This window comes from Collinsella tanakaei, assembly GCF_030373545.1.
GTDB classification, from domain to species: Bacteria; Actinomycetota; Coriobacteriia; order Coriobacteriales; family Coriobacteriaceae; genus Collinsella; species Collinsella tanakaei_C.
The window spans coordinates 169,777-216,572 of sequence record NZ_JAUDCO010000005.1; the positions used below are offsets into that span (position 1 = coordinate 169,777).

General features: G+C 64.6%; 43 protein-coding genes and 1 tRNA gene (1 of these 44 running past the window's edge). 42 read left to right on the forward strand and 2 right to left on the reverse strand.

Features of this window, described 5'->3' with window-relative positions; translation table 11 throughout:
* Nucleotides 1–416, forward strand: partial view of a cation-translocating P-type ATPase gene (locus QUW00_RS06040; RefSeq protein ID WP_289613481.1) — the final stretch only. It extends 2,272 nt beyond the left edge of the window; the window shows 416 of its 2,688 coding nt (coding positions 2,273–2,688); its start codon lies off the left edge, out of view; its stop codon occupies nucleotides 414–416.
* Nucleotides 417–1,165: 749 nt separating this feature from the next.
* Complete coding sequence (locus QUW00_RS06045) at nucleotides 1,166–2,452, forward strand: ATP-binding protein (RefSeq protein ID WP_289613482.1); 1,287 nt, start codon at nucleotides 1,166–1,168, stop codon at nucleotides 2,450–2,452.
* 44 nt (nucleotides 2,453–2,496) lie between these two features.
* Here QUW00_RS06045 and QUW00_RS06050 read toward each other — a convergent pair whose 3' ends face one another.
* Nucleotides 2,497–3,645 carry a CdaR family transcriptional regulator gene (locus tag QUW00_RS06050; protein WP_289613483.1) on the reverse strand — a complete coding sequence of 383 codons (1,149 nt, stop codon included), beginning with the start codon at nucleotides 3,643–3,645 and terminating at the stop codon, nucleotides 2,497–2,499.
* Nucleotides 3,646–4,243: 598 nt separating this feature from the next.
* Between QUW00_RS06050 and QUW00_RS06055 the strand changes: the two genes are divergently transcribed.
* The 30 genes from QUW00_RS06055 to QUW00_RS06200 all read left to right on the forward strand — a co-directional run bounded on the left by QUW00_RS06055 (nucleotide 4,244) and on the right by QUW00_RS06200 (nucleotide 33,671).
* Entirely contained in the window at nucleotides 4,244–5,518 is a 1,275-nt protein-coding gene (locus QUW00_RS06055) for an Nramp family divalent metal transporter (RefSeq protein WP_289613484.1), read from the forward strand.
* Between the two features lie 86 nt (nucleotides 5,519–5,604).
* On the forward strand, nucleotides 5,605–6,648 hold the full coding sequence (gene yiaK / locus QUW00_RS06060) for a 3-dehydro-L-gulonate 2-dehydrogenase (RefSeq protein ID WP_289613485.1): 1,044 nt from the start codon (nucleotides 5,605–5,607) through the stop codon (nucleotides 6,646–6,648).
* A gap of 61 nt (nucleotides 6,649–6,709) precedes the next feature.
* Nucleotides 6,710–7,660, forward strand: a complete 951-nt coding sequence (locus tag QUW00_RS06065; protein ID WP_289613486.1) for a D-2-hydroxyacid dehydrogenase — start codon at nucleotides 6,710–6,712, stop codon at nucleotides 7,658–7,660.
* A gap of 47 nt (nucleotides 7,661–7,707) precedes the next feature.
* Nucleotides 7,708–9,048 (forward strand): enolase C-terminal domain-like protein, encoded by a 1,341-nt coding sequence (locus QUW00_RS06070; protein ID WP_289613487.1) that lies wholly within the window; start codon nucleotides 7,708–7,710, stop codon nucleotides 9,046–9,048.
* A gap of 333 nt (nucleotides 9,049–9,381) precedes the next feature.
* Nucleotides 9,382–10,707, forward strand: coding sequence for an enolase C-terminal domain-like protein (locus tag QUW00_RS06075; protein ID WP_289613488.1), 1,326 nt, complete (start codon nucleotides 9,382–9,384; stop codon nucleotides 10,705–10,707).
* A gap of 17 nt (nucleotides 10,708–10,724) precedes the next feature.
* Nucleotides 10,725–11,636 (forward strand): dihydrodipicolinate synthase family protein, encoded by a 912-nt coding sequence (locus QUW00_RS06080; protein WP_289613489.1) that lies wholly within the window; start codon nucleotides 10,725–10,727, stop codon nucleotides 11,634–11,636.
* A gap of 163 nt (nucleotides 11,637–11,799) precedes the next feature.
* The gene (locus QUW00_RS06085; protein ID WP_289613490.1) at nucleotides 11,800–12,966 is read left to right on the forward strand and encodes a glycerate kinase family protein; all 1,167 of its coding nucleotides are present in this window, start codon (nucleotides 11,800–11,802) and stop codon (nucleotides 12,964–12,966) included.
* A gap of 95 nt (nucleotides 12,967–13,061) precedes the next feature.
* Entirely contained in the window at nucleotides 13,062–13,946 is an 885-nt protein-coding gene (garR, locus tag QUW00_RS06090) for a 2-hydroxy-3-oxopropionate reductase (RefSeq protein ID WP_289613491.1), read from the forward strand.
* Nucleotides 13,947–14,309: 363 nt separating this feature from the next.
* Nucleotides 14,310–15,545 (forward strand): NAD(P)-dependent oxidoreductase, encoded by a 1,236-nt coding sequence (locus QUW00_RS06095; RefSeq protein WP_289613492.1) that lies wholly within the window; start codon nucleotides 14,310–14,312, stop codon nucleotides 15,543–15,545.
* A 434-nt stretch (nucleotides 15,546–15,979) separates the two neighbouring features.
* The gene (rsgA, locus tag QUW00_RS06100) at nucleotides 15,980–17,104 is read left to right on the forward strand and encodes a ribosome small subunit-dependent GTPase A (protein WP_289613493.1); all 1,125 of its coding nucleotides are present in this window, start codon (nucleotides 15,980–15,982) and stop codon (nucleotides 17,102–17,104) included.
* Between the two features lie 322 nt (nucleotides 17,105–17,426).
* Nucleotides 17,427–18,080, forward strand: coding sequence for a Flp pilus assembly protein CpaB (gene cpaB, locus QUW00_RS06105; RefSeq protein ID WP_289613494.1), 654 nt, complete (start codon nucleotides 17,427–17,429; stop codon nucleotides 18,078–18,080).
* Nucleotides 18,077–19,567, forward strand: coding sequence for an AAA family ATPase (locus QUW00_RS06110; protein WP_289613495.1), 1,491 nt, complete (start codon nucleotides 18,077–18,079; stop codon nucleotides 19,565–19,567). Before cpaB ends, QUW00_RS06110 begins: the two co-directional genes overlap by 4 nt.
* Nucleotides 19,564–20,919, forward strand: a complete 1,356-nt coding sequence (locus QUW00_RS06115; protein WP_289613496.1) for a CpaF family protein — start codon at nucleotides 19,564–19,566, stop codon at nucleotides 20,917–20,919. Before QUW00_RS06110 ends, QUW00_RS06115 begins: the two co-directional genes overlap by 4 nt.
* Complete coding sequence (locus tag QUW00_RS06120; protein WP_289613497.1) at nucleotides 20,868–21,818, forward strand: type II secretion system F family protein; 951 nt, start codon at nucleotides 20,868–20,870, stop codon at nucleotides 21,816–21,818. The genes QUW00_RS06115 and QUW00_RS06120 overlap by 52 nt, the downstream gene beginning before the upstream one ends.
* 11 nt (nucleotides 21,819–21,829) lie before the next feature.
* Nucleotides 21,830–22,441 (forward strand): type II secretion system F family protein, encoded by a 612-nt coding sequence (locus QUW00_RS06125; RefSeq protein WP_289613498.1) that lies wholly within the window; start codon nucleotides 21,830–21,832, stop codon nucleotides 22,439–22,441.
* A gap of 55 nt (nucleotides 22,442–22,496) precedes the next feature.
* Entirely contained in the window at nucleotides 22,497–22,679 is a 183-nt protein-coding gene (locus QUW00_RS06130; RefSeq protein WP_289613527.1) for a Flp family type IVb pilin, read from the forward strand.
* Between the two features lie 29 nt (nucleotides 22,680–22,708).
* Nucleotides 22,709–23,182 carry a hypothetical protein gene (locus QUW00_RS06135; RefSeq protein WP_289613499.1) on the forward strand — a complete coding sequence of 158 codons (474 nt, stop codon included), beginning with the start codon at nucleotides 22,709–22,711 and terminating at the stop codon, nucleotides 23,180–23,182.
* Complete coding sequence (locus tag QUW00_RS06140; RefSeq protein ID WP_289613500.1) at nucleotides 23,166–23,426, forward strand: hypothetical protein; 261 nt, start codon at nucleotides 23,166–23,168, stop codon at nucleotides 23,424–23,426. Before QUW00_RS06135 ends, QUW00_RS06140 begins: the two co-directional genes overlap by 17 nt.
* Entirely contained in the window at nucleotides 23,383–23,907 is a 525-nt protein-coding gene (locus QUW00_RS06145; RefSeq protein WP_289613501.1) for a TadE/TadG family type IV pilus assembly protein, read from the forward strand. The genes QUW00_RS06140 and QUW00_RS06145 overlap by 44 nt, the downstream gene beginning before the upstream one ends.
* Nucleotides 23,900–25,945 carry a hypothetical protein gene (locus QUW00_RS06150; RefSeq protein ID WP_289613502.1) on the forward strand — a complete coding sequence of 682 codons (2,046 nt, stop codon included), beginning with the start codon at nucleotides 23,900–23,902 and terminating at the stop codon, nucleotides 25,943–25,945. Before QUW00_RS06145 ends, QUW00_RS06150 begins: the two co-directional genes overlap by 8 nt.
* Before the next feature lie 5 nt (nucleotides 25,946–25,950).
* On the forward strand, nucleotides 25,951–26,409 hold the full coding sequence (locus tag QUW00_RS06155; RefSeq protein WP_289613503.1) for a hypothetical protein: 459 nt from the start codon (nucleotides 25,951–25,953) through the stop codon (nucleotides 26,407–26,409).
* Nucleotides 26,410–26,438: 29 nt separating this feature from the next.
* Complete coding sequence (locus QUW00_RS06160; protein WP_289613504.1) at nucleotides 26,439–26,840, forward strand: DUF192 domain-containing protein; 402 nt, start codon at nucleotides 26,439–26,441, stop codon at nucleotides 26,838–26,840.
* Nucleotides 26,831–26,906: transfer RNA gene (locus QUW00_RS06165), tRNA-Phe, on the forward strand. Before QUW00_RS06160 ends, QUW00_RS06165 begins: the two co-directional genes overlap by 10 nt.
* Nucleotides 26,907–26,979: 73 nt before the next feature.
* Nucleotides 26,980–28,044, forward strand: coding sequence for a glycoside hydrolase family 5 protein (locus QUW00_RS06170; protein ID WP_289613505.1), 1,065 nt, complete (start codon nucleotides 26,980–26,982; stop codon nucleotides 28,042–28,044).
* Between the two features lie 2 nt (nucleotides 28,045–28,046).
* Nucleotides 28,047–28,934: a 16S rRNA (cytidine(1402)-2'-O)-methyltransferase gene (rsmI, locus tag QUW00_RS06175; protein ID WP_289613506.1), complete on the forward strand. Its 888-nt coding sequence runs from the start codon at nucleotides 28,047–28,049 to the stop codon at nucleotides 28,932–28,934.
* A gap of 140 nt (nucleotides 28,935–29,074) precedes the next feature.
* Complete coding sequence (gene metG / locus QUW00_RS06180) at nucleotides 29,075–30,679, forward strand: methionine--tRNA ligase (RefSeq protein ID WP_289613507.1); 1,605 nt, start codon at nucleotides 29,075–29,077, stop codon at nucleotides 30,677–30,679.
* 153 nt (nucleotides 30,680–30,832) lie between these two features.
* Nucleotides 30,833–31,720 (forward strand): 16S rRNA (adenine(1518)-N(6)/adenine(1519)-N(6))-dimethyltransferase RsmA, encoded by an 888-nt coding sequence (gene rsmA, locus QUW00_RS06185; RefSeq protein ID WP_289613508.1) that lies wholly within the window; start codon nucleotides 30,833–30,835, stop codon nucleotides 31,718–31,720.
* Nucleotides 31,717–32,742, forward strand: coding sequence for a TatD family hydrolase (locus tag QUW00_RS06190; protein ID WP_289613509.1), 1,026 nt, complete (start codon nucleotides 31,717–31,719; stop codon nucleotides 32,740–32,742). The genes rsmA and QUW00_RS06190 overlap by 4 nt, the downstream gene beginning before the upstream one ends.
* Before the next feature lie 158 nt (nucleotides 32,743–32,900).
* The gene (locus QUW00_RS06195; protein WP_289613510.1) at nucleotides 32,901–33,230 is read left to right on the forward strand and encodes a hypothetical protein; all 330 of its coding nucleotides are present in this window, start codon (nucleotides 32,901–32,903) and stop codon (nucleotides 33,228–33,230) included.
* A gap of 69 nt (nucleotides 33,231–33,299) precedes the next feature.
* On the forward strand, nucleotides 33,300–33,671 hold the full coding sequence (locus QUW00_RS06200) for a hypothetical protein (RefSeq protein ID WP_289613511.1): 372 nt from the start codon (nucleotides 33,300–33,302) through the stop codon (nucleotides 33,669–33,671).
* Between the two features lie 427 nt (nucleotides 33,672–34,098).
* On the opposite strand, the gene QUW00_RS06205 is transcribed toward QUW00_RS06200, so the two are convergent.
* On the reverse strand, nucleotides 34,099–35,463 hold the full coding sequence (locus tag QUW00_RS06205) for a D-alanyl-D-alanine carboxypeptidase family protein (protein WP_289613512.1): 1,365 nt from the start codon (nucleotides 35,461–35,463) through the stop codon (nucleotides 34,099–34,101).
* Nucleotides 35,464–35,689: 226 nt separating this feature from the next.
* Between QUW00_RS06205 and QUW00_RS06210 the strand changes: the two genes are divergently transcribed.
* From QUW00_RS06210 to htpG, 10 genes are all read left to right on the forward strand, one after another.
* Entirely contained in the window at nucleotides 35,690–36,388 is a 699-nt protein-coding gene (locus tag QUW00_RS06210) for a response regulator transcription factor (RefSeq protein ID WP_289613513.1), read from the forward strand.
* A 160-nt stretch (nucleotides 36,389–36,548) separates the two neighbouring features.
* Nucleotides 36,549–37,907, forward strand: a complete 1,359-nt coding sequence (locus QUW00_RS06215; protein WP_354003409.1) for a sensor histidine kinase — start codon at nucleotides 36,549–36,551, stop codon at nucleotides 37,905–37,907.
* Nucleotides 37,908–38,309: 402 nt separating this feature from the next.
* Nucleotides 38,310–39,098 (forward strand): phosphate ABC transporter ATP-binding protein PstB, encoded by a 789-nt coding sequence (gene pstB / locus QUW00_RS06220; RefSeq protein ID WP_289613529.1) that lies wholly within the window; start codon nucleotides 38,310–38,312, stop codon nucleotides 39,096–39,098.
* A 123-nt stretch (nucleotides 39,099–39,221) separates the two neighbouring features.
* On the forward strand, nucleotides 39,222–39,902 hold the full coding sequence (locus QUW00_RS06225) for a response regulator transcription factor (protein WP_289613514.1): 681 nt from the start codon (nucleotides 39,222–39,224) through the stop codon (nucleotides 39,900–39,902).
* Nucleotides 39,903–39,933: 31 nt separating this feature from the next.
* Nucleotides 39,934–41,376: a sensor histidine kinase gene (locus QUW00_RS06230; RefSeq protein WP_289613515.1), complete on the forward strand. Its 1,443-nt coding sequence runs from the start codon at nucleotides 39,934–39,936 to the stop codon at nucleotides 41,374–41,376.
* 266 nt (nucleotides 41,377–41,642) lie between these two features.
* The gene (locus tag QUW00_RS06235; RefSeq protein WP_289613516.1) at nucleotides 41,643–42,305 is read left to right on the forward strand and encodes a YveK family protein; all 663 of its coding nucleotides are present in this window, start codon (nucleotides 41,643–41,645) and stop codon (nucleotides 42,303–42,305) included.
* 3 nt (nucleotides 42,306–42,308) lie between these two features.
* On the forward strand, nucleotides 42,309–43,070 hold the full coding sequence (locus QUW00_RS06240) for a CpsD/CapB family tyrosine-protein kinase (protein ID WP_289613517.1): 762 nt from the start codon (nucleotides 42,309–42,311) through the stop codon (nucleotides 43,068–43,070).
* A gap of 15 nt (nucleotides 43,071–43,085) precedes the next feature.
* Nucleotides 43,086–43,739, forward strand: coding sequence for a CpsB/CapC family capsule biosynthesis tyrosine phosphatase (locus QUW00_RS06245; protein ID WP_289613518.1), 654 nt, complete (start codon nucleotides 43,086–43,088; stop codon nucleotides 43,737–43,739).
* 11 nt (nucleotides 43,740–43,750) lie between these two features.
* Complete coding sequence (locus QUW00_RS06250; protein WP_289613519.1) at nucleotides 43,751–44,245, forward strand: GNAT family N-acetyltransferase; 495 nt, start codon at nucleotides 43,751–43,753, stop codon at nucleotides 44,243–44,245.
* Between the two features lie 248 nt (nucleotides 44,246–44,493).
* A complete protein-coding gene (gene htpG / locus QUW00_RS06255; RefSeq protein WP_289613520.1) occupies nucleotides 44,494–46,527 on the forward strand; it encodes a molecular chaperone HtpG in 2,034 nt (677 codons plus the stop codon).
* Nucleotides 46,528–46,796: the final 269 nt, after the last annotated feature.

The window sequence follows — 46,796 nt, forward strand, 5'->3', positions numbered from 1 at the left end:
TGTTCCAGGGCGTCGTTATCACCATCCTCGTGCTCGCCTCCTTCTTCGTGGGCGTGTACCTCGACATGGGCTACATCAACATCGCCGACATGATCGCCGGTACTGCCGACGAAGAGGGCGTCACCATGGCGTTCATCACCCTGTCGATGGTCGAGATCTTCCACTGCTTCAACATGCGCAGCCGCCGTGCGTCGCTGTTCAGCATGCCCAAGCAGAACAAGTGGCTGTGGGGCGCCGCGCTGCTCGCGCTCGTCCTCACTGTCGTGGTCGTCGAGTTCCACCCGCTGGCCGTCATGTTCGGCTTCATGGAGCTGCCGCTTGAGGCGCTCGCCTGCGCCATCGGCCTGGCCTTCCTGATCATCCCCATCATGGAGGTCTACAAGGCCATCATGCGCGCCGTGGAGAAGAACCAGTAACGCTCCCGCGCGACACAGCTTGCATCAAGGCCCCGAGGCTCATCCCTCGGGGCTTTCTTTTTGGGAAATTGGGGGCAGGCTCTTTTTTCCCATAGCGGTAGGGCTTGTGGGAAGACCGGTCCTGCGCGCCCCATACTGCAAAAAGTTCGGACTTTGTACGTCTTGGGAGGCCCGGGTCCAGACAAGCACCCTTCTGACCTCGATGTTCTTGCAGGTAGAAAAGGCGCTCATGTGGACCCGGTGCTCCGTAGAGATACAAAGTCCCGACTTTTTGCAAAAATGAACCCCCTTGGTCACAAACGAGGCCAAAGACGAGGCGCGTCCGGCCCCATGGGCAACGCGGCGATCCGCGCGCCCGTCGGCCATATGCGGCGGGGGCGGGAGCCGTGGGGAAAGGTGCCCGCCTTAATTCCCATGGGAGCGCGTAGGGCGCCTGCTGACGGTGGAGCGCCTCAGGTGATGTATCTTTACAACTTCAAAACTGGTAAAGCCGCATTGCCAGTTTCCTCTCAACTGGTAACGTGACATTACCAGTTTGGTGATGTGTCGACCCCATGAGCGGGATATCTGGATAAAGCCGTCTTGGGAATACGACGAGGTGGGCCAGGTGCAATCTTGCCATCTGATACGCGTAGTGGTGGAGTTGTGCAATCTGTCGACTATACTCGACAAATACAGGAGAATCTGTCGAGTATAGTCGACAGATTGATATAGTACTGTCGACTATACTCGACAGTATGGGGGTCGTCATGAATCACGATGTTCTCAAGCGTGTCATCTTCGATCAGCATGGCATCATCCGTCGGGCTTCGATCGTACCGCGTCGATACACGATCGACCCCAATGCGAACTACGTGATAACAGGGCTGCGACGTGCTGGAAAATCCACCTTGCTTTACGGGGTGGTGAGGGATCTTATCGCGCGCGGTGTCGCGTGGAATCAAATCATCTACATCAACTTCGAAGACGAGCGCCTGTCCGGTTTCTCCCTGCAGGACTTTCAGGACATCCCCCTTGTGCAAAGCGAGCTCTCCGGCGACGTCGGGTACTACTTTTTCGACGAGATCCAGAACGTCGAGGGGTGGGAGCGGTTTGCGCGCCGCATGGCGGATGCGGGCGAGCGCGTATACATTACGGGAAGTAATGCCACGATGTTGAGCGACGAGATGTCACAGAGGCTGGGAGCCCGTTATTTCGTCCGACGCATCATGCCGTATCGGTTTGACGAGTACCTCGACGCGCAAAACCAGGCGTACGATACGTCCGCTCTTTACACATCCCGTGAGATTGGACGAATTACAGCGCTGTTCGAGCGGTTCTATCATGACGGCGGTTTTCCCGAAGCGCTGCGGTTTGTGTCTCCACGCGAGTATGTCGAGAACGTGTACCAGAAGGTGCTGTTTGGCGATATCGTTGCCCGCTTCGGCGTGAGAAATCCCGATGCGCTGCGCGTGCTCGTGAGAAAGATTGCCGAGACGGTGCGCAGTGAGGTCTCCTACACGGCGTTGCATCATACGCTCAAGTCGATCGGCTATAAGATTTCGAAAGACAGCGTGATCGAATATATCGGGTATGCGCATGCGGCGTATCTCCTGTTCAAGATCACCAATGCCGTCGCGCCGTTTGTCGAGCGGATGGGGAATCCCAAGTACTATTTCGTCGATAACGGCTTGTTGAACCTGTTTCTTATCGATCGCGATACGGCCCTGCTCGAAAACGAGATCGCCGTGGCGCTGTACGATCTCTTCGGTGAGGGGCTCCAGTACCTCAAGTCGCCAAAACACGGCATAGACATCGATTTCTATATTCCTGAAGAGAAGCTTGCGGTACAGGTCGCCTATACCATCGAGGGCGCGGCGCGTGAGCGCGAGCTGGAAAACCTGTTGCGCCTCTCCCGCGTGCAGGGCGAGAAGACGCGTCTTGTCGTGGTGACGAAGGGGGAGGAAGGCGTAATCGAGCGGGATGGGGTCGAGATAGAGATCGTCCCGGCGTGGAAGTTCCTGCTGCAGCTTGCGGGATGTCCTGCTGCGCAATGACCCCGGGTGCCGCCTCGGTGCCCCGCTGCATTACAGCGTCGCACCTATCGTTTGAGATAGCGCCTCAGCAAAAACGCCAGGGCGAGCGGTTCGAAGTCGGCAAGGCGGCGCGGGTTGTACCCGGTCTTGTCCGCGATCTTGTTCAGGCGGTTCTGCAGCGTGTTCTTGTGCAGGAACAATTCCTCGGCGCAGTGCACGATGCTGCCGTTGTGACGTACGTAGGCGTCGAAGACCCGCTGGTACTCATCGATCTCATCCTCGCTGAGGCCGCGGAACACATGCTCGACCAGCTGCGCCGCGTTATCGTTCGGAACGGAGGAGAGGATAAGCCCCAAGTCCATGTCCTCGTAGCGCATGAGCGATCCGGCCTGGTCGAATGAGAGCCACTCAAGCGCGCTGCAGGCCTCGTCGTAGCTGCGCCAATAGAGGCTCGAGGACTCTTCCACCCGTCCGGCTCCGAAGATGAGGGGAACGCCGAGGATGCGCTTCGCGTCGGCGCTCATCTCATTCACCAGCGCAGGAATGCGCCGTTCGTCTCGGGCGTCGATAAACAGGCAGATGCCGCGTTCCAAAAACGCGAAGAAACTCGTTTTGAACGACTCGAAGCGCGCGTGGTACATCTCGTACAGGTCGTTGTAATCGAGAGCGCTGTCGTCCTCCGTTTGCGCTCGTCCCACGAGCATGAGGCGGGGAATATCGAGGTCGACGCGCAGCATCGATGCGTAATACGCAGCGAGGCTTTCGTCGTGGCGGCGCAGCTTGAGGATGCCGGCGAGGTTCGATACGCGCACGCGCCGGTCGTAGCGCTCCACGTGATCCCAGTTCTCGCGGATGAGGATCTCCGTCATCTTCTTGATGACGTTGCCGAACGGCTCCACCTCGGAGCGCTTGCCGGTGATACCTATAACCGCCACCGCTGTGTCCTGGAACATGACCGGTACGTTGATGCCGTGTCTTGCCCCCTTGAATTGGTGTTCGCTGTCGATGGGCACGGGCTGCTGCGTCTCAATGGCAAGGCGTGCCCCCTCATGTGTGGTGCCGATGCGCGTGCGATCGGTGCTCGCGATGATGGTACCCGTGGTGTCGAACAGGTTTATCTCGTGATTGATCACGTCTTTAAGGTTATCGACGATGGTCTCGGCGATCTTCGGGTCGAGATTCATGAGCGCCTCCGCGGTCTGCTGCAGTGTCATCAGTGTATCCAGATTTCCAACCGGCGAGTATGGTACGTGTACCAAGCATGTTCTGAAATTCAGGGCCTGAAGATGGTCATGGGGCGTTTCTTGTTGTGCCGTGTGCCCTTTCGGCAAAAGGGGGAGCGACGCCGCCTGCGGAAACGAAATCGTTCTGTGAAGCTTGGAGAGAACGGCCGTCTGCATACAGGATGCGATTCCGCCGTACTGCCTTTGGTTAATGAAGCGTGTCTATCGAATACGCGGGGCACGGGGTATTCGGCCTGTGCCTTTAATTGTCGGCAAAGGTAAATCGAACGGGCTCGCTGCCGTGCACGTGGTACGTGAGATAAATCTTGTGAACGGTTGCTAAACATGAGTGAACGGCATTTCCATCCCCTGTATATCGATAAAACGCACGATTTCCGACTGTTATTATCAATTTCCGCAAAGAGGCGTCGTTGCCGAAAAAAGGAGAAGCCCCCGCAACTGTAGTTTCCAGACTATAGAACCGCTGAAGGCGCCACGGCATCCTTTGTTGCATCGTAACGGTAACGGTCATCTTAAGCAGGTGGTATGGGTTACCTTTTACCGGTAGCAATGGAAAGGAGTGGCGGATATGGCTCAGAACAACGAGAGCACGGCGACCGCAGCGAAGGGAGGCGGATTCATCGAATTCCTGAAGAAGCTCGGTCCGTCGATTATTACGGTGCTGTCTTGGCTGGGTGCAGGCGACATCATTACCTCGGCGGTGTCCGGTTCAAGCTACGGATATGCCCTTATGTGGGTTCTGGTGCTTTCCTACCTGATTCGCTTCGTGATCGTCAACTGCATGCAGCGCTTCGAGCTCATGAACGTCAACGGCGAGGGCATGATTCATACCTGGGCGAAGATGACCAAGCTGTTCCCGATCATCTTGTGCCTCGGTTCCCTCATCATCGGCAACATGACGGTTGGTTACATCCTTCTTGGCGCCGCGCAGTGCCTCATGTGGCTTCTCGGTTTCGGCGACCAGATCGTCTACGCTCTTATCCTTGCGGTGCTGATGTTCGTGCTGCTCGGCGGTAGCGTCTTCTCTAAGCTGGAGAACGTCTTCAAGGTGCTCATCGCCGCAGTCGTTCTCATCCTCATCGTTCTTGCGGTCACCTGCACGCCCAACCCCGTTGACATCGCGCAGGGCCTGCTCTTCTCGATTCCCTCCAACGACGGTGCGTATGACGTCATGATCGTTATCCTCGGCATGGTCGGCGCCGTTGCTGGCTCCATGGGCAACCTGTTCCAGGGCATCAACCTTGCCGAGGGCGGCGTGCGCGATGCCTCCGCGTACAAGGGACAGACCAAGAGTCTGCTCTTCTCGGTCGTCATGGGTGCCATCCTCATCCTCTGCGTCTGGGTCGTCGGCGCCGAGATTCTTCGCCCCAACGGTATCGAGGTCAACACGCTTCAGGACATCGGCCTTGCGCTCGAGATGTACCTCGGTGTCTTCGGTGCGAAGCTGTTCTACCTCGGCATCGGCGGAACTCTGTTCTGTGCTGGCGCGAGCTGCGCGCTTGGCTACACCAAGCTCTTCGTGGCGAACTTCAACGAGCTCTTCCCCAACCGTCAGAGCCGCGCCGAGTTCATCCAGCAGGATAAGCTCTACACCGTCCTGCTCGCGATCATGATCGCGGTGGCCTTCCTGTGGTCGCTGCCCATGATGCCCAGCCAGGTGTACATGACCCTGCTCACCAACGCGCTCCAGGTCTTCGTTGTTCCGTTCATCGCCGTGGGCGTCCTTCTCGTCACGGCAAGCAAGAAGTACATGGGCGACCATACGAACAATATCGCCGAGAACATCGTTTTGGTCATCACGACTGTTCTGGCCATCGTATCGGTCGTGCAGACATTCCTGTAATGCCCGGGATTCGATTTCCAACGTGACGTGGCGGGACTCGGGCGTATGTCGCTCGGGTCCTGCTTGGCATAGAGCGGAGGTAACATTTGGACGCTAATTATCCCTTCGATGTGGTGAAGGACACGATCAAGCGAGCATTCGAGGCTATCGGGATGGATGAGGCCAAGGCCGAGGTCTGCGCGACCGTACATGCGCAGTCAAGCGCCGACGGTATCGAGAGCCATGGTCTCAACCGTGTGCCGCGTTTCGTGACCTACGTTCGCCAGGGCATGGTCGACCTTGCAGCGGAGCCCGAGCTCGTCGCGTCACGTGGCGTTGCTGAGAACTACGATGGGCATCGCGGCGTTGGGGTAACGAACGCGCTATTCTGCGCGGATCGCGCGATTGAGCTTGCGCGGGAACACGGTATCGGAGTCGTGACGCTCAGGAACACGACGCACTGGATGCGCGGCGGGACCTATGCGTGGCATATGGCCGATGCGGGGTTCATGGGTATCTGCTGGACGAACACGGAAAGCGTCATGCCCGCTTGGGGCAGCGACGAGCAGAGCGTGGGGAACAACCCGTTCTGCATCGCGATTCCTCACGGGGACGCGCCCGTGGTGGTCGATATGGCCATGAGCCAGTACTCCTATGGCAAGCTCGGCATGCTTAAGCTTGCGGGAAAGAAGCTTCCCTATCCCGGGGGGTTCGATGCGGAGGGGAACCTCAGCAGCGATCCCGGGGCGATTCAGGCAAGCAGGCGCTTGCTGCCGACGGGATATTGGAAGGGCAGCAGCTTGGCGCTCGCGCTCGATCTTGCCGCGGCGATGCTCGCCGACGGGCGCTGCGGCACCGATATCGACGCGAAAACCGAGGGGAGCTGCGGCGGGTGCAGCCAGGTGTTCATGGCGTTCGATCCGAATCTCTTTGGAGATGAGGGAAGCTCAGCCGTGATGGTCGAGCGGCGGCTCGAAGCGCTCCACAGCGCTCATCCTGAGCACGAGGGCGATACGGTTGCCTATCCCGGAGAGCACACGCTCGAACGCCGCAAGCGCAGCATGTCCGAAGGCGTGCACGTCGACGGGCGCGTTTGGGACCAGGTCTGCCAGATCGCTCAGGGAGATTTCGAAGTATTGGATATCGCGTAGGCATGTTGGCCGGTCCCGTGCCGGCAAGCAGGCTGAAAGCGATAACGAAAGGAAGATAAAGATGATGCAAGAGCAGGGCAACCGCACGATTCTGTGCGTGGTTCCGATGAACGAGGAGCAGCGCTCCCGTCTCGAGGCGGCTACGCCGGGTTGCACGATCGAGTACTCGACAATTAAGGATGCGACACCCGAGCAAGCGCAGGCTGCGGACATCATTCTAGGCAACGTAGCGTCTGAGAAAATCGCGGGTTCGCCGCGCCTGGCGTTCATGCAGCTGAACTCCGCCGGTGCCGACCACATCAAGGGCCTTGCCCCCACGACGCTTCTATCCACAGCGAGCGGCGCTTACGGTCAGGCCGTTTCAGAGCACGCGCTCGCGCTCCTGCTCTGCCTCATGAAGAAGCTCTATCTGTATCGCGATCATCAGGCGTCGTCCGAGTGGGTCGACGAGGGAAGTGCGACTTCGCTGGTCGAGGCAAACGTTTTGGTCATGGGCTGCGGAAATATCGGCTGCGCCTTCGCGCGCCTCGTCCGCGCTATGGGAGCGCGTGTGATCGGCATGAAACGCAACGCCTCCGCTATCCCCGACGGGTGCGACGAGGTGTGCACATCGGAGGATCTCGAGCGCGTCCTGCCGGATATGGATGTGGTGGTGTCGTTCCTCCCCTCGGGGCCCTCGACGGACGGCATGGCCGATGCCGCCTTCTTTGCCCGGATGAAGCGCAGCGCGTACTTCGTGAACGCGGGCCGCGGAAGCTTGGTCGATCAGGAGGCCCTGCGCCAGGCCCTTGAAAACGGCGAGATCGCCGCAGCGGCAATCGACGTCGCCACACCCGAGCCGCTTCCCGCAGACAGCCCGTTGTGGGGAGTCCGCAACCTCGTGATAACCCCGCATGTCGCAGGCGGCTACCACTTGGCGCAGACGCTCGCCAATGTGGTGGATATCTGCATCGAGAACGCCGGTCGCTTCGTGCGCGGCGAGCAGCCGCGCAACCTTGTTTCCCGCGGGTAATCGCGATGCGGAACTTCCCTTATTCTTGCCTCAAATAAGGAGTGGTAATGGTACCGGTAATCGAATGTATGGAGGTCATTCCCGTTGCTGGCTATGACAGCATGCTGTTGAACCAGGCGGGAGCGCACGGGCCGTTCTTCACGCGCAATATCGTTGTTATGACCGATAGCAGCGGATTCACAGGCGTGGGGGAGGTGCCCGGAGGCGAGGTCATCACACGTCGCCTGGAGTCGTGCATCCCCCTCGTCGAGGGGCAGCCGATCGGGCGCTACAAGGATATTCTGCTCGCCTGCAATGATCACTTGACCGCCTCCCTGCGCGATCAAGGCGCCCTCGGGGCGGAGACGGCCCATGCTCAGATATTCAAGAAGGTCACGAATGCGCTTGCCGGTATCGAGGCACCGCTTCTCGATCTTCTCGGCAAGCACCTCGAGGTGCCCGTCGCCTCGCTTCTGGGCGATGGCCAGGTTCGCACCTCGGTGCGGTTCCTGGCTTACCTGTTCTATATCGGCGACCGCACCAAGACCGACCTGCCCTATCTCGCAGGCGATGACGACTCTGACGCATGGGGTCGCATCCGTCGTGAGCCTGCGCTCACGCCCGATGCAATCGTGCGCGAAGCCGAGGCGGCTCGGGAGCGGTACGGCTTCCACGATTTCAAGCTCAAAGGCGGTGTATTCCCAGGCGAGGAAGAAGTCGAGGCTGTGCGCGCCCTGAAGGAGCGGTTCCCCCAAGCGCGGATCACGCTCGACCCCAATGGCTGCTGGTCCCTTGACGAGGCGATTCGCCTCTGCGGCGATCTGGGCGGCGTGCTCGCGTATGCCGAGGATCCCTGCGGCGCCGAGGGTGTGTTCTCCGGACGCGAGACGATGGCGGAGTTTCACCGCATCACCGGGCTCGCCACGGCGACCAACATGGTCGATACCGACTGGCGCGAGATGAAGGCCGCCATCCGCCTCGACTCCGTGACGATCCCGCTTGCAGATCCGCATTTCTGGACCATGCAGGGCGCGGTCCGCGTCGCCCAGCTGTGCCACGACATGGATCTCACGTGGGGCGTGCATTCGAATAACCACTTCGACATCTCGCTCGCCATGGTCGCGCATTGCGCCGCTGCCGCACCGGGGCGCGTGAACGCCTGCGATACCCACTACATCTGGCAGGATGGTCAGCATCTGGGGACAACCGCACCTTGCTTCAAAGACGGTTGCCTGGAGGTTCCCCGCGATTGCGTCGGCTTGGGTATCGAGATCGACCGCGCGAAGCTCGAGGCGGCCCATCGGCTCTATGTCGAGAACGGTTGCGGTACGCGCGATGATGCGGCGGCCATGCAGTTCATCGTTCCCGGATGGAGGTACGACCCCAAGCGGCCGGCGCTCGTAAGGTAGCTGAGCCGCCGCGTACCGCGGCGGCTTGCCTTGCGCATGTGCTCGCCTGGTATGCAAAACAGGGGGCGCATCGCCTCGGTAGGGTAAGCGCTGCAGACGCTGTGGCCGATTCTGCAGCTGTAAATGGCATTTGCCTCAAACCGTTGGTGCGATGTGGGCTACCCGTAGCAAGCGATTATCGCCGGTATTGGTATCGGTACCAATTTGGCAAAGGTCAACGAGCCGATATAAGGCTCCTGGAATATAGAAGAACCGCCGTGTGTTCCATAGAGTGGAACCACCCGAGCGCGAAGGACTTCGCACGAAGCTGCAAACAAGAAGATGGTGAGGACTATGGTACCAGTCATTGAGAAGATCGAAGTCTACCCTGTTGCCGGCTACGACAGCATGCTGTTGAACCTTTCCGGCGCACACGGTCCGTACTTCACGCGCAACATCGTGATCCTGACCGACTCCGATGGCGTCGAGGGCATCTCCGAGGTTCCCGGTTCCACCAAGATCACCGAGGTCCTGAACGAGATCGACGACCTGGTTGTCGGCCAGCCCATTGGTCAGTACAAGAACATCGTCAAGTCCATCCACGACAAGTACTCCGCGCTCGACGCCGGCGGCCGTGGCGACCAGACCTTCGACCTGCGCACCACCGTGCACGTCCAGACCGCCATCGAGACCGCGCTTCTCGACATCCTGGGCAAGCATCTGAACGTCCCCGTGGCGTCCCTGCTTGGCGACGGCCAGGTCCGCGACTCCGTGCGCTTCCTGGGCTACCTGTTCTATGTCGGTGACCGCAACAAGACCGACCTGCCCTACATCCATGACGATGACGACTCCGACGCCTGGGGTCGCATCCGCCGCGACGAGGCCTTGACGCCCGAGGCGATCGTCGAGCTCGCCAAGGCTGCCTACGAGCGCTACGGCTTCAAGGACTGGAAGCTCAAGGGCGGCGTCTTCTCCTGCCCCGAGGAGCTCGAGGCCATCCGCGCCCTCAAGAAGGAGTTCCCCAACGCCCGCATCGACCTCGACCCCAACGGCGCCTGGTCGCTCGCCGAGGCGGTCGAGAACTGCCGCGACATGGTCGGCATCCTGAGCTACTGTGAGGATCCCTGTGGCGCCGAGGGCCGCTTCTCCGGCCGTGAGACCATGGCCGAGTTCCATCGCCAGACCGGCCTGCCCACCGCCACCAACATGGTCGCCACCGACTGGCGCGAGATGAAGGCCGCCATCCGTCTGGACTCCGTGTCCATCCCGCTGGCCGACCCGCACTTCTGGACCATGCAGGGCGCCGTGCGCGTGGCGCAGCTGTGCCACGACATGGACCTCACCTGGGGCGTCCACTCCAACAACCACTTCGACATCTCGCTGGCCATGGTCGCCCACTGCGCCGCCGCGGCGCCGGGCTTCTACAACGCCTGCGACACGCACTGGATCTGGCAGGATGGCCAGTTCCTCACCAAGAACCCGCCCAAGATCGAAGGCGGCGAGGTCAAGGTGCCCTACGACGTGCCCGGCCTCGGCATCGAGATCGACCGCGACGCGCTCGCCAAGGCGCACCAGCTCTACCTGGACAACGACCTCGGCACGCGCGACGATGCGATCGCCATGCAGTACCTCATTCCCGGATGGAAGTTCGACGCGAAGCGCCCCTGCCTCGTGCGTTAGAGATTGGAGAACCAGTCATGTCCAACCCCATCGACATCACGAAGATGCACGGCATCATTCCACCCATCATCACCCCGGTTGACGAGAACGAGAACATTGACATCCCCCGCCTGCGCGAGCACGTGAACTACATCATCGAACATGGTGTGGACGGCATCCTCGCCTTCGGCAGCAATTCCGAGTTCTACATGTTCAGCGACGACGAGATGCTCGAGGCGACGGAGGCGATTATCGAGGAGGCCGCGGGTCGCGTGCCGGTCATCTTCGGACTGGGCCACATCAGGACCAAGCACGCCGTCGCCCTGGCGAAGCGGGCGGCGGAGCTTCCCATCGATGCCATTTCCGTTCTTCACCCCATGTTCATCCAGCCGACCGAGGAGGCCCTCGAGCATCATTTCACCGCGATCGCGAACGCGGTGCCCGATACGTTCGTCTTCATCTACCACAATCCCGGTCGATGCGGTTACGCCATGTCCAACGCGCTCATCTCGCGCTTGGCGCATCAGGTTCCCAATATTCTGGGCATCAAGGACTCCACGGGCGATATCACGCGCCTGCAGGAGCTCGTTCGTCTGTGCTCTGATATCGATTTCGCGATTTTCGCGGGCAAGGACACCACCGTGTTCCCCAGTCTGTGCTGCGGCGCCGACGGCGCGGTCTGCTCGACCTCGAACATGTTCCCCGATCTCGTGTGCGGCATCTACGACAAGTTCGTCGCCGGCGACTATGAGGGCTCGCGCGAGTGCCAGTTCAAGCTGAACCCCATCCGCCTGTCCCAGGATGCCGCGAGCTTCCCGGCCGCAACGAAGGACATGGCCAACCTCATGGGCATGAACGTGGGCCCCTCCGTGCTGCCCACCGAGGCCTCGAAGGGAGCCGTGCTCGAGGGCATGAAGGCTGCCATGCGGGCCGGCGGCTATCTCGACTAACGCCTTTCCCTGGCCGATGCCGCCTGCACCGCGGCGTCCGGCTTCAGCTCCCGTGCGCGGAGCGCCTCCCCCCTCGATTTTCCGCTCCGCGCGCGCAACTTGCTAGCCGACTTCGGCTGTACCGAATACTCCGTTTGCCTGATCTGACCGAAAGGAGGTACTCATGGACACGCTTTCCGTTCTGATCGCTTCCGATTCCTTCAAGGGCTCCGTTTCCAGCAAGGATATCGCCGACCTGCTGGAGCAGGGCATCCATCGCGTTAGCCCTGGCTGTGAAGTTCGCAAGTTCGCCATCGCCGATGGGGGCGAGGGCACCGTCGAGGCCGTCATGTCCGCTCTCGGCGGGCAGCTGATGTCCGTCGACGTTCTCGATCCGCTGGGCGGCAACGTCACCGCGCATTACGGCATGATCGGCGACGACACGGCCGTCATCGAGATGGCCGAGGCGAGCGGCATCACGCTCATCGAGCAGACCAGCGAAAACGCAGGCCGCGCCTCCACGTGGGGCGTCGGCCAGGTGATGCTCGACGCCGTCGAGCACGGCGCCAAGCGCATCTACATCGGCCTGGGCGGTTCCGCCACCAGCGATGGCGGCGCGGGCATGGCCAAGGCGCTGGGCGTCCGGTTTCTCGACAGCAAGGGCGAGGATATCCCGTGCGGGCTCATCGGCCTGAAGGAACTCGACTCCATCGACTGCTCCCAGATGACGCATGCCCTGAACGGTATCGAGATCATCGCCATCACCGATGTCACGAACCCGCTGACCGGTCCGGACGGTGCCGTGTGCGTCTACGGCCCGCAGAAGGGCATCCCTGCCGACGCCATCGCGCACATGGACGGGATGATGGTCCGCTACGCCAGGATCCTCAAGGATACCGTCGGCCGCGACATCGACGCCGTCCCGGGATCGGGTGCCGCGGGAGGCCTGGGTGCGGCGCTCGTCGCGTTCTGCAACGCGAAGATCGCCCGCGGCATCGATACCGTGCTCGACCTCATCGGGCTCGAAGACGCCATGGTCGGCGTCGACCTGGTCATCACGGGCGAAGGCCGCATGGACGCTCAGTCCGCCTTCGGCAAGGCTCCCGTGGGCGTCGCGCGCCGCGCCAAGCACCACGGCATCCCCGTGGTCGCTGTGGTCGGCGGCCGTGCCGATGACCTGGGCGGGGTCTACGACGAGGGGATCGACCTGGTTCTCTCGATCGCTACGGGCCCCATAACGCTCGCTGAGAGCGTCGAGCACGCCGATACCCTCGTTCCCATCGCGGGCGAGAACGTTGTGCGCACCCTGCTCGTGGGCGCCAAGGCGTGCGCACGCAGGCTCGCGTTCTGAGAGGCAACGCCTCATACCCTGGGGTTCCCGCTCGGGTGGAGTCGAGCGTGAACATAGATAGAACACTGCACCTATATACGAGAAAGGATCGTGCAATGAACGTAGGTTTCGTCGGTCTGGGCATCATGGGCAAGCCCATGTCCATCAACGTTCAGAAGGCCGGTCATACGGTCTATGCGTATGACTTCCACATCGAGAACGCCAACGACCTCGTCGAGCTCGGTGGCGTCGCGTGCGCCAGCGGCAAGGAGGTCGCTGAGAACTCCGACGTCGTCATCACCATGCTCCCCAACTCCCCGCACGTTGAGAGCGCCCTGTTTGGCGAGAACGGCATCGCCGAGGGCCTGACCGCCGGCAAGTGCGTCATCGACATGAGCTCCATCGCCCCGCTGGCGAGCCGTGACTTCGCCAAGCGCCTCGAGGAGATCGGCGTCGACTTCCTGGACGCCCCCGTCTCCGGCGGCGAGCCCAAGGCCATCGACGGCACCATCGCCGTCATGGTCGGTGGCAAAGAGGACGTCTTCGCCAAGTACGAGGACCTGCTCAAGACCATGGCTTCCACCGTCACCCTCGTGGGTGAGGTCGGCGCCGGCAACATCACCAAGCTCGCCAACCAGATGATCGTCGCCATCAACATCGCTGGCGTCTGCGAGGCCTACTCCCTTGCCAAGAAGGCCGGCGTCGACCCGGCGCGCGTCTACGAGGCCATCCGCTCCGGTCTGGCCGGCTCCACGGTCATGGACCAGAAGTCCCAGAAGATCTTCGACGGCGACTTCACGCCCGGCTTCCGCATCGAGCTCCACATCAAGGACCTTCAGAACGTTATGGACACCTCGCATCAGATCAACGTGTCCTCGCCGTTCTCCGCGCTCGCCATGGAGATCATGCAGTCCCTCAAGGCCCACGGCCACGAGAAGGACGATCACTCCGGTATCGCCGAGTGGTACGAGATGGTCAACGACATGAAGCTGCAGGGCTAAGCGCCAGCAAGCATCGTTCCATTGCGTGAAGGCGGCATCCGGCGCTCCGGGTGCCGCCTTTTTGTATGACGGTGGGCGCGGTCGTTCCGTTTTCGCTCTGTCGGACCAGTGGTTTGTGCTCAGGGACGCATGTTCGTGCCGACGCGACGCAGCATCGTGGCCTTTGGAACATAGGAGCGCATCGACGGCGCGCATATAGTCATATCAGGTATACACCACAAGTACACCTAGGCCCGAAATGCGGCTGTTAGCATGAGAAACAATCCGCGAACAGGGCAGCGCGCAACCGCGAAGATGCGGCGTCGCGCATTCGGGGATGCGGATCGAGCCGGCCGCTTGGCGGTCGGGCGAAAGGAGGGCGGCATGGCCGTTCGTATCGTTGAGGAAGCAAATAGGTGCCTTCAGTGCAAGCGGCCCCTGTGTCAGAAGGGCTGCCCCATCTCCACCAACATCCCCGAGGTCATCCGCCTGTTCAAGGAGGGCGAGATCACGGCCGCCGGCGAGATGCTGTTTGACAACAACCCCTTCTCGCTCGTCTGCTCCATGGTCTGCAACCACGAGGGGCAGTGCGAGGGCCACTGCATCCGCGGCCGCAAGGAGACCCCGGTCCACTTCAGCGCCATCGAGACCTTCATCTCCGATCTGTACCTCGACCGCATGGTCATCGAGAAGAAGCCTGCGAACGGCCACAAGGCCGCCGTCATCGGCGCCGGCCCCGCCGGCCTCACCGTCGCCATCAGGCTTGCGCGCGAGGGCTACGGCGTGACCGTCTTTGATTCCAAGGACCGCATCGGCGGCGTCATGCGCTACGGCATTCCCGAGTTCCGTCTGCCGCGCACCATCCTGGACCGCTACGCCAAGCGCCTCGAGGAGATGGGCGTGAAGTTCCGCGCCTGCACCACGATTGGCGGCGCGCTCGAGATCGGCGACCTTCTGCGCGACGGCTACGAGACGGTCTTTATCGGCACGGGCGTGTGGCGTCCGCGCACCCTCGGCCTTGAGGGCGAGTCGCTGCCCAACGTGCACTTCTCCGTGGACTACCTGAGCGATCCGTCCGCGTTCAACCTGGGCGAGAACGTCGCGATCATCGGCGTGGGCAACTCCGGCATGGACGTGGCCCGCACCGCGCTGCGCCACGGGGCGCGCCACGTGCGCATGTACGCGCGCTCCAAGCACGTGACGGCAAGCTCCGACGAGCTCGCGTACGCGCAGCTCGAGGGCGCCGAGCTCGTCTACTGCAAAGACGTGGTCAAGATCACCGAGGAGGGCCCGCTGTTCCGCACGAACATCCTCGACGAGGACGGCAACATCATCGGATGCGAGGACGAGCTCGACCAGGTGCATGTCGACTCGACGATCATCGCCATCAGCCAGGGTCCCAAGAACAAGCTGCTGCTCACGACGCCGGGTCTCGAGTGCTCCGCGACGGGTCTTCTGCTCACGGACGACAACGGCATGACGACCGTCGACGGCGTGTTCGCCGCGGGCGACGTGGTGACGGGTTCCAAGAACGTGGTGAGCGCCGTGGCGGTCGCCAAGGACGTTGCGGATGCGATGATGCGCTACATGTCGGGCGATCGCACCGCCGAGGAGAAGTAGCCCCCTGCGGCGCTCGGGGCGTCCCTTGTGCGCGATGTGGCGTGCGGCTGCAAGATCGCGCTCAGGGGATGCCCCGGGTGCCTTACCCGAAGCTTCGCCGCAGTGCGATGTGCGCCTTGCGGCGGGGCCTGCCGACGGCCGACGCGCGGTCTGACGGCGCCGTTGTATGGGTGGGCGAGCTTCAGCTTTTTTGCCGGTTTACTCCTTTCACGGTGAAAAGGCTGAAGCTCGCCCACTTTGTGTTTTTGCCGATGGTGCGGGCTGCCGCGGTGCTGCTGCGTGTCGGGTGTCATCGGAGCTTTTCCACACCGGGGCACCGCTGTGTTCGGCGGTGTCCTGCGGTACACTGTGCTGTTGACAACGGTGTGGAAAACCGGACGACGAAGGAGGCGCGCGTGGGCAAGAGCAGGGCAAAAGGGAAAAAGCGGCGCTGCATGCCGGACGAATCGGCGCTCGTGGCATCGCTGCCCAAGGTCGACGCCCTGCACGATGTTCCCTCGTTTGATGACCTGCGCGTCGACGACGCGCAGCGCGCCTCATTCGAGCAGTTCTGCAGCGAGCTTGCCGCCGCCGATGCCGTGGCCTCATCCGAGATGCGCCTCGGATGGGTCGTGCGGCTCGATCGCGGCTTTCCGCTGATCGCCACCGAGGACGCGACGTTTCGCGCCGAGCACTCCGTCAACTTCGCGAAGACGCGCGGGGAGGCAGAGCGTCTGCTGCCGGCGATCGGCGACTGCGTTGCGGTGCGCGTCGCCCCCGGGCACGACATGGGCGTGATCGAGCGCGTGCTGCCGCGCCGCACCGCGTTTGAGCGCTGGCGCGGCAAGAACCGCGGTGAGCGCCAGGTGCTTGCTGCCAACGTGGACACGATCTTCATCGTGCAGCCGCTCGGCTCCACGCGCGATACCCCGGAGCTTATCCGCGACCGTATCGCCCGCTGTCTCGTCCTGATCAACGACTGCGCGGCGACGCCGGTGGTGGTGCTCACCAAGGCCGACCGCTGCACGCGCGACGAGCTGGACCGCGTCCGCGCCGATGCGGTGCGCCTTGCCGGGGACGGCGTGCGCGTGGTGACGACCTCGTCCGCCACGGGCGAGGGGCTTGACGAGGTGCGCTCCTGCGTGCCCGCCGGCACGTGCGCGATGATTCTCGGCGAGTCGGGCGCGGGAAAGTCCACATTGCTCAACGCCCTGCTGGGCCATGAGGCGCTCGCCACCGGCGAGGTTCGCGAGCGCGATGATATGGGTCGCCACACGACGGTCGCGCGCGTGATGGTCTCCCTGCCCGAGCCCTGCGGCATCATCGCCGATGCACCGGGCCTGCGGAGCCTGCCCCTTGTTGGCCACGAACGGGGGCTCGCGCGGACGTTTCCCGAGGTCGTCGAGGCGTCGCACGCGTGCCGCTTCAACGATTGCACCCATACCCATGAGCCGGGGTGCGCTGTGCGCGCGTCCGTGGAGGACGGCTCGATCGACCCGGTGCGCCTCGAGGCGTTTCTGTCGCTCGCCGGCGAGATGCGCGTGAGCGCCCAGAGCCTGGACCCTGATGTAAAGCTTTAGCCCGATATGTGATGCAGCCATATGGCCGAGATGCCGCCCGTCGTCCGATGAGCCCGGACGGCGGGCGGTTTTTTCATGCAAGAGACGGGGTTCTCACGGGCGCCCGACATCGGGCATGCCGACAGCGGGCGTTGTTCCAGGCCCCGTCAAACGGGTGTGTTTGGTTTGAGGGGGACATCCTGTCGGAGCGCGCCGGACTTTTTCAATTTGATGGGCTGCTGCCACCTGCCGCTCAACACAATGGGACCCACCCCATCGGCTGCGGTGAGCGCGCTGCGGAATCGCGTGGGGGTGAGGGCTGGCATCGGCGAAGGGGTACGCGGTGAAACGTAGGACAAGAATCGCGATCAGCGCGCTTTGCGGGGTCGCGGCAGCAGCACTCGCACTGTCGTATGCCTCGTCGGTGCGGTCCGAAGCGGAGCGGATGCGCCGCGAGACGCTCGAGAGCTATGGGGGCGACCTGGTCGCCGTGTGCGTGGCGACGCGCGATATCGAGCCGGGGGACACGCTTGACGAGAGCAACGTCGCGGTCGAGGAGTGGGTCGCGAGCCTGCTTCCTCCCGATGCCGTGACATCGCTGGCCGATGTTGCCGGAAAGGTGGCGACGTCGCGGATTCCCCAGCGGGCCGTCCTGTGCCCGGCCTATGTGGAGGCTCGTGCCGGGGACCTTGAGGTTCCCGATGGATGCGTGGCGGTGAGCGTGGCGAGCGACGCCGAGCACGCGGTGGGCGGTGCGCTCGCGCGCGGCGATGCCGTGGACGTCTATGTATCGAAAGATGCCGTCGCCGACCGGCTCACTTCTGCGCGCGTGCTGGACACGAGCGCGCTTGCGACCGGCGGGGGCGAGGTGAGCTGGGTGACGCTTGCGGTCGAGCCCTCCTGCGTGCAGGAGCTGCTCGCTGCGATGTCACTCGGCCAGGTGACGCTGGTCGTTCCCGGGGAGATGCCGAAGACGGGTCAGGAGGATGAATCATGAGTTCGCCGATCTGGTTGATGTGTTGCGCCGCGGACGGCGCCGAGCCCTTGCGGGACGAGATCTTTCTGCGCGAGCCCGGTGCCCAGCTGCTGCGTTTTGAAGACCCCGAAGCGGTCGACCGCATGGTGCGGGCATCGGATGACCTGCTCGCCGGCATCGCGGTGCGCGTTGTCGGGCCGGTCGATGGGGTGCGGGCGGCGCTTGCCGGCGCAAAGGCGGCGCACGTGCCCGTGCTGGCGTTTGTCGACCACCTGGATGCCGGGGACGCTGCGCGTCTGTTCCATGCGGGTGCAACCGAGGTCATCGCCGCAGGGGGTGCGAGCCCCGCTGCGAGAGAGTCTCAGGCATGCACGGGAAAGGGCGACCTGTGTCGGGTGCCGTCCCCTGCGGACGATGAAGCGCCGGCGGAGGCGCCGCCCTGGGATGAGCGCGTATCGGCTGCGGCGCCGCGTGCGGAACAGGAGCCGCTTGCGAAAGATGCTGGCGGCGCGATGCCTCCGCCTGCGGACACCGAATCGGGTGCGCCCGGAAGGGTGTCGACGGATGCGAGCGCTGATGCTGCCAAGGGGCGGTTTCCGGCCGGCGCCACGGCTGCTGGCAGCCGTGTGAGCGACACGGCCGAAGCGTCCGACGATCGCCGCCCCGCCCCGCTCGTGGTTGCCATATCGGGGCGGGGTGGATGCGGGAAGTCGACGATCACCGTGGCGATGGCGTGGTGGGCTGCCCATATGGGGCTCAAGGCGGCAGTGGTTGACCTGGACCTCATGTTCGGCAACCTCTACGAGCTGATGGGGGTCGAGCGGGTGTGCGACCTTGCCGGGCTTGTCGCGGCGGATGGGGCACCTGCCTGCACGCGCCCCGCCATCGAGGCGACCGCCATGCGGATCGCTCCCGGCTTAACGCTATGGGGTCCGTGCACTGCGCCGGAACAGGCCGAGCTCCTCTCGGTCCCCAGCGAGCAGCTCATCGAGGTGCTGCGGCGGGAGGCCGATGTCATATTCGCGGACACCTCGGTGTTTTGGGGAGACGCGGCGGCGTCGGCGGTCTCCCGCTGCGATCGCTGCCTGGTGGTCGGCACCGGGGGCGTGTCGGATGGGGAGTCCGCCGCGCGCGCCGTGGCGCTCGCGGCGCGCATCGGCGTGCCTAAAACGCGCATGACATGCGTGTTCAACAGATTCGGCGCACCGGGCTGTGACGAGGAGCGCGCGCTGCGCTTTGAGATGGCCGTCGCCCTGCGCTCGCGGATGCGTATCGCGGACGGCGGCTCCTATGTCAGCGACCTGCTTGCGTACGGCCGCATCGGCGATCTGCTCGTGACGCCCGGCGCGTTTTCACGCGACATCCAGGCGCGCACCTACGAGCTGCTCAAAGAGCTCGGCTGTCCGCTCGAGGCGTGGGACGAGCGGCATCGGGTGGCGGGCGCGATCGATCAGCGCAGATCGCGCATCCGTCTGCCTTGGAAACGAGAGGAGGTGGGGGCACGATGAGCGTGCTCGAGCGCGTGCGCGCTTCGGAGCGTTTCGACGCCGGCGCGCAGGGAGCAGAGGACGAGCGGGTCCGTGCGCTCAAGCGCGACGTGAAGCGCCAGATGCTCGAGCGCGTCGGTTTTGCCGAGGTCGCACGCATGGCGAACGCGCCGGATGCGCAGCGGTCGCGGGAGGAGCTGAGGCCCGCGATCGAGGCGGTCATCAACGCGGGCGATCGCGAGGGGATTGGTGCCGATACGCGTACGCGCATCGTGGACGAGGTGCTCAACGACGTGGTCGGCTTGGGCCCGCTTCAGCCGCTGCTCGAGGACGACACGGTCAGCGAGATCATGGTCAACGGCTGCTCGTCGGCGTTTTTTGAGCGTGCGGGCGTACTACATCCCCTCGAGGGGATCTTCGACAACGACGAGCAGATCAGAATCGTCGTCGACCGCATCATCTCGCCGCTCGGTCGAAGGGTGGACGAGCGCAGCCCCATCGTCAACGCGCGCCTGCCGAGCGGGTACCGCGTCAACGCGGTGATTCCCCCTATCGCCATCGACGGAACAACGCTCACCATCCGCAAGTTCTCGGACCGCATCAGCTCGCTCGCCCAGCTGGTGGCGATGGGGTCGCTGCCCGCGTGGTATGCCGGCATGCTGTCGTGCGCGGTGGCGCTGCGGCAGGACCTTGCGGTCGCCGGGGGCACGGGGTCGGGAAAGACGACCTTGCTCAACGCCTTGTCCTGCGAGATTCCCCTCGGGGAACGCATCGTTACCATCGAGGACTCCGCCGAGCTCAAGTTTTCGCGCCACCCCCATGTGGTGCGTCTGGAGGCGCGCGAGCCCTCCATCGAGGGCGAGGGGGCGGTGACCATCCGCGATCTGGTCACGAATGCGCTGCGCATGAGGCCCGACCGCATCGTGGTGGGCGAGGTGCGCGGAGCTGAGTGCATCGACATGCTGCAGGCGATGAACACCGGGCACGACGGGTCGCTCACCACGCTGCACGCGGGCAGCTCGCGCGAGGCGATCGTGCGCCTGACGCTGCTGGCGCGCTACGGCATCGACCTGCCGGGCGACCTGATCGAGGAGCAGATCGCCATGGCGCTCGATGCGATCGTCATGTCGGTTCGCACACCTGACGGCCATCGCTACGTGTCGTCGTATACCGGCGTGGCGCGCGGTGCCGCGGGCGGTGTCGAGCTGACCGAGTACGTGTCGTTCGATGCCGCCACGCGCACCTGGGATCTGATCGAGGAACCGCCGTTCATCGCGGAGGGCCTGCGCTCGGGAGCCCTGAGGGAGAAGGAGGTGGAGCGATGGAGGTCGCTGTGTCCAGCTGCGTCGGGATCCTTGCGGCATTGTGCCTAGGACTTGCCCTGGCGGGCGAGGAGCGCGGCGCCGGTGCGGGCGTCGCGGCATGCGCGCGCGATCCTACAGGTGCGCTGCTGGCGTTTGTGCACCGGATCGGTTCTGGGATCTGGGGGCTCGGGATGCTTCCTGCGAGCTGGGCGGATGCTCTGCGCGTGGAGGTTGCCGAGCTGGCCGCCAGGCGCGGGCTGCCGGCGTCCGGCATCGACCGCGTCACCGCGCTGGGGGCGGTCGCGGCGGCGTGCGTCCTGTCAGCGCTCACGTTGCTTTTCGTGTCCCAAGCGCTTCCTGCGCTGCTGCTTGGGGCGCTGGCGCCCGTCGTCGCCCTGGCGATTGCGCGCGCTCGGAGAAGGACGCGCGGCCAGCGTGAACTGGAGGAGGCCCTGCCCGAGGCGTTCGGCGCGCTGTCGGTCTCGCTCGGATCGGGATACTCGCTGCCCCAGGCCATGCTCTACGTCGGCCAACGCTCGCCTGAGCCGCTGCGAAGCGCATTCACGCGGGTCGCGTTCTCGGTCGACTGCGGCATCCCGGCTGTGGAGGCGCTTGACGCGATGCTTGCCAATATGCGGGCTCCCGGGCTCGATTTGGTGGTGCTGGCGCTCAAGGTGTCGCAGCGGACCGGCGCGCCGCTCAACGACCTGCTTGCTCAAGCGACCCGTCTGGTGGGCGAGCGTATCGAGCTGAGACGGAGACTCGAGGTCAAGACATCGCAAGCGCGCATGTCGGCGCGGATGGTCGCCTGCATGCCCGTGGCGATGGTCGGACTGCTGTCGCTGCTGTCGAGCGATTTTCGCACGGGGCTCGTGACCGTCTCGGGGGCCGGTTCGGTTGCAGCGGCGCTTGTGCTCAACGTCGCCGCCTGGATTGCCATCAGGCGAATCATGGATATCGAGCTGTGAGGTGGTGCGCGGTGGACTGGAATGTGGGCGCGGCGGCGATCGGCGGATTCGTGGCGCTGGGCGCATACGGAGCCCTTGAGGTCGATGCGGCCGGTGTCTGCCGGACGGTGGTCGATGTCGTTCGGCAGATATGTCGGGTCCGCAGAAAGGCGGGCGCGGCGCGGCGTTCGAAGACGCGTCGCGCCGCGCTTTCGGAGGCGTCCGAGATGGTCGATGTCATCCGCCTTGGGCTGAGTGCGGGGCTCTCGTTTGATGCGGCGCTCGGGCTGTATTGCGCCCAGCGCATGGGCGAGCTTGCCGACCGTATGGCGCGCGCTCGCATGTCGTGGCAGATGGGCATGGTGACACGCGAGGAGGGGTTGGCCGCCGCCGCACGCGATATGGGGGTGCGCCAGCTCGAGTCGTTCGCCGCAGCGGTCGGTCAGGCGCATGCGCTCGGTGCGCCGCTCGCGGATACGCTCGCGCGCCAGGGGCGGGAGATGCGCGACGCGCACCGCGCCGCCGTCGAGCGCGAGATCGAGCGGGCGCCGGTGAAGATGCTGATCCCCACAGGGACGCTCATCCTGCCCGCGCTGCTGTTGTCAATCGTCGGTCCACTGCTCGCTGCAGGCGGGATGCTGTGAGGGGACCGGCAGGTGAAGGAGGGAGTTTGCGATGGGAAGACGACTGGGGGCTGCGATGGAGAGGCTGCGGGCAACGGCTGTTGTGCCCGTCCTGCGCGAGGAGCGCGCGCAGGGAACGACGGAGTACGCGATCTTGGTCGGTGTGCTCGTCGTCATAGCGATCCTCGCGATCGTAGCGTTTCGCGACAAGGTGAGCGAGCTGTGGGAAGCCATATCGTCGGGCATCAATAGCCTGTGATGCGCAGGCGTTCCGACGCGGCGCGGGCGATGGGCGTCCTCGGACTGCTGTGCGCGACAATCGCGTTTTGGGCGGTCGTTCGTACGGTCGGCCCGGGCGGCTTGGTCGACGCCTCGACGGACGACCGAACGGATGCTGGGGTCCTCGACGTGCGCTCTGTGACGGACATGCTGGACGGAAGTCCGCAGCCGTCATCTTCCGATCGATTTCTGGACGACTTGGAGGGCGGGGATGTCGAGGCCGTCGGCTGGACGGCCGAAGGCGACCTGGTCGAGCCCGTCGAGGACATCCTGACCGCGTATCGCGATGCGGACGGCACCACGTTGGTCGTGAGCGGATACCTGGATTTGAAGGGAAACCTGTGGGGAGCTGCCGTTCGCGGCGGGAGCGATTGGGTTGATGTGGTGGTCGTCTCGGTCGCTGAGGACGCGCGCGAAACGCGTGTGCGCGTGGTCCGTTTACACGCCGATGAGCAGGGAGGATGGGATGAAGCGATGGGATAGGGAGCACGGGGCTGCCGGGATGCGGCAGCCACGCCAGCCTGCGCATATTGGCATGCTGGCGGACGAGTGCGCGGCGCAGGCGACGCTCGAGTACGCCATCACGTTTGCGGCGCTGCTCGCGATGGTCATCGCGCTCGGGGCGCTTTGGCGCGCCGGCGAGCGCGGGGCACTGTCGGCTTTGGTCGAGCAGGCGGCCTCGCATGCGCTGGGGGCGACCGGCGCGCTCGATATCGCACTGTTTTGAGCTGCTGTGCGAGCGGACGGCACAGGCGACGGTGGAGGCGGCGTTTCTGCTGCCGACGTTTCTGACGCTCGTGTTGCTCGCCCTGCAGCCGGTCTGTCTGCTCTACACGCAGGCGGTTATGGAGTCGGCGGCGGCGCAGACCGCTCGCCTGATGGTCACGGCGGACGCGGAGTCCGACGAGGCCTGCCGGGCTTTCGCCCTGCGCAGGCTCGCCGCCGTTCCCGACGTGAGCGTGTTCCATGCGGGAGGACCGCTGTCGTGGGATATCGAGCTGACGCGTGCGGAGGCGACGGGCGGGCAGGTCGGTGTCACGATCGCAGGGACGGTGCGCCCGCTGCCGATTATAGGTGCATTTGCCCGGGCGTTCGGCGTGACGAACGCTTCGGGGGACGTACGGCTGGAGGTGAGCGTCGACTATGAGGGAAGGCCCGCTTGGCTGGAAGGCGACTACGAAACATGGATCGCCATGTGGGATGACTGAGGGACGCGCCGCGCCGCGTTTCGGTATCGACCTGTTCATCGAGGACGGCGCATACACGACGCTTGCCTCCGCGGTGACCATCCTAGTGGTCCTCACGCTTGTGTTCTCGTCGGCGACCGCTGCGTGGAGCCTCTCGCGCGCGGGCGATGTCCAAACGAGCGCCGACAGCGCCGCACTTGCCGGGGCAAACGTGATCTCGTCGTATACGACGGCCGCCACGGTCGTCGACGCGAGCGTGGCGAGCCTCGGCTTGGTCGGGCTCGTGACGACGGGCGTGGGGATGGTGGGGCTTTTGATCCCGCCCACGAGCGCTGCGGCGACGAAGGTGGTCGATGCGGGAATCAGGATCCTGAACGCGCGCAACCGGTTTGCGACCTCGGCCTCAAAGGGTCTGAAGGCCCTCGAGAGCTCGCTGCCGTACCTGGTCGGTGCGAACGCCGCCCGGCTTTGCGCCGCGCAGTCGAGCGACGAGATCTCGTATACGGGCATCGCGCTTGCGGTGCCCCAGGCTTCAGCGTCGGAGTTCCCCGCGCTCGGAGGGTCGGGCGTCGATACGTCAGGGCTTGAGGATACCGCCGCCGAGCTGGAGGAGGTCGCGTCTGAGCTCGAGGAGGCGAGCGAGGCGACTGAGGCGGCGAAGCGGCGCGCCTGGATTGCGGATTGCGGGCGCGAAGGCATGAACATGCAGGAGCGCGCCGCACAGCTTACGGGTTTGAGCGCGCAGGACAATCCCGACTACGCCTCGAGCATCACCTGGCAGCCGTCGGTGGGACTTGAGCGGGCGCGCGCGTACTATCGATGGCGCTTCGAGCACGAGCAGCCGCAGGGAACGAGCGTCGAGGCCCGCGCCGATTCGGCAGCTCGCCTCGCGTTCTACCGCTATGCGTATCGCTGCATGAGCAAGGCGCGCATCGACGAGACCGATGCCGGGGTTGTCTCGACGGTGCCGTTGCTCCCCAAAAACACGGCAGAGGTCCGCTTCACGTCGCTGTACACCGATCCCGTGTGGCCCTCGAGCAACGAGCCGGGCGGTCTCACGCTGCACTACGGCGCCGACTGTCCCGGCATCAGCGGCGAGCTGGGAGGGCTCATCTCGCTGGCGACGCTGGCGGGAGGAGGGGCGCGGGAATGCGAAACCTGCCGGTTCGACGTGGGCGATCTGGGCAAGACGCCCGCTGCCTCGACCTCGATCGACAACGGCTTCGAGTACCACCTGCGCGAGTTCACGCTGGCGCTCGACGAGTACGCGGCCTGCCGCGATCATGAGATCGAGCTCGAGAAGCAGGCGCAGGGTGCCGCCGAAGCCGCCGGCGACGCGTTTGACGAGGCGCTCCAGATTCTTGGTTCCAAGCGGCCGCGTATCGCTCCTCCCGGACGGTACGGGTGCGTCGCGCTCGCGGTCTCGGGTCAGATCGCCTCGCCCGACACGCTGGATACGGCCTTTTCCGAACAGGTCGATCTCGGCCGGCGCGGCGCGATCTCGGCCGCGGTACTCGCCCCTGACGCCGCGACGAAGGAGAACAACGTGCTCTCGTCGTTTTTTGCGAGCCTTGAGCAGCGGTCATCATCCGATGGGGTGGTGGGGCTGGTCGGAAGCGTCATGGACCTGTGGGGAAGCCTGCTGGTCTCCTATGGGGACCTGGGCGAGGGCCTGTCCGACATGGCGGACGGCCTGCTCGGCGATGTCACGGCGCTCGGTGCAGGGCCGATTGCGAGCTGGCTCAAAGACCGCCTTTCCGGTGCCGTCGAGGCCCTCGACATAGCTCCGGTCGACCTGCGGCTGAAAAAGCCCGTCCTGGTGGATTCGGCGCGCGTGATCGAACGGTCCGACATCGCCGGCCTTGCGGATGCGCAGGGGCTGCTGCGCTCGATCCCCTTGGGCTCGACCGATCCTGCCGCGCTGCTGCAGGCGGCGGGCTATCAGGTGGGGGAGCGCATCGCTGCGGCGGAGTTCACCCTGGCCGAGATTCCGCTTCCGCTCGGGGGCAGCGTCCCGCTGACGATTCGCCTGCGCGACATCGTCGGCGCGGGGAGGTGACGCGCATGGGCCGTCTGCTGACAGAGGAGCGCGCCCAGGCGACCGTCGAGATGGTCGTCGTCGCGCCGGTCATGATTGTGCTTGCGCTCATCGCGTACAACGTGGCTGATTTCTCCGCCGCGGTCACGCGCTTTGACCGCGTGGCCCCCGACATCGTCATGGCCCATGCGGTCTCGCCGGAAGGGGAGGGCGGTGCGGGCACGCCGGGGCGCGTCGCCGGATACCTGCAGGAGGCCATGGAGGGCTATCGCGTCAAGGTCGACGTGGCGTGCGAGGGCGGCGGTGCAGCGACCGCATCGATGTTTGATCTTGCCGTGAGCCCGACGACCTATCGGTGCACCATGCGCTATGAGCCGTGGCCGGGTGGGCTGTCCATCGCGGGCGTCGACCTCGGGGCGCCGCTTGCGCTCGAGCACGAGCGCGCGGTGGTCATCGATCCGTGGAAGCCGGGGGTGGTCGTATGAGGCGGCGGCTGGGCGGGACACCCGAGCCCGTGCTGCGCGCGATCGCCGAGCTCGGCTGGGATCCGGCGGGGCTTGTCGTGGCGGACGGCTTTGCCGCGCGCCTGTTTGGGATGACGGTACGCGCTCCCTGTCGCGGCGCGGGCACGCCCGTCGTCATGTGCCTGCCGCGCACGCGTTCGGTGCACACCTGCTTCATGCGCTATGCGCTCGACATCGCCTTCGCCGACCGTGCGGGACACGTGATACGGCTGCACAAGGGGGTTGCTCCCTGGCGGGTGGTCTCGTGCCGCACGGCGGCCTTCACGCTCGAGCGGGCGACGGCTGTCGACACCGCCACAGGCTTTCCAAAAAAGGAAGAAAACGGGGTTGACCGGTTTTCTGGTTTCGGTATACTAAACGAGCTGTCGTTCGCGGCAGACTTGGCCAGATAGCTCAGTTGGTAGAGCAGAGGACTGAAAATCCTCGTGTCAGGGGTTCGAATCCCTTTCTGGCCACCATATGATGCGAAAAGCGTCCGGCGTGGATACGTCGGGCGCTTTTTTCATAGGAGACACCGAGAAAGGGGTCGGTATGCCAGAGAGAATCCGCGGCGTGAACCTGTCCGGATGGTTTATCCCCGAGCCCTGGGTCACACCTTCGCTGTATGCCGCCACGGGCGCCTCGAACGCGGTCGAGCTGCAGCAGACCCTCGGTTCGACCGCCTACAGCGAGCGTCTGCGCCGCCACTACGAGACGTTCGTGAGCGAGTTCGATTTCAACCGCATGTCGGCGATCGGCTTCAACTCCGTGCGTCTGCCGGTGCCCTGGTACGTATTTGGCTCGCAGACCGATTCGCTCGCCCATATCCCCGCAATCGACTATGTGGACCGCGCGATGGAGTGGGCGGACAAGTACGACATGACCGTCCTGCTCGACCTGGCGACCGTTCCGGGCGGCCAGGGTGACTCCAACGAGAGCGCGAGCGCGTCCGAGACCGCGATGGATTGGCACTCGTCCACCAACGGGCGCGCTGTCGCCCTGGATGTGCTCGGCCGACTCGCCGAGCGCTATGCCGCAAGCGACGCGCTGCTCGGCATCGAGCTGCTCGATTCGCCGGTTATGAGCGTGCGCACGAGCCTGTTCAACGTGACGGAGGGTATTCCCGCCCACTACCTGCGTAATTTCTATCGCGACGCCTATGAGCTGGTGCGCACGCACCTGTCCGACGACAAGCTCGTCGTGTTCTCCGCCTCCGGCCATCCGGAGATGTGGAAGCGTTTCATGAGCGGCTCCAGGTACCAAAACGTGTACATGGACCTGCACCTGTACCACTACCGTGACGACCGCGCCATCGACATCACCTCGCCCAAGGGCATCTCGCAGGCCGTCGCGCGCAACAGGCACCTCATCCAGACGGCACGCTCCTGCGGATTCCCCGTCCTGGTGGGCGAGTGGTCGGCTGCCGCGGTCCTGTCCAGCGCGACCGTTACCCCGGAGGGTCGCTCGGCCTACGAGCGCGTGTTCATCTCGAGCGAGCTCGCGAGCTTCGCCGACGCCGCGGGCTGGTATTTCCAGACCTGGAAGACCGAGAAGCGCATTCCCTCGTGGGATGCGCGTGTGGCGCTCGCCCCGCTCGAGCGCGCCATGATCGACTAGCCATGGGTGCCGATAGCCGCACGGGGCGCCTGTATGTGGTGGGCACCCCCATCGGAAACCTGGGAGATCTGACGTCGCGCGCCGCGGAGGCCTTCCGCTCCGCCGACGCGGTCTGCTGCGAGGACACGCGCGTGACCTCCAAGCTCCTGGCCCATCTGGACATCGCCCGTCCGCTCGTGCGCTGCGACGAGAACGTGATCGCCTCGCGCGCCCCGCAGCTCATCGAGCGCATGCTCGCTGGCGACACGCTGGCGTTCGCCTCGGACGCGGGCATGCCGAGCGTGTCCGATCCCGGCCAGGTGCTCGTGGACGCTGCGCGCGCGGCGGGCATCGATGTCGTGGTCGTGCCCGGGCCGTCGGCTTGCGTGACGGCGCTCGTGGCGAGCGGCATTCCCTGCGACCACTTCTTCTTCGAGGGCTTCTTGCCGCGTAAGCACGGGGAGCGCGTCCGCCGGCTGCGCGAGCTCGCCGCCATCCCCGGGGCGCTTCTGTTCTACGAGTCGCCGCACCGTATCGAGGCGTCGCTTAATGCGATCGCCGAGGTATTCCCGGCGCGCGAGGTGGCGCTATGCCGCGAGCTTACCAAGCTGCACGAGGAGGTCCTGCGCGATCGTGCGCCCGTCCTGCTCGAGACGGTCCGTGCGCGCGGGGAGCTGCGCGGCGAGATGGTCGTGGTCGTCGCCCCGCCGAGCGCCGAGGAAGCTGCCCGCGCGACGGTTGCCCCCGGACAGGAGGAGCAGGCCGACCCGGATGAGGCCCTGCGTCGCGACATCGCCTGCGCGCTCGCGGAGGGCGAGCCCGCCTCGGCGATCGCCAAGCGCCTGTCCCAGCGCTATTCGCGCCGCAAGCGCGAGGTGTACGAGCTCGTCTTGAGCATCCAGCAAAACTGACCCCGCGCGCCGACGCGCCCTCATCGCTTCAACTCCACAAGACGCGCGGCACCGCGGGCCGCGGGTGCCATTTGCGCTAAAATGGCGATTTGTATGACTGATCAGCTCAACGACCACCGACTGGGAGGGACAGCGCCATCATGGAGCACACCAAGCCGTCCTACTACATCACCACGCCCATCTACTATGTAAACGCCGCCCCGCATCTGGGCACGGCGTACTCGACGATCATGGCCGACGTCCAGGCGCGCTTCCGCCGCTCCATGGGCTACGACGTCATGTTCCTCACGGGCATGGACGAGCACGGCCAGAAGGTCGCCGAGGCGGCCGAGGCCCATGGCATGACGCCGCAGGAGTGGTGCGACTCCCAGGCTCCGCTGTTCCATGCGCTGTGGGAGGAGCTCGAGATCTCCAACGACGACTTCATCCGCACGACCGAGAAGCGCCAGGAGCATGCGGTCCAGTACCTGTGGGAGCGCATGAAGGAGGCCGGCTACATCTACAAGGGCAACTACGACGGCTGGTACTGTGTGCCCGACGAGACCTACTTCACCGAGACCCAGGTCGAGAAGGCCGACGAGGAGCGCGGTACCAAAGGCGAGCACCTGTGCCCCGACTGCGGCCGTCCGCTGCAGCGCATCCAGGAGGAGAGCTGGTTCTTCAAGCTCTCCGAGTTCCAGGACCGCCTGCTGAAGCTCTATGACGAGCATCCCGATTTCGTGCAGCCCGACTTCCGCATGAACGAGGTCCGCACGTTTGTCGCCGGCGGCCTGCAGGACCTGTCAGTGTCGCGCAACAACATCGACTGGGGCATCGCGCTGCCCTTCGGCGACGGCCATGTGACCTACGTGTGGTTCGACGCCCTGCTCAACTATATGACCGCCGTGGGCTACGGCGTGGATTCCGACGAGGCGCGTGCCGAGCTCGCGTATCGTTGGCCCGCCCAGACCCATATCGTGGGCAAGGACATCATCCGCTTCCACTGCGTCATCTGGCCCGCGATGCTCATGGCCATCGGCGAGGCCCTGCCCGAGCACGTGTTTGCCCACGGCTTCCTCACCGTGCGCAACGAGCAGACCGGCAAGGCGGAGAAGATGTCCAAGTCGCGCGGCAACGCCATCGCCCCGCGCGAGGTCATCGACCTCATGGGCGTCGAGGGCTACCGCTACTACTTCATGACCGACGTGGTGCCCGGCTCCGACGGCGCCATCTCTTTCGGCCGCATGAAACAGGTCTACAACGCCGATCTGGCCAACAGCTGGGGCAACCTGGTCTCGCGCTCGCTCAACATGAGCGCCAAGTACTTCGACGGCTGCGCGCCGGCCAAGCCCGCCGCGGTCGATGCGTTTGACAACCCGTTGGCACGCGCCGCCGAGGGCCTGGCCGAGCGCTACGCCGAGAAGATGGGCACCTTCGCCTATGGCGAGGCCGCTCAGCAGGTCATGGAGCTCATCCATGCCGCCAACCACTACATCGAGGACTCCGAGCCCTGGACGCTCGCCAAGGATCCGGCGCGCGCCGACGAGCTCGCCTTCGTAATCTACAACCTGCTCGAGACCATCCGCATCTCTGCGCACCTGCTTGCGCCCTTCATGCCCTCGACGAGCGCCGAGGCGCTGCGCCGCATCTCGTGCGCCGACGAGGCAGCCACGGAGGACCTGGTCTCGGCCTGCGCCTGGGGCGGCCTTGCCGGCGGTGAGCCGGTGGAGAAGGGCGACGCGCTCTTCCCGCGCCTGGTCGACTAGGTTCGCATACGGCTCGTCCGCCCTGCCGCCTCATGTCGTGCGCCGAGGCGGCGAGACGTTCCGGTTGGCTTCGGCGCCCGGCGGTGCAGCTGGGGCGAGATGCCGGCCATCCGCATGAGCCCGAGGCGAGCTGCGTTTGAATAGGGGAGCACCATGACGACATCGCCGCTGGCGAGCTTGGGCGCGACGCGCGCCCTGCTGGAGACATACGGCCTGGCGACCAAGCATCGCCTGGGGCAGAACTTCCTGGTGGACAACCACGTCATCGAGCGAATCATGGCGCTGGCGGAGCTTTCCGGCAAGGAGCTGGTGGTCGAGGTGGGTCCCGGCATCGGCACGCTCACGCTTGCGCTGCTCCAGGAGGCCGCGCACGTGACCTCCATCGAGGCGGATGCCGAACTCGAGCCCGTCTTGCGCGCGCACGCCCTGCAGCACGAGAACTTCGCCTTCATCATGGGCGATGCCCTGCGCGTCAGCCCTGCGGATATCGCGGAGGCGTCGGGTGGGGACCCCGCGCTGTTCGTGGCCAACCTGCCCTACAACGTCGCGGCGACCCTCATCCTCCAGTACTTCCAGACCATGCCCGTCCTGCGCCGTGCGGTGGTCATGGTGCAAAAGGAGGTCGCCGACCGCATCGCGGCGCAGCCCGGCACGAAGTCCTACGGAGCCTACACGGTCAAGCTGTCGCTGTTCGCGCAGGTGACGGGTCGTTTCGAGGTGCCGCCGCGCTGCTTCTGCCCGCCTCCGCACGTCGATTCCGCCGTGGTGCGCCTGGACCGCGTGGCCGAGGGCGAGGATGTCGTCGTGGACGGCAGGTCTGTTTCCCGCGCCTTTGTCTCCCAGGTGGTCGATGCGGCGTTCGCGCAGCGCCGCAAGACGATTCGCAACTCCATGTCCTCCTCGGGTTTTGATAAGGACGCGCTCGATGCGGCGTTTGCGGCATGCGGTATCGCACCGACAGCCCGCGCCGAGACGCTCGATACCGATGCGTTTGTGCACCTGGCCTGCGCGCTCGCTACAGCTCAGGAAGCTGAGGAATGATGGGAGCCGATACGGGAAGTCCCGCGCAGCGCGACCTTGCCGTCGCGGATGCGCTGTCGCTGACGTACACCAAGAAGACGAAGCGCTTTGAGCTGCCCGCGCTTGCGGTGCCGGTCGTCGACACGCATGCGCACCTGATGAGCTTTTGGCGCGCGGATCCCGTCGGCGCGCTCGCCCGTGCCGCGGCGGCCGGCGTGGAGCGCATCGTGACGATCTGGGACCCGCTGTCGGACGCTCGCCACGCCCCGACGGCCGCCGTCTACCATAGGCTGCTTGAGGAATGGACCTCCGAGGCGCGCGCCCTGTACGAGCAGGGCGTCCGCGAGGGCGTCGTCGATGTGTCACGTGCGACCCCGCAGCTGTTCGATCACGTAGGCTATCTTGCCGGTGTGCATCCGTACGGCGCGCCCGACTACAACGATGAGGCGCACGCCCTTGTGGCCGAGGCGCTCGACGACCCGCTGTGCCTAGGCATCGGCGAGATCGGCCTGGATTACCACTTTGACGCCGACGACAACATCGAGGCCGCTCCGCACGACGTGCAGATTGCCGCCATGGCGCGCCAGCTTGCGCTCGCCTGCGAGCGCAACGTGCCCGTCGAGCTGCATCTGCGCCACGAGAACGACGACGTCGCGCGCACATCGCACGAGGACGCCTACCGCGTGCTGTGCGAGGTGGGCGTGCCGGCAGCAGGCTGCGTGCTTCACTGCTTCGGAGAGGATCGGGCGACCGCCGAGCGTTTCGTCGACCTGGGCTGCTACATCGCGTTCGGGGGTGCGGCGACGTTCAAGCGCAACGACGAGGTGCGCGAGGCGTTTGCGGCGTGCCCGCTCGACCGGATCGTCTTGGAGACCGACTGCCCCTACATGGCGCCCGAACCCATTCGCGGCATCGAATGCGAGCCGGCGATGATCTGCCAGACGGCGGCCGTCCTCGCAGCCGATCGCGCTGCACGCACCGGTGAAGATGCGGAGACTATCCTGCGCGCCGCGCGGGAGAATGCCCTTCAGCTGTTCGCATGAGGTGAAACAAGGCCGGAGGCTTTTGACCTCCTGCTGCGAGCGAAAGTGCACTGCAACTGTTCGGGTAGTGGCAGGGGCTGCGTCGAACAGGTACGATAAGGTACGTTGCGCCCTGCTGCGGCGCATCACGCGATACGTACGGGCGGAAAGGGCCGCGCATGTCCAAGAAGGATACAAAGCAGATCAAGAAGAGCTCCCAGAAGAAGGCGTCGACCGCATCGTCGGGCACCCAGCGCGCCGTCGACCGGGACATCCTTCACAACATGCCGGGGATGAAAGCGGTGTATGCTGCGACCGTCGGCGCGATCGTCGCGTACTTCCTGTCGCGCGTCGGCGCGCATTTTGGTAACCAGCCTCTGTTCAGCGCCGGTACGGTGGTGTGCTTCTGTCTGCTGATCTTCGGCGGCCTCGCGTATTTCCATGCCTACGGGGCGGCGAAGAAGCTCACCCGCGCGAAGCGCGAGCGCGAGGAACAGAAGGGCGAGTAGCCCCCACCGCTCAGTTGGCCGTCGCGCCGTATCAGATGTCTCGTTTGCACGATCGTGGGGAATGAAAAGATGGCAAAGAAGAAAAAGCGTCGCACCGTCGTCACCGCCCCGGAGGAAACCCCGAAGCCCAAGCGGACAGGCGGTAACACCTCGCAGGTCCGCCATATCAAGAACCTGCGCAACGAGCCGAGCAAGCCGCGCTCCGTGGACAATGACATCCTGTTCGGGCTTCCGACGGGCAAGGCCATGATCGCATCCCTTGCCGTAGGCGTCGCGTGCTACGTGCTTTCGTACATCTTCTCCCTCGTGCCGCTCGAGGACGTGTCGGGCTTCTTCCATGTGGCGAGTTTTGCGCTGTTTGCGCTGGCGTTCGTCTTCCTGGTCGTCGCCCGCGTGCAGGGCAAGCGCCGTACTGCCGAGCGTCGCGCGGAGCAGCAGTAGCCGGTAAGTGCGTCAAGGCTCCCGTTAAAACACCCTAGGGACTTTTTTGCATTGGTGCGCCTAGCGGGCGCACCAATGCAAAAAAGTCCCTAGGGTGTTTTAACGGGAGCCTTGACGCAGCTGCCGACAGAGCCCTCGCAAGCCATACCCCCGTTTAGGGGACGGTTTTGTGGGTACCTCCTGAGTAGGCCGAAGTTGAGCACCGCGCCTACCTGCAGGTTTTATGGGGTGCAGACGCCGTCTACTCGGAAGGCCCCACCAAAACCGTCCCCTAAACGGGGTTTTGGTTGCGTGGGCGGTTTCGTTTGCGGCGCGACGCGTTTGGAAGCCACCCAAGACAGCAAAAACGGCCCGGATGGGATGTCAGAATCCCATCCGGGCCGCTTGCGTGTTGCTGAAGTATCGGGTGCGGGGCTTCGGGTGCGGCTTACGCAGCGTCGAGCTCCGTTACCGCAACGGGCTCGCTGACGATCTCGGTGTCCGTATCGGCCGGGTCGCCCGTGACCAGGCGCACCAGGCGGTCGATCTGCACGAGCACCCAGCTCACCGGGTCGGGAGCGTTTTGGTTCTCGGCACTGACGAGCTCGACAGAGGCGATCTCGCGCCCGTCCTGCGTGAGCGTGAGGGTGCCGAGCTTCTGTCCCTCGGTCACGTTGCCCGAAACGGTGTCGACCTGGATGTCCTGCTCGACATCGCCGGCAAGGCTGAACACCGGGACGGTCGCCTCCGGGTCGACGACGGTGACGTCGACGTCCTTATCGGTCCAGTCCGCATGCGGAACGCGGGCGACCAGGGGAGCGCCGTTCATCGCGGTGACGGTGGAGGTGGTGACGGGGTAGGCGACGACATGGTCGTAGTACCAGTTGGCAAGCGTCAGCGTGTCGGCGAAACGCTCCTTGTCGCCGTCGCATCCCAGCACAACGGTGTAGACCTCGCCGCCGTTCTCGCGCGAGAACGCACCCACGAAGCACTGGAGCGCATCGTAGGTGCCGCCGGTCTTGCCGCCGATGTTGCCTTCCTTGCCCAGGATCGTGTTGCGCTCGATCATGGCGATGCTGCGCTCCTCGCCGTCGGCGCCGGTCACCTCGATCACGTTCTCATCGCTTGCGGTGAGGGAGCGGAAGGTGTCGTTTTTCATGGCGTAGGCGAACATGGTCGCCACGTCGCGCGCGGACGAGTGCATGTCGCCCTCCCAGCCGTCGAAGTCAAGGCCGTGGGGGTTGGTGAACTTGCTGTCCATGCCGAGCTCGGCCGCCTTGTCGTTCATCGCCTGGATGAAGACGGCATACGGGTCGTCGCTCTTCGGGTCGATTATCGCGCCCACGGTGCTTGCGATCGCCATGCCGGCGTCGTTGCCCGACGGGATGAGCAGAGCGCGCAGCGCCTCCTCCATGGTGAGCACGTCGCCCTCGCGCAGATCGGCAGAGGACTGGCCCACGGTGGCGGCCTCGTGATCGACGACGACCTCATCGTCGAGATCGGCGTTCTCAAGGGCCACGATGGCGGTCATGACCTTGGTGATCGAGGCGATCTTCACCTGCTTGTCGGCATCGCGCTCGTAGTAGACCGTGCCGTCCTGCCCGACCACGATGGCGTTGCGCGCCGAGATGTCCGGGCGGTCCTCGGCGGCGTCCTGGCGCTCGGACTCGGGCGCGCCGCAGATGATGTCGGTATCGGGCTGGCTGGCAAGCGCGGTCGCGGGGAAGCATGCGACGCTGGCGCCGAGCGCGATGCAAGCCGCGAGGTAGGCGGCGCGGCGCGGAAGGGCACGGGAAGTGTGAAGTCTGCTCATGGTTATCTCTTTCGATGGACTCGCTGCAAGGCTTACGGATTCATGAATGGTTTCGGTATGGCAAGTATACCTATGTCGGCGGCGGAATCGTGCGGATTTACCGGCGGTTCAATTCCTTTTCGTCGCGCCGCCGCCACGCGAGCTTAAGCGCGACTTAAGCTCGCGTGGCGAAACGGTGGCAGGCGTGCAGCTTGGGCATAATGGAGGGGTGTCGGAAGGAGGCCCGATGGATACGCATATCCTCGTCGTCGACGACGAAAAAGCCATCACCGATCTGGTGGGCATATATCTGCAAAACGAGGGCTACCAGGTGACGTTGGCCTATAACGGGGCCGATGCCGCCAAGGCGATTCTCGAACAGGATTTTGACCTTGCCGTCCTCGATGTCATGCTGCCCGACATCGACGGCTTCGAACTGCTGCGCACCATCCGCGCGGAGCACACCTATCCGGTCATCATGCTGACCGCGCGCGGTTCCCAGGCCGACAAGATCGAGGGCCTTTCCATGGGCGCCGACGATTACGTGGTCAAGCCGTTCCGCCCGCTGGAGCTCGTGGCGCGCTGCAAGGCCCAGCTGCGCCGCTACACCAGCTACGGGACGCGCGCGCAGGACGAGGACACCGCCGAGCTGTCGGTCGACGGGCTCGTGATCAACCGGGACGCCCGCACGGTGACGGTCGATGAGAAGCCGGTGCGCTGCACGCCGCTCGAGTACTCGATTCTGCTGTATCTGGTGGAGCACCGCGGAAAGGTCGTATCGGTCGAGGACCTGTTTCGCTCCGTGTGGGGCGAGGAGTTCATGGCGAGCTCGTCCAACACCGTCATGGTCCACATCCGTCACCTGCGCGAGAAGATAGGCGATGACGCGAGCAACCCGCGCTTCATCAAGAACATCTGGGGAGTGGGGTACACGATTGAGGGATAGCGAGTACCGCGGTCGTCGTGCGGATCATGCCCCCGTGAATCCGGCGACCGGACTGCCGAACGTAGCCGGGGGCACGGTGTGGGACCCCCATCCGAACGTGTCGGCACAGCCATCCTATGCCGCGCCGAGTCAAGGTGCAGCTGGTCCTGAATCCCAGCCTGTGCCGTCTGTGACCGGGGCGGTGGGATACGGCCGTACGCCTACCGATGCGCAGCGCGCGGCCGCATCGGCGGTGGCGCCCGTCTCCGCCAACGCCTCCGTCGCATCCGCGTCGGCATCCGAGGGCTCGCCGCAGGCGCTCGACGCCGGGTCCGCCCGACTGTTCTCCATGTACGACACGCTGCTCGCCGTGCTCGACAACCGCGTGCTCGCGACGATCGTCTTGGTCATGCTCGATTTCGCGGTGATCGGCCTCGACAGCTTCCTGCTGTTCATCGTCGTGCTGTTTGTGGGCTATATCCTGCTCGACCGTTTCTGCAACGCGCGCCGCGTCATCACGCTCGGCGGCATACCGTGGCTGGTCATCCTCACCGTCGGCATGCTTGTCGCGAACCGTGTCGGCTACGCCGTGGCGTTCGGCATAGACTATCTGTTCATGTTCTGCGGATTTTTGGCCGCAATCGCCGTGTGCGGCGTGTTTCTCATCGGCCGTCTGCTGTACCAATACGGTCGCGAGCGCGGTCAGATCGAGGCGGACCATGCGGTGGCCGAGCACATGATAGAGCGCCTGATCGACCGGCCCGACGATTGGGGTACCGTCGATGGCGACTATCCCGAGGTCGAGGGCGCGCTCAACCGCGTGCGCGACCAACAGCGCGCAGCCGAGCAGGCGCTGCGCGACGAGTCGGGCCGAAAGGACGACCTTGTCACCTACCTGGCGCACGACCTGAAAACGCCGCTCGCGAGCGTGGTGGGCTACCTCTCCTTGCTGCACGAGGCTCCCGATCTGCCCGTCGAGCAGCGCGTGCGGTTCACCGGCGTGGCGCTCGACAAGGCGCACCGCCTCGACGCGCTCATCGAGGAGTTCTTCGACATCACGCGCTTCGATTTCCATGACATCGTGTTGACGCGCGGCTACGTGGATCTGAACCTTATGCTCGCGCAGGTGGTCGACGAGTTTTACCCGACGCTCGCCGAGCAGGACAAGACCGCCGATATCGACGTCCCCAACGGGCTGACGGTGCTTGTCGATGGCGACAAGATGGCGCGCGTGTTCAACAACATCATGAAGAACGCTATCGCCTACAGCTACGAGGGCTCGGCCATTCGCATCAGCGCTGAGCGCGTCGACGCCTCGGTTGTCATTCGATTCGAGAACAGGGGAGACCCCATTCCGGAGCCCAAGCTCAAGGTGATTTTCGAGAAGTTCTATCGTCTCGACGCGGCGCGTACCACCAACCGAGGTGGTGCGGGGCTCGGCCTTGCGATTGCCAAGGAAATTGTGGTCGCGCACGGTGGACAGATCGCCTGTGAGTCGACGCCCGAGCACACGGTCTTTACCATCACCCTGCCGGAGTAGGCTGTTCAAACTGGTTTCAACCCGGTTCAGAGGACCCGTGCGGTGGTACCCCCGGCGCGGTGGCGGCCAGGCGTTAAAACACCCTAGGGATTATTTTACATGGCGTGTGTTTCTACACACGCCATGTAAAATAATCCCTAGGGTGTTTTAACGCCTGGCCGCCACCGCGCCCGCCGGAGGATCGCCCGCGGCCACCGCGCCGGAAGACCGCCCGCTCAAGCCGGGCCTTTACATTTCCCTGACAATACCTTTTCGGCCGCATGAAACGCAGCTCGTATCGTTAAGCGAGCTATGACAGCGTGCCTGAGGAGGTATCGGGTGAACGACACGGAGCATGAGAGCATGGCGGCATCGACGGCCGACGCGATCGCGGAGGCCGTGAAAGACGCGCACAACCGCGAAATGGGCGTTTTGCCCCAGCAGGAGCCGGCGCCCGAGCGCCCGGTGCGCATGTCCGTCGAGCATCTCGACCTGTACTACGGCGACCACCAGGCCCTGAAGGACGTCTCGATCGACATCCGCGACCGCGAGATCACCTCGTTCATCGGTCCGTCCGGCTGCGGCAAGTCCACCCTGCTGCGCTGCCTGAACCGCATGAACGACATGGTCAAGGACTGTCGCATCGAGGGCACGATCACCCTGGACGGCGAGGACATCTACCAGGACTACAACGTGACGCGCCTGCGCCAGCAGGTGGGCATGGTGTTCCAGCGCCCCAATCCCTTCCCCATGAGCATCTTCGATAACGTGGCGTACGGGCCGCGCGGTCTTGGCATCAAGAACCGCAGCGAGCTCGAGCAGATCGTCGAGGAGTCGTTGACGGGTGCGGGCCTATGGGACGAGGTCAAAGACAAGCTCAAGCAGTCCGGCCTGGGGCTTTCCGGCGGCCAGCAGCAGCGCCTGTGCATCGCCCGCGCCATCGCGGTGAAGCCGCAGGTCCTGCTTATGGACGAGCCGACCTCCGCGCTCGACCCCATCTCGACGGTCCAGGTCGAGCAGCTGTGCATGGAGCTCAAGCGCGACTACACCCTGGTGGTCGTGACGCACAACATGCAGCAGGCGTCGCGTATCTCGGATTCGGTGGCCTACTTCCTGCTCGGCGAGCTTGTCGAGCACGCGCCGACCGGCGAGCTGTTCACCAACCCCAAGGACAGCCGCACGGCCGATTACCTGACCGGCCGCTTCGGCTGATACCCGCCGATGCGTGCCGCGCGTCGCGGCCTGCGACGCAACGCTCGGCAAAACGGGGACTGTTCTCCCCGTGACGCGGACGACAGGGTAAGATGGAGGTAACTGCACGGAAGGCGGAGCGCGATGATCTATTACGTTGAGGACGACGACAACATCCGGGGCCTGACGCTGTATGCCCTGCGCCAGCAGGGTATCGAGGCGGAGGGATTCTCGTGCGACAGCGAGTTCAAGGCCGCCGTTGCGCGCCGCGTTCCCGATGCCGTGCTCCTCGACATCATGCTCCCCGACACCGACGGCCTCGAGATCATGCGCCGCTTGCGCGCCATGCCCGAGACCGCAACAGTCCCCATCATGATGCTCACCGCCAAGGATACCGAGCTCGACAAGGTCGTCGCGCTCGACGGCGGCGCCGACGACTACCTCACCAAACCGTTCTCGCTCATGGAGCTCACGAGCCGCTGCCGTGCGCTGCTGCGTCGCGGCGGCATGGTCAAGCAGGTGAGCGACGTGCTGTCCGCCGACGGCATCGTCCTGTCGCCCAGCCACCGGCGCGTCACGGTGGACGGCAACGAGATCAAGCTCACGCTGCGCGAGTTCGACCTGCTTGAGTACCTCATGCGCAAGCCGGGCATCGTGTTCTCGCGCGAGACGCTGCTTCAAAGCGTCTGGGGCTGGGACTTCGACGGCGGCTCGCGCACGGTCGACGTGCACGTGCAGACCCTGCGCCAAAAGCTTGGTGACCACGCCTCGTGCATCGAGACCGTGCGCGGCGTGGGGTACCGGTTTGCCGGGCAGGAGTCTTAGGGGCTATGCCTAACCGGATGGGACGCGCCTGATGAACACGGCACATCGCTCGCTTTCGCGCCGTGTGTTCGCCACGGTCTTCGCCGCCGCCATGGTCATGGTGGCGGTCTTCTCGTTTGCCGGCACCGCCTATGTGCAGGGGCGCCTGGTGGCGCTTGCCCACGAGGAGCTCGACAGCCAGGCAAACGTCGTGTGCGCCGCGCTCAACAGCATGCCCGATGACAAGTTCATCCTGCGCAACCTGAATCTGTCCAACACACGCATCACGCTGATCGATACCGACGGCTCGGTGCTGTACGACACCGAGGCCGATGTCGAGGACATGCCCAACCACGCGGACCGTCCCGAGGTGGTCGAGGCGTATGAGACCGGCCGCGGCGACTCCGAGCGCGCGAGCTCGACACTCGGCGAGGTCATGCTCTACGAGGCGGTGCGGCTCGACAACGGAACCGTCGTGCGCCTGTCCCAGGAGCAAGCGGGCTACCTGTCCATTCTGTTCAACATGCTTCCGCCGCTCGCCGTTCTCGCGGCGTTCGGCGCCGTCGTGTCCTTCGTGGTCGCCCGGCGCGAGTCGCGCGCCATCATTGCGCCGCTGCGTGACGTCGACCTCGACCATCCTATCCGCAACGTCGAGAACGCCTACACGGAGATGATCCCCATGCTTGAGCGCATCGAGACGCAGCGCCAGGAGCTCAAACGGCAGGTGCGCGTACTTGCCGACAACGACCGCATGCGCCGCGAGTTCACCGCCAACATCACGCACGAGCTCAAGACCCCGCTGACGGCCATCTCGGGCTATGCCGAGCTCATCTCGAGCGGCATGGTTTCCGACGAGGAGGACAAGCGCGACTTCGCCCATCGGATCTACAACGAGGCGGGCCGCCTGACGGCGCTCGTCAACGATATCCTCACCCTGTCCAACCTGGACGAGGCCGAGCGCGACGACGACGCCTCCGCATCCGAGAGCGTGCTCGGGTCGCGCGAGCCGGTTGATCTGCCGCGCACACTCGACACCGTCTATCACCGCCTGGAGACCGTGGCCGACGTCAACGGCATCACGCTTGCCGTGAAGACCGCCCCCGCCATCGTGCTCGGTGTGCCGCGGCTGCTCGACGAGCTCGTGTACAACCTCGCCAGCAACGCGATTCGCTACAATAAGCCGGCGGGTTCGGTCACCATGCGGTGCGGCACCGAGGACGGGGCGCCTTTTATCAGCGTGGAGGACACGGGCATCGGCATCGCTCCCGAGGAGCAGGACAAGGTGTTCGAGCGCTTTTACCGCGTGGACAAGAGCCGGTCCAAGGCGCGTGGAGGCACAGGTCTGGGCCTGGCGATCGTCAAGCACGCAGCGGTGTTCCACAACGCGACCATCGCGGTCGATAGCACCCTGGGGGAGGGGACGACCATCACCGTGCGCTTCCCGGCAGACACCGTTTCGGTGCAGGAGGCGCAGCCGGAGCAGGGGACGGTGTAGGTCTGCGCGCCTGCGGGCTCCGGCGACACCCCTCCGACGGGATGATCGCCGTCGCGTGCCGCCCGTGCTCTGACCATTGGAAATTGGTGAAGATGCCAACGTGTGCCTGCGGTTCCCCTGAACCCGATGTTGATGCGTTAAGATAACGTGTTGGACGAATAGGGGCGCACATCGCCGGCGTGCAATCGCCGTTCGGTTGGATTGTGGCGCCATGATGGGGCTCCGACGGCTCCGGTACAAACACGACGAGAGGGAAGGCTCGCTCGATGACTCTGCTAGAACTGTTCCAGCTGCTCAAGAAGCATCTGCAGCTGGTAATCGTGTTGCCGCTCGTGTGCGCGTTCGCCATGGCGGTCGCGAGCTTTGCGCTGATGCGCAATACCTACACCGCCGAGACCAGCATGTACATCTTGGCCAACACGAGCGAGTCCCAGTCTCAGGGCGCCAACTACACCGATCTGACCGCCAGCCAGCTGCTCGCAAACGACGTCGCGCGCCTGCTGGAGAGCGATCGCGTGGAGAAGGACACCGCCGCTGCGCTCGGCCTTGAGGACCTTTCCGCCTACGACGTGAGCGTCGCGAGCGAGACGACGACCCGTGTGGTCACCCTGTCCGTGACCGGCCCCAATGCCGAGGGCGTGGCCGACGTCGCCAACGAGATGGCCCGCCAGGTCTCCATCGTCGCGCAGGATGTCCAGGTGGCCGACAGCATCAACGTCATCGACGAGGCTGTCTCTCCCGACGCCCCCAGCGGTCCCAACCGCCCGCTCTACGTCGCTGTCGCCCTGCTCGCCGGCCTGTTCATGGCCGTCGCGATCGTGGTGCTCATGGACATGCTCGACACGCGCGTCCGCAGTTCCGAGGACGTCGAGGAGCTGCTCGGCATCCCCGTGGTCGGCCGCATCCCCGCTATGAAGGGTGGTAAGTAACCGATGGCTCGCAAGAAGATGGGCGCGGACAAGCTCGTTGTCCAGAACGCCGCCAAGACCCTGCTGGCCAACATTCGCTTTGCCAGCGTGGACGATCCCATCCGCGTGATCACGATCACGTCGTCGACCCCTAACGAGGGCAAGTCGACCGTGGCGCTGAACCTTGCTCAGGCCATCGCCACGAGCGGCAAGAGCGTCGTGCTGGTGGAGTGCGACATGCGTCGCCGCTCCATGGGCCAGATGATTGGCGTGCGCTCGCGCGGCGGCCTGTACGCCGTGCTCTCCGAGCAGATGAAGCTCGAGGAAGCCGTGGTCGAGACGAGCCAGAAGAACCTGTACTTCCTCGATTCCGAGCCGCACATCCCCAACCCGGCTGACATCATCGTCTCCCGCCGTTTCAAGCGTCTGGTCGAGCGTCTGCGCGCGTCGTTCCAGTACGTGATCTTCGACACCCCGCCGGTGGGCACCTTCATCGATGCCGCCGAGGTCGGACAGCTGTCCGACGGCGTGCTGTTTGTGGTCCGCGAGAACTTCGCCAAGCGCACCGAGGTCACGGCCGCCTTCGACCAGCTGCGTCGCGCCGAGGTGCACGTGATCGGCGCCGTCATGAACTACTGCGAGACCGAGACGAGCGAGTACTACTACTCCTACTACACCAAGGACGGCAAGAAGGCCCGTTCCTCGGAGGGCTCGTCGCGCGGTGCCGCCCAGGGAGTCGTGCCGCCTGCCGTGCAGGCTACGGGCAGCCGCTTCTCCCGCCAGTAGAAGACGACGCCTTCGATGCGCGATATCCACAGCCATATCCTGCCCGGGGTTGACGACGGCGCTGCCGACTTGCAGGAGAGCCTTGCCATGATCGAGGCGGCGAAGGCCGCCGGCGTGACGAGCATCGTCTGCACGCCCCACTGCCGCGACCCCTATTTTGACTACGACGCCATGTGGGATGCCTTCGAGCTGCTGCGGGCGCACGCGGGTGGCTTCCCGCTCCAGATGGGGTTTGAGGTCAACCATGCCAAGCTCATGGATCTTGGCATGGATTGGGCCGACTACCTGCATTTCGATGGCAGCAACGAGTTTCTGCTCGAGCTTTCGACGCACGCCGGCAAGCTCGAGTTTCAGGAGTACGAGCGCACGATCTTCGAGCTGCAGGGCCGGGGCTACGAGGTGATCATCGCCCATCCCGAGCGCTACCGCGCCATCCAGGACGACGTCAACGTTGCGGTGAATCTCATGCGCATGGGCTGCAAGCTGCAGGCGTCTGCCGATTTCATCGCCGGCGGAAGGCTTGGCCGCGAAAAGCGCCCGGCCAAGGCGATGTTCGACAAGATGATGTACACCTACATCGCGAGCGATGCGCATCTGCCCGAGCACTACCGCTATCTTGCCGAGGCCCGGAAGAAATACTCCGTGCGCGGCCGGCATATGCGCGTATAGGGGAGGGTTCTATGGCCATCGAGCTCAAGGTCGGCATGCGTGAAGATGCCTTCGAGGTCCGCCGCCGCGTCTTTATGGACGAGCAGGGCTACGAAAACGAGTTCGATGCCATCGATGACGATCCTTCCTGCCTGCACATAACCCTATATGTTGACGGCGAGCTCGCCGGGTGCGCGCGTGCCTTCCCTGCCTCCGTCGAGCGCGCTTTGACTCCCGATGCGCCCTGCCCGCCGGCGTGCTCCCTCGACGAAGGCGCTGAGCTGTCCGAGGTGTACCTGCTCGGGCGCGTGGCGGTCCTGCCCAAGTTCAGGCGTCGTGGGCTTGCGACGGCTATCGTTCAGATGAGCGATACGGCGGCTTGCGATGCGGGCGCCAAGGTGTGCAAGCTTCACGCCCAGGAATACGTGCGCGATCTGTACGCCAAGCTGGGGTATGTCCAGATTTCCGACGTGGACTACGAGGACGAGGGGCAACCGCACCTGTGGATGGCCAAGCGCCTTTCGTAGACCCGGTTCGCTGCCCTTTTGGACCCCAGCATCGTTCGTGACCACGACAGCGAAAACGAACACGCGCTGCGTGAAGCGCGCTTCGACCCGAGAGCGAAGACCGAGGGGCGGCTATCTGGAGATAAATCTAAGTCTTTAGCGCTCAGGTTTTATGAGCGCTGTTGTGGGTAGTATAGTCACTGTTGAAAAATGGCAGATCCGGTTTGCCGGCATGCGCAAATCGGAGCAAGGAAGGAAGTCGTACGCCCATGCGCCAGTTTAAGACGGAGAGCAAAAAGCTGCTCGACCTCATGATCAACTCCATCTACACCAACAAGGAGATCTTTCTGCGCGAGCTGATCTCCAATGCATCGGATGCCGTGGACAAGCTCAACTTCAAGAGCCTGTCGGACGAGAGCGTCAAGCTGGGCGACGAGGACCTCGCCATCCGCGTTTCGTTTGACCGCGACGCCCGCACGCTGACCATTTCCGATAACGGCATCGGCATGACGGCCGACGAGCTCGAGAAGAACCTGGGCACCATCGCCCACTCCGGCAGCCAGGAGTTCAAGACGGAAAACGCCGAGAGCCAGGGCGACGCGGTGGACATCATCGGTCAGTTTGGCGTGGGCTTCTATTCCGCCTTCATGGTGGCCAAGCACGTTCGCGTCGTGAGCCGCGCCTATGGCTCCGACGAGGCGAACGTCTGGGAGAGCGATGGCCTCGAGGGCTATACCATCGAGCCGGGTGAGCGCGCTGAGCACGGCACCGATGTGATCTTGACGCTGCGCGACAGCGAGGCCGACGCCAACGGCGAGGCGGGCGACGACTACGATCGCTTCCTTTCCGAGTGGGGCCTTCAGGACCTCATCAAGCGCTACAGCAACTACGTGCGCTACCCGATTCAGATGCTGGTCACCAAGAGCCGCCAGAAGCCCAAGCCCGAGGACGCGGGTGAGGACTACAAGCCCGAGTACGAGGACTACCAGGAGCTCGAGACCATCAACTCCATGACGCCCATCTGGAAGAAGCGCAGCTCCGACGTGGAGCAGTCCGACTACAACGAGTTCTACAAGGCGACGTTCCACGATTTCGAGGACCCGGCGCGCACGATCAGCTTCCACGCCGAGGGCACGCTCGAGTACGACGCCCTGCTGTTCGTGCCCGGTCGCGCGCCGTTTGACCTGTACAGCAAGGATTACGAGAAGGGCCTGGCGCTCTACAGCTCCAACGTCCTCATCATGGAAAAGTGCGCTGATCTGCTGCCCGATTACTACAACTTCGTGCGCGGTGTGATCGATTCTGCCGACGTGTCGCTCAACATCTCGCGCGAGACGCTGCAGCACGACCGCCAGCTGCGCGCCATCGCCCGCCGTGTGGAGAAGAAGATCACGAGCGAGCTCGCCGACATGCGCGACAACGACCGCGAGACGTACGAGAAGTTCTTTGAGAACTTCGGCCGCGGACTCAAGTACGGCATCTATTCGAGCTATGGCATGAAGGCCGACGAGCTGGCCGACCTGCTGCTGTTCTGGAGCGCCAAGGAGAAGAAGATGGTCACGCTCGCGGAATACGCGAAGGCCATGCCCTCCGACCAGAAGGCCATCTACTATGCCGCCGGCGACGACCGCGAGCGCCTGTCCAAGATGCCGGTGGTGACCGGCGTGCTTTCGCGCGGCTACGACGTGCTGCTGCTCACGGCCGACGTGGACGAGTTCACCTTCCAGTCCATGCGCGAGTACGTTGCCCGCGATCTGCCCAAGGTGTACGAGGACGACGCCGCGCGCGAGGTCGCCGAGAAGGCGGTGGCCGACGGCGCCGAGCCCGAGCTCGAGGACCGTCACCTGGAGCTCAAGAACGTGGCTTCTGGCGATTTGGACCTGGCGACCGAGGACGAGAAGAAGGACGCCGAGGAGGCGACCAAGGAGAACGAAGGCCTGTTCGACGCCATGAAGGAAGCCTTGGGCGACAAGGTCGAGAAGGTTGCGGTATCGGCTCGCCTGGTGAGCGCGGACGAGTCCCCGGCGTGCATCACCACCGAGGGCATGCTGTCCCTTGAGATGGAGAAGGTCCTGCAGCGCGGTCCGGAGGGCGACATGGAGGGCATGCCCAAGTCGCAGCGCGTGCTCGAGCTCAACGCCAAGCACCCGGTGTTCGCCAAGCTCGTCGCGGCGCAGAAGGACGGCGACGACGAGAAGGTCAAGCGCTATGCGGGTCTGCTGTACGACCAGGCGCTTTTGGTCGAGGGCATTCTGCCCGAGGATCCCGTGGCATTCGCCGCGAGCGTGTGCTCCCTCATGTAGGCTCGCTATACCCGGTACTTCTTGGTGGGAGGCCCCGGTGTGTTCCCTTCGGGCGTGCGCTTCGCGAAACGCCCTACGGGAACACACCGGGGCCTCCCCGCGTCCCGGGCGGGCTCGCGGCTTGGGATGAAGTGTGCGCGGCCTGGCGGCCGCCTTGTGTGGCGGATGGTTGGGGACGCGTTCGTTCCATCCCATTGCCGGGCCTGCCTGCCCGGCTATGGGATGGAACGAACGCCGGCCCCACCCAGCGCCCCCCCCAGCGGCCGCCC

Bases quoted from the DNA above. Each gene is read 5' to 3' on its own strand.
- rsmI (WP_289613506.1), top strand. From the start codon at position 28,047: ATGGGTGCCGATAGCCGCACGGGGCGCCTGTATGTGGTGGGCACCCCC.
- QUW00_RS06095 (WP_289613492.1), top strand. From the start codon at position 14,310: ATGGCCGTTCGTATCGTTGAGGAAGCAAATAGGTGCCTTCAGTGCAAG.
- QUW00_RS06240 (WP_289613517.1), top strand. From the start codon at position 42,309: ATGGCTCGCAAGAAGATGGGCGCGGACAAGCTCGTTGTCCAGAACGCC.
- metG (WP_289613507.1), top strand. From the start codon at position 29,075: ATGGAGCACACCAAGCCGTCCTACTACATCACCACGCCCATCTACTAT.
- QUW00_RS06110 (WP_289613495.1), top strand. From the start codon at position 18,077: ATGAGTTCGCCGATCTGGTTGATGTGTTGCGCCGCGGACGGCGCCGAG.
- QUW00_RS06230 (WP_289613515.1), top strand. From the start codon at position 39,934: ATGAACACGGCACATCGCTCGCTTTCGCGCCGTGTGTTCGCCACGGTC.
- QUW00_RS06205 (WP_289613512.1), bottom strand. From the start codon at position 35,463: ATGAGCAGACTTCACACTTCCCGTGCCCTTCCGCGCCGCGCCGCCTAC.
- QUW00_RS06140 (WP_289613500.1), top strand. From the start codon at position 23,166: ATGAAGCGATGGGATAGGGAGCACGGGGCTGCCGGGATGCGGCAGCCA.
- QUW00_RS06050 (WP_289613483.1), bottom strand. From the start codon at position 3,645: ATGACACTGCAGCAGACCGCGGAGGCGCTCATGAATCTCGACCCGAAG.
- rsmA (WP_289613508.1), top strand. From the start codon at position 30,833: ATGACGACATCGCCGCTGGCGAGCTTGGGCGCGACGCGCGCCCTGCTG.
- QUW00_RS06065 (WP_289613486.1), top strand. From the start codon at position 6,710: ATGATGCAAGAGCAGGGCAACCGCACGATTCTGTGCGTGGTTCCGATG.
- QUW00_RS06190 (WP_289613509.1), top strand. From the start codon at position 31,717: ATGATGGGAGCCGATACGGGAAGTCCCGCGCAGCGCGACCTTGCCGTC.
- QUW00_RS06135 (WP_289613499.1), top strand. From the start codon at position 22,709: ATGGGCGTCCTCGGACTGCTGTGCGCGACAATCGCGTTTTGGGCGGTC.
- QUW00_RS06145 (WP_289613501.1), top strand. From the start codon at position 23,383: ATGCGCTGGGGGCGACCGGCGCGCTCGATATCGCACTGTTTTGAGCTG.
- QUW00_RS06250 (WP_289613519.1), top strand. From the start codon at position 43,751: ATGGCCATCGAGCTCAAGGTCGGCATGCGTGAAGATGCCTTCGAGGTC.
- QUW00_RS06085 (WP_289613490.1), top strand. From the start codon at position 11,800: ATGGACACGCTTTCCGTTCTGATCGCTTCCGATTCCTTCAAGGGCTCC.
- QUW00_RS06055 (WP_289613484.1), top strand. From the start codon at position 4,244: ATGGCTCAGAACAACGAGAGCACGGCGACCGCAGCGAAGGGAGGCGGA.
- QUW00_RS06210 (WP_289613513.1), top strand. From the start codon at position 35,690: ATGGATACGCATATCCTCGTCGTCGACGACGAAAAAGCCATCACCGAT.
- htpG (WP_289613520.1), top strand. From the start codon at position 44,494: ATGCGCCAGTTTAAGACGGAGAGCAAAAAGCTGCTCGACCTCATGATC.
- pstB (WP_289613529.1), top strand. From the start codon at position 38,310: ATGGGCGTTTTGCCCCAGCAGGAGCCGGCGCCCGAGCGCCCGGTGCGC.
- QUW00_RS06225 (WP_289613514.1), top strand. From the start codon at position 39,222: ATGATCTATTACGTTGAGGACGACGACAACATCCGGGGCCTGACGCTG.
- QUW00_RS06080 (WP_289613489.1), top strand. From the start codon at position 10,725: ATGTCCAACCCCATCGACATCACGAAGATGCACGGCATCATTCCACCC.
- QUW00_RS06075 (WP_289613488.1), top strand. From the start codon at position 9,382: ATGGTACCAGTCATTGAGAAGATCGAAGTCTACCCTGTTGCCGGCTAC.
- QUW00_RS06235 (WP_289613516.1), top strand. From the start codon at position 41,643: ATGACTCTGCTAGAACTGTTCCAGCTGCTCAAGAAGCATCTGCAGCTG.
- QUW00_RS06155 (WP_289613503.1), top strand. From the start codon at position 25,951: ATGGGCCGTCTGCTGACAGAGGAGCGCGCCCAGGCGACCGTCGAGATG.
- garR (WP_289613491.1), top strand. From the start codon at position 13,062: ATGAACGTAGGTTTCGTCGGTCTGGGCATCATGGGCAAGCCCATGTCC.
- QUW00_RS06170 (WP_289613505.1), top strand. From the start codon at position 26,980: ATGCCAGAGAGAATCCGCGGCGTGAACCTGTCCGGATGGTTTATCCCC.
- QUW00_RS06195 (WP_289613510.1), top strand. From the start codon at position 32,901: ATGTCCAAGAAGGATACAAAGCAGATCAAGAAGAGCTCCCAGAAGAAG.
- QUW00_RS06115 (WP_289613496.1), top strand. From the start codon at position 19,564: ATGAGCGTGCTCGAGCGCGTGCGCGCTTCGGAGCGTTTCGACGCCGGC.
- rsgA (WP_289613493.1), top strand. From the start codon at position 15,980: ATGCCGGACGAATCGGCGCTCGTGGCATCGCTGCCCAAGGTCGACGCC.
- QUW00_RS06150 (WP_289613502.1), top strand. From the start codon at position 23,900: ATGACTGAGGGACGCGCCGCGCCGCGTTTCGGTATCGACCTGTTCATC.
- QUW00_RS06070 (WP_289613487.1), top strand. From the start codon at position 7,708: ATGGTACCGGTAATCGAATGTATGGAGGTCATTCCCGTTGCTGGCTAT.
- QUW00_RS06045 (WP_289613482.1), top strand. From the start codon at position 1,166: ATGAATCACGATGTTCTCAAGCGTGTCATCTTCGATCAGCATGGCATC.
- QUW00_RS06120 (WP_289613497.1), top strand. From the start codon at position 20,868: ATGGAGGTCGCTGTGTCCAGCTGCGTCGGGATCCTTGCGGCATTGTGC.
- QUW00_RS06200 (WP_289613511.1), top strand. From the start codon at position 33,300: ATGGCAAAGAAGAAAAAGCGTCGCACCGTCGTCACCGCCCCGGAGGAA.
- QUW00_RS06245 (WP_289613518.1), top strand. From the start codon at position 43,086: ATGCGCGATATCCACAGCCATATCCTGCCCGGGGTTGACGACGGCGCT.
- QUW00_RS06130 (WP_289613527.1), top strand. From the start codon at position 22,497: ATGGAGAGGCTGCGGGCAACGGCTGTTGTGCCCGTCCTGCGCGAGGAG.